Consider the following 55,954-nt stretch of genomic DNA (forward strand, 5'->3'; position numbering starts at 1 on the left):
GGCCTGCCTGGCGGCAGGCCATTACCGGCCCGAACACAAAAAAACTGACAGTCCCACTCAGCGCCAAACCTGTGGGAGCGGGCGTGCCCGCGAAGGGCTGCAAAGCAGCCCCAACAAAGCCTGCGGAAACGAAAACCTCTAAAGCAACCGTCGCGTCTGCAGAACATTCGATGCCATCTGCACCTGCGCAATAGCCATGTTCAAACTCAACTCGAACCGGCTCCCCAACCCCCGCGTCGACTCATGCGACAACCGTGCCCCCAGCAATTCCCCCATCTGCCGGCAGATCGACAAACCAATCCCCAGCCCGCCGTAACGCCGGGTCATCGAGCCATCCACCTGGAAGAAGCGCTGGTACAGGGTCGCCTGATCGAGATCATCGAAGCCGATACCGCTGTCGCTGACCATGAAGGTCAGCGCCAAGTCGTCAGGCCCCACCCGGCGCCCGCGCACCTGGATCATCACCCCGCCCTGGTGGGTGAACTTCAAACCGTTGTCCACCAGGCACCCCAGGCAGCGGGCCAGCTTCTGAGCATCGCCCAGCAACCCGTCCGGCACATCGGCCGGGATGTCCAGGCTCAGGTACAAGCCTTTGCCCAAAGCCTGCCCGGCATAACCGGCACGTACGCCCTGCAGCAGGTCACGCAGGCTGAATGGCGCCGGCTGCGCGCGCAGGCGGCCGGCCTGCAGTTCGGACAGGGTCAGGATGGCATCGACCATATCCATCATGCCCTGGGCCGAGCCCACCGCCGTGCGGTGGTACTGGGCCATCTCGGCCTCCATCGGCAGGGTATGCATCAGCTCCAGCGAGCCGATCACGCCATTCATCGGTGTGCGCAGTTCATGGGTCACGCTGGCCAGGAATTCATCTTTCAGCCGGTTGCTCCTGGCCAGTTGCAGGTTCAGTTGTTCCAGCGTGCGCCCGGTGTCGCGCAAGGTCTGCGCCTGCTGCTCGCGCAGGCTGTTGATGCGGTCAGCCAGCGCCAGCGACAGCAAGGCCACCTCAAGCGCCGACCCCAGCTGGCTGGCATACATGGTGATGAACACGTTCGGCAGGTAGCCCAACACCATCAGGGTGTTGACCAGCCCACCGAGCAGGAACGCAGTCCAGGCGATGATGAACCAGCGTGCCACGCGCAAGCCACGCCACCAGGCATACAGCCCGGCAGCGAAGATGCTCACGGTAAACAGCAACGCCAGCACCGTGGCCATGCGCAAAGCGACACCGTAGCGCATGGTCACCGCCAGCACCATGACCAGCGCGCCACCCAGCATCAGCAACTGCAGCAGCCGATCGAAAGCACGGCTGATGCTGCCAAGTTGCAGGAAATGCCGGGCGAACTGGCAACCGAACAGGCCTGCGGAACCGATGAACAACGGCGTCGAGGCATTTGCCCACCACGGGCTGTCCGGCCAGAAGTAGGCCACACCGGCGCCATTAACCGACACCTGGTAAAAGCCGAACGAGGCGATATAGAGGATGTAATAGAGGTAGCTGACGTCGCGCACGCTGAGGTAGATGAACAGGTTGTACACCAGCATCACCAGCAGCACGCCATAGATTATCCCCAGCACATACAGGCGCGTAGGCTGCTCCTCCATGTAGGCCTGGGCGGACCACAGCGCCAGCGGCGCCTGCACCGAGCCCTGGCTGTGCAGACGCAAGTAGGCGGTGGTCACCTGGCCAGGCTGCAGCTGCAGTTCGAACAGGTAGTTGTTCTGCAGTATTTGACGGCTGTGGTAGGGCAAGGCGTCGCCGGTACGCCGGGCCAGGCGGTAACTGCCGCTGCCGTCGGGCAGGTAGAGCTCGAGGTGATCCAGCGGTGGGTAGGCCAACTCCAGCAGCCATTGCCGTGGGGCGGCGCCAGGCGCGGCTACAGGGCGCAGTTCGACCTTGAGCCAGAACACCGAGGTGGAATAACCGGCGTTCAACACGTCTTTGTGGTGGGGGCGAAAATGCTTGGCGAAATCAGGGGCACTGACCTGGGTGATGCTGGCACTGCCATCGGGGTCTTCATAAACCTGCATGGCCTTGCCCAGCGGAAGATGCCGGGTAGCTGCGTCGAAATCGACTGCCCCGGCCAGCGCGGGCAGCAAGCCCAGAAGCACAATCAGCAAATAGCGCATACAGCCCCAGCATGGCCTGTCCAGTCGAGTCGCGGTTGCCTCCCATCCGTTTGAGACGACACGATCCGGCAGAACCCGTTTGTAGAGTTATCCGAGCACTCTAGCATAGCTTCGCAACCTGGCAATCGACCATATCCAATCACAAAGAAAAGGCTCTAAATCAATGCTTTCAGAAATTAAACCGGCAAAAATCTGACCTTATGATCAACAAAACTCATTTGTAGGACGATCCGCCCAAACAGGATTGGTGGTAAGCTCGCCGACCATGAATACCTACAGCTCCCGCCCCGTTGTCCTCTGTCTCTCCGGCCACGACCCCAGTGGCGGCGCCGGCCTGCAGGCAGATATCGAAGCCCTGATCGCCCAAGGCTGTCATGCCGCACCCGCAGTGACCGCCCTGACCGTGCAGGATACCGTCAACGTTTCCGACTTCCGCGTGCTCGACCGCGAGTGGGTGCTGGCCCAGGCCAACGCCGTGCTGGCCGACTCCTCGGTGGCCGCCGTCAAACTCGGCATGCTCGGTTCGATCGAAATGGTCGACACCGTCGCCGAACTGCTGGCGGCCCACCCGCATCTGCCGCTGGTCTGCGACCCAGTGCTGCGTGCCGGTGGTGGTGGTCGCCTGGGCAAGGACGAAGTGGGCTACGCCCTGCGCGAACGCCTGCTGCCGCTGGCGACCATCGCCACGCCGAACCTGCCCGAAGCCCGCATCCTTGCCGAACTGCCCGAAGGCACCGCCGACGAGTGTGCCGAGAAACTGTTGCCGTTCTGTAGACACCTGCTGATTACCGGCGGTCACGGCGACGAAGACGAAATTCACAACCGCCTGTACAGCCGCGACGGCCAGCACCACACCTGGACCTGCCAGCGCCTGCCGGGCAGCTACCACGGTTCGGGCTGCACCCTGGCCAGTGCCCTGGCCGGCCGCCTGGCCCTTGGCGAGCAGCTGGAAAGCGCCGTCCGCAGCGCCCTGGACTACACCTGGCGCACCCTGCGTGACGCCGAACAGCTGGGCAAGGGCCAGTTCGTGCCGCGCCGCCTGCCGCTGGATTTCTGCTCCTGACACGAGGCCTCCAATGAAGCTACGCGGTCTGTACGCCATCACCGACAGCCAGCTGCTCGCTGGCCGTTTCCTGTCCCATGTCGAGGCGGCACTGGAAGGCGGCGTATGCCTGCTGCAGTACCGCGACAAAAGTGACGACGCGGCACGCCGCCTGCGCGAAGCTGAAGGGCTGATGCAGCTCTGCGAGCGCTACGGCACTCAGCTGATCATCAACGACGACGCCGAACTGGCCGCGCGCCTGGGCGTCGGCGCGCACCTGGGCCAGACCGACGGCCCGCTGACCCCGGCCCGCGCATTGCTCGGACGCCAGGCAATCATTGGCTCCACCTGCCACGCCAGCCTCGAGCTGGCCGCCCAGGCTGCCAGCGAAGGCGCCAGCTACGTGGCCTTTGGCCGCTTCTTCAATTCTGTCACCAAGCCGGGTGCACCCGCTGCCAACATCGAATTGCTGGAGCAGGCCCGCGCCCAGGTGAAACTGCCGATCGCGGTGATCGGCGGCATTACCCTCGACAACGCCGCCCCGCTGGTCGCCCATGGCGCCGACCTGCTGGCGGTGATCCACGGCCTGTTCGGTGCCGACAGCGCGCAGGAAGTCACCCGCCGCGCCCGCGCCTTCAACGCCTTGTTCGCATCCTGATTCGAGAGATCCCCATGTCCCGTTCCGAAGCCCTGTTCGCCCAAGCCCAGAAGCACATCCCCGGTGGCGTCAACTCGCCGGTCCGCGCTTTCAAGAGCGTTGGCGGCACGCCGCTGTTCTTCAAGCATGCCGAAGGCGCCTACGTCGTTGACGAGGATGACAAGCGCTACGTCGACTACGTCGGCTCCTGGGGCCCGATGATCCTCGGCCACGGCCACCCGGAGGTACTGGACTCGGTACGCAGGCAGCTGGAGCACGGCCTGTCCTATGGCGCCCCGACCGCCATGGAAACCGAGATGGCCGACCTGGTCTGCTCGCTGGTGCCATCCATGGAGATGGTGCGCATGGTCAGCTCGGGCACCGAAGCCACCATGAGCGCCATCCGCCTGGCCCGTGGCTACACCGGCCGTGACGCCATCATCAAGTTCGAAGGCTGCTACCACGGCCACTCCGACAGCCTGCTGGTAAAAGCAGGCTCCGGCCTGCTGACCCAGGGCGTGCCGAGCTCGGCGGGCGTGCCGGCGGACTTCGCCAAACACACCCTGACCCTGCCGTTCAACGACATCGCCGCCGTCGAGAAGACCCTGGCCGAAGTCGGCCAGACCGTAGCCTGCATCATCGTCGAGCCGGTAGCCGGCAACATGAACTGCGTACCGCCGGCGCCAGGCTTCCTCGAAGGCCTGCGCGAGCAGTGCGACAAGCACGGCGTGGTGTTGATCTTCGACGAAGTGATGACCGGTTTCCGCGTTTCGCTCGGCGGCGCCCAGGGCCACTATGGCATCAAGCCGGACCTGTCGACCTTCGGCAAGATCGTCGGCGGCGGCATGCCGGTCGGCTGCTTCGGCGGCAAGCGTGAAATCATGGGCTGCATTGCCCCGCTCGGCCCGGTCTACCAGGCCGGTACCCTGTCGGGTAACCCGCTGGCCATGGCCGCCGGCCTGACCACCCTGAAGCTGATCAGCCGCCCGGGCTTCCACGCCGAGCTGACCGACTACACCAGCCGCATGCTCGACGGCCTGCAACAGCGCGCCGATGCCGCTGGCGTGCCGTTCGTCACCACCCAGGCCGGTGCAATGTTCGGCCTGTACTTCAGCGGCGCCGACGACATCGTCACCTTCGAAGACGTGATGGCCAGCGATGCCGAGCGCTTCAAGCGCTTCTTCCACCTGATGCTCGATGGTGGCGTGTACCTGGCGCCGAGCGCGTTCGAGGCCGGTTTTACCTCCATCGCCCATGGGGACAAGGAGCTGCAGATCACACTGGATGCGGCTGAAAAGGCTTTTGCAGCCCTGAAGTAATTTTCAGCCTGTACCGGGCTCTTCGCGGGTAAACCCGCTCCCACAGGGACTGCGCCCCCGTGAAAGCGGTGCGGTCCCTGTGGGAGCGGGTTTACCCGCGAAGAGGCCGGTACAGGCAACAAATACCCATGCACAATCAGCTGACTTCCCCAACCAAGCAGAAATTCGAGTAAAACTTTGTAAGGTTGGCGCTGCTTATCCCATAATGTGCCACCAGAGACATTGGCCGCAGCTTTGCAGAGGTAAGTCGATCCCCATGAACCGCACCGGCCGCGCCCTGACCCTGGGCTGCCTGTTGCTTCTTCAGCCCCTGCTGGCTCTGGCGGAGGGCGGTAACTCGTTGCTCATTCCGGCGACGGGCCGCTGCACCTTGAATGTCCAGCCTGAAGACCTGGCAAACGCCCTCAAGGCTTGTGAGCAGACGGCAACGGCGGGGGATGCCCAGGCGCAATTCGAACTGGGCGAGTACTACTACACGCAAACGCCGAAAAACCTGGGCAAAGCCCTGAACTGGTTCGAAAAGGCCTCGCTGCAAGGCCATGCCGAGGCCCAGTACCGCCTGGGCGCCATGTTCTTCCGTGGCGAAGGGGTCAAGGCCAACAATGTGCAGGCCTACATACTGCTGAAGATGGCCGCGGTCAACGGCGCCGAGGATGCGCTGGACATGGCCGACGAAGTGACCGAGCAAATGCCCCGCGACGAGCTGGAGCATGCCACCCAGGTGCTCGGCCAGATCTTCCGCAAGTACCTGCTGGAACTGCAGAACGCCGAAGGGCGCACGCCGTTCTCGCCACTCCCCTGAGGGTTACTTTTCCGGCATCGGCATGGGGAACGGCATCACGTTGCCGCCGCCCTTGGCTTCACTGATCTTAGCCGTGCCCAGTCGCTCCACCTCGTCGATGCGCACGATCGAGTGCATCGGCACGAAGCTGCGGATCACCCCATCGAACTGGCTCTTGAGCTTCTCCTCGCTCGGGTCCACCACCAGCTGCGAACGCTCGCCGAACACGAACTCCTCGATTTCCAGGAACCCCCACAGGTCGCTCTGGTAGATCTGCTTGGCATACATCTCGAAGACCTGCCCCTGGTTGAGGAAGATCACTTTATAGATGGCAGGTTCGCGTTTGCTCATGTTCGTCGGGATAACACATGCGTAAGAAAAGGCGGGCATCATACCAGTGCCCGCGAAGAGGCCGGAACAGGCCATACATACCGTTGAACGTTTCAGTGCTTTCGCCACTGCCATTCAAGGGTTATTCTTGAGTTCACATTCATTGCCGTCGAGCGGCTAAAAACGACCTTGAACGCACCCATACAACCCCATCGCTTCATCCTCGAACCTTTCGAGGCCCACCGTTTCGCCAACTTGTGCGGCCAGTTCGACGAGCACCTGCGCCTGATCGAACAGCGCCTGGCCATCGAGATCCGCAACCGCGGCAATCAGTTCGAACTGATCGGCGAACCCAAGACCACCTCCGCTGCCGAACAACTGCTGCGCCGTCTCTACCGCGAGACGAAGGCCAGCGACCTGTCACCGGAAACCGTGCATCTGTACCTGCAGGAATCGACCGTCGAGAACATCGACAACCCGGCCGTCAACGAGGTCAGCGTGTCGCTGCGCACGCGCAAGGGCAACATCCGCCCGCGCGGAGTCAACCAGCAACGCTACGTAAAAGAAATCCTGGCCAACGACATCAACTTCGGCATCGGCCCGGCCGGTACCGGCAAGACCTACCTGGCCGTGGCCTGCGCCGTGGACGCGCTGGAACGCGAACAGGTGCGCCGGATCCTGCTGGTGCGCCCGGCGGTCGAGGCGGGCGAAAAGCTCGGCTTCCTGCCCGGCGACCTGGCCCAGAAGATCGACCCGTACCTGCGCCCGCTGTACGACGCCCTGTACGAAATGCTCGGCTTCGAACATGTGGCCAAGCTGATCGAGCGCCAGGTGATCGAGATCGCGCCGCTGGCCTACATGCGTGGCCGCACCCTGAACAACAGCTTCATCATCCTCGACGAAAGCCAGAACACCACGCTGGAACAGATGAAGATGTTCCTTACCCGTATCGGCTTTGGCTCCACCGCGGTCATCACCGGTGACATCACCCAGGTTGACCTGCCCCGCGGCACCAAGTCAGGCCTGGCACACGTCATCGAGGTGCTGAAGGACGTTCCGGGGATCAGCTTCACCCACTTCCAACCCAAAGATGTGGTTCGTCACCCACTGGTGCAGCGCATTGTCGAGGCCTACGACCGCTTCGATGCCCGCCAGGCCAAGCCCGAGGCGCCCGGCAAAGATGCTTGAACTCGATATTCAACGGGCCACGGATGCTGCCGCCCCGGATGACACCGCCTTTCGCCGCTGGTGCGAACTGGCCCTGCGCCAGCGCAGCGCCGATTCGGAAATGACCATTCGCCTGGTCGACGAAGCCGAAGGCCGCGAGCTGAACCACACCTACCGGCACAAGGACTACGCGACCAATGTGCTGTCGTTCCCGGCCGACGTCCCCGACGACCTGCTCGATATCCCGTTGCTGGGCGACCTGGTGATCTGCGTGCCAGTGGTCGAGCGCGAAGCCGCCGATCAAGGCAAGTCGCTGGAAGCGCACTGGGCACACCTGGTCATACACGGTTGCCTGCACCTGCTCGGCTACGACCACATCGAAGATGAGGAAGCCGAGGAAATGGAAGGCCTGGAACGGGAATTGCTGGCAGAACTGGGTCATCCCGACCCGTACGCCGACGATGAAACCGACACCATCACACACTGAAACACGAAGGATCACGAGAACCGCCATGAGCGAAGATCGATCGAGCAACGGGCAGAAGTCCTGGCTGGGTAAACTGACCCAGGCTTTTGCCCATGAGCCGAAAAACCGCCAGCAGCTCCTTGAACTGCTGCGCGAAGCCCATCAGAACAAACTGCTGGACAGCGAAGCGCTGACCATCGTCGAAGGCGCCATCCAGGTGGCCGACCTGCAGGTTCGCGACATCATGGTGCCGCGTTCGCAGATGATCAGCATCAAGGCCAGCCAGTCGCCCCGCGAGTTCCTGCCGGCGGTGATCGACGCCGCGCACTCGCGCTACCCGGTGATCGGCGAAAGCCACGACGATGTGCTCGGTATCCTGCTCGCCAAGGACCTGCTGCCGCTGATCCTCAAGGAGAATGGCGACAGCTTCAACATCAAGGACCTGCTGCGCCCGGCCACTTTCGTGCCCGAGTCCAAGCGCCTGAACGTGCTGCTGCGCGAGTTCCGCGCCAACCATAACCACATGGCCATCGTCATCGACGAGTACGGCGGCGTGGCCGGCCTGGTCACCATCGAGGACGTGCTGGAGCAGATCGTCGGCGATATCGAGGACGAGCACGACGTCGAGGAAGACAGCTACATCAAACCGCTGCCCAGCGGCGACTTCCTGGTCAAGGCGCTTACCCCGATCGAAAACTTCAACGAGTTCTTCGACAGCGAATTCTCCGATGACGAGTTCGACACCGTCGGCGGCCTGGTAATGAGCGCCTTCGGTCACCTGCCCAAGCGCAACGAGACCACCGAGATCGGCCCTTACAAGTTCCGTATTCTCAATGCCGACAGCCGGCGGATACACTTGCTGCGCCTGACACCGATCACCCGTTAAGGACAAACATGCGTTGGATCACCCGCCCCGGCTGGCCCGGTAACCTGCTGGCCCTGGCGGCCGGTGCCTCCACCCTCCTGGCCCTGGCGCCTTTCGACATCTGGCCCTTGGCCGTGTTGTCCATCGCCCTGCTCTACCTCGGCCTGCGCGAGCTCAGCCCGCGCCAGGCCATGTGGCGCGGCTGGTGGTTCGGCTTCGGCCTGTACGGTGCCGGTACCTGGTGGATCTACGTCAGCATGAACACCTACGGCGGTGCCTCGCCGCTGCTGGCGATCCTGCTGCTGCTGGCCTTCTTCGCCGCCCTGGCCTGGTTCTTCGCCCTGCCCACCTGGCTGTGGGCACGCTGGCTGCGCCGCACCGAAGCACCACTGGCCGACGCCTTGTGCTTTGCCGCCCTGTGGCTGCTGCAAGAGGCCTTCCGCGGCTGGTTCCTGACCGGCTTCCCCTGGCTCTACGCCGGCTACAGCCAGCTGGACGGCCCGCTGGCCGGCCTGGCACCGCTGGGTGGCGTGTGGCTGATTTCCTTCGCACTGGCCCTGACCGCTGCCCTGTTGTGCAACGTGCACCGCCTGCGCGCCCGCCCCTCGTTCCTCGCGGTGGGCTGCCTGCTGTTGCTGGCCCCGTGGGTGCTGGGCCTGGCGCTCAAGGGCCATGCCTGGACCAAGCCGGCGGGCGACCCACTGAAAGTGGCGGCCATCCAGGGCAACGTCGAGCAGGACCTGAAATGGGACCCGGCACACATCGATGCGCAACTGGCGCTGTACCGTGACCTGAGCTTCAGCTCCAGGCCGGTAGACCTGCTGGTGTGGCCGGAAACCGCGGTCCCGGTGCTCAAGGACCAGGCCCAAGGCTATATCGACGTGATGGGCCGGTTTGCCGCCGAGCGGCATTCGGCGCTGATTACCGGCGTGCCGGTGCGTGAAGTGGTGCATCACCAGCGCCGCTACTACAACGGCATCACCGTCACTGGTGAAGGCGATGGCACCTACCTCAAGCAGAAGCTGGTGCCTTTTGGCGAGTATGTGCCGCTGCAGGACATGCTGCGTGGCCTGATCGAGTTCTTCAACCTGCCCATGTCGGACTTCGCCCGCGGGCCGGAAGACCAGCCGCTGCTGCAGGCCAAGGGCTACCAGATTGCGCCGTACATCTGCTACGAAGTGGTCTACCCCGAATTCGCCGCCGGCCTGGCGGCCCGCAGCGACCTGCTGCTGACCATCAGCAACGACACCTGGTTCGGTACCTCGATCGGCCCGTTGCAGCACCTGCAGATGGCACAGATGCGCGCGCTGGAAGCCGGGCGCTGGATGATCCGCGCCACCAACAATGGCGTGACCGCGCTGATCGACCCGTTTGGCCGCATTACCACGCAGGTACCGCAGTTCCAGCAGGCGGTGCTGTATGGCGAGGTGGTGCCGATGCAGAAGCTGACGCCGTACCTGCAATGGCGGTCGTGGCCGCTGGCGATTGTCTGCGCATTGCTGCTGGGTTGGGCGTTGCTGGCCGGGCGCATTGCCAAGACCGTTTGAGTTTTCCTGTACCGGCCTCTTCGCGGGTAAACCCGCTCCCACAGGGACCGCACAAGCCCATGGCCTGCGGTGTACCTGTGGGAGCGGGCGTGCCCGCGAAGAGGCCGGTACAGGCAGTACAAGGCTCAGTAGAACAGCCGATACCCCACCAACCCGGCCACTTCATTGAGCAACTGCCCGCTCTGCCACATCGCCCGGCTCTCCGGCAGCAACCCGCCGAACGGCCGCGCATGATCGCGCCCGAGGAACCCGACTGGCGCCGGCACCACCTCGAACCCCGCCTGCTCGAAGCTCCAGCGCGAGCGCTGCATGTGCCAGGCCTGGGTCACCACGACCACACGGCGAATTCCCAACGGCTGCAGCACCTTGGCCGTCAGCCGGGCATTCTCCCAGGTAGTGCGGCTGCCCTCCTCTCGCCATTTCACCTCGACACCGAAATCTTCACGCAGGCGATCAGCCATCAACTGCGCCTCGCTCGGCGGCGAGCCATAGTGCAACCCGCCACTGGTCAACACCGGCAAGCCCGAAGCCTTGGCCAGCCGTGCGGCAAAGCGCATGCGCTCCAGCGCCGTGGCTGTGGGCTGGTCGCCACCACCCCAGGCCGGGTCACCTCGCTCACGCCCCGCGCCCAGCACCACAATGGCATCTGCCCGGCTTGCCAGGCCGGCCCAATCGCTTACCGCCAGCGGCGCTTCCGTCTCCAGCACACGAGCGGTTTCCTGCACCACCAGCGGCAGGCTCATCAGCCACAGGCCACCAAGGCCCAGAGCAAAGCACAGCGCTGCCAGCCGGGGCCGACGGCGGCGCAGCCACCACGCCACAAGCAGCAGCAGGAACAGCACGCCTGGCGGCATCAGCCATTGTTTGACGAAGAATCGGATCGACATTGGCCACACCTCCTTGGCAGGCGTGCAGCCTAGAAGGATCGACGCCGGTCAACAAGGGTGTGGCCGGCGCCGATCGTGAGCTGTGCAAAATTTAAGAACCGGCGCGCGATAGCCTGCGCCTGGCGTCCTGAACGGCTAGCGATGCGGCAGCGTCCTGGATCTCGCCGTGCTGGCGGGGCGTTTCTTGTCCTTGAGCCAGATGATCTTGGCCGATGTCGGCTCCGCTTGTGGGTAACTGCCGACACAGGCATTGTGGCGCTCCGGGAGGGAATCCAGGTAGGCCTTGATCAGTTCGAACTCTGCGTGGCTCAGGCCACGCAATTCCAGCTCGGCTGGCATTTCGTCGCGCAATCGCACCGAGGTCCTGGCCACTTCCAGCGCCAGGCCAAGCCGGTCGATCAGGCGTTCGTATAGCTCCGGTCTGATTGCGGGTAGCTGCGTCTCTCCCATCCGTTCACCTCATTGAAGATAAGAATATCTCCCCCCACACCTGAGCTTAGCGTCGTTCAAAAAAGCAGCCGTGTGCCGCGACCAGCGGGCATTCGCAACGAAGGTTTCCCACGATGCGCGGCGCTGCTGTATGCTACGGCGTTCACTCTAAACGACACCGGAGTGCCGGACGCAGCGAGGTTCCGCTGCCTGGAACAAGGTCTCTTCCCTCTCAGCAAAAAGTAGCCATGCACGAACAATACACGCCCCGTGATATCGAAGCCGCCGCCCAGAAGTTCTGGGACGAGCAACAATCGTTCGCTGTTACCGAACAGCCAGGCAAGGACACCTACTACTGCCTGTCGATGTTCCCGTACCCGAGCGGCAAGCTACACATGGGCCACGTGCGCAACTACACCATCGGTGACGTGATTGCCCGCTACCAGCGCATGCTGGGCAAGAACGTCCTGCAGCCGATGGGCTGGGACGCATTCGGTATGCCCGCGGAAAACGCGGCGATGAAGAACAACGTCGCCCCGGCCAAGTGGACGTACGAAAACATCGACTACATGAAGACCCAGCTCAAGAGCCTGGGTCTGGCCATCGACTGGGCACGTGAAGTCACCACCTGCAAGCCCGACTACTACCGCTGGGAGCAGTGGCTGTTCACCCGCCTGTTCGAGAAAGGCATCATCTACCGCAAGAACGGTACCGTGAACTGGGACCCGGCGGACCAGACCGTACTGGCCAACGAGCAGGTCATCGACGGCCGTGGCTGGCGTTCGGGCGCGCTGATCGAGAAGCGCGAAATCCCGATGTACTATTTCCGCATCACCGACTACGCAGACGAGCTGCTGGAAAGCCTCGACGAGCTGCCGGGCTGGCCTGAGCAGGTCAAGACCATGCAGCGCAACTGGATCGGCAAGTCGCGCGGCATGGAAGTGCAGTTCCCGTACGACCTGGCCAGCATCGGCCACGAAGGCACCCTCAAGGTCTTCACCACCCGTCCCGACACGCTGATGGGTGCCACCTACGTCGCCGTCGCCGCCGAACACCCGCTGGCCACCCAAGCCGCCCAGGGCAACCCGGCGCTGCAGGCGTTCATCGATGAGTGCAAGAGCGGCAGCGTTGCCGAAGCCGACATGGCCACCCAGGAGAAGAAGGGCATGGCCACTTCCCTGCTGGTCGAGCACCCGCTGACCGGCGAGAAGCTGCCGGTATGGGTCGCCAACTACGTGCTGATGCACTACGGCGATGGCGCCGTCATGGCCGTGCCGGCCCACGACGAGCGCGACTTCGAGTTCGCCCACAAGTACAACCTGCCGGTCAAGGCGGTGGTGCGCACCAGCGCTGGCGATGAAGTCGGCAACGAGTGGCTGGCCGCCTATGGCGAGCACGGCCAGCTGATCAACTCCGGCGAATTCGACGGCCTGGACTTCGCCGGTGCCTTCGACGCCATCGAAGCCGCCCTGATCCGCAAGGAGCTGGGCAAATCGCGTACCCAGTTCCGCCTGCGTGACTGGGGTATCAGCCGCCAGCGCTACTGGGGCTGCCCGATCCCGATCATCCACTGCCCGTCCTGCGGCGACGTACCGGTGCCGGAAGACCAGCTGCCGGTCACCCTGCCGGAGAACGTGGTGCCGGACGGTGCCGGTTCGCCACTGGCGCGCATGCCTGAATTCTACGAGTGCAACTGCCCGAAATGCGGCACCGCGGCCAAGCGCGAAACCGACACCATGGACACCTTCGTCGAGTCGTCCTGGTACTTCGCCCGCTACGCCTCGCCGAACTACGAAGGTGGCATGGTCGACCCGAAAGCGGCCAACCACTGGCTGCCGGTCGACCAGTACATCGGCGGTATCGAGCACGCCATCCTGCACCTGCTGTACGCGCGCTTCTTCCACAAGCTGATGCGTGACGAAGGCCTGGTCACCTCGAACGAGCCGTTCAAGAACCTGCTGACCCAGGGCATGGTGGTCGCCGAAACCTACTACCGTGTGGCCAGCAACGGCGGCAAGGACTGGTTCAACCCGGCCGATGTCGAGGTCGAGCGTGATGCCAAGGCCAAGATCATTGGCGCCCGCCTGAAGACCGACGGCCTGCCGGTGGAAATCGGTGGCACCGAGAAGATGTCGAAGTCGAAGAACAACGGCGTCGACCCGCAATCGATGATCGACCAGTACGGCGCCGACACCTGCCGCCTGTTCATGATGTTCGCCTCGCCGCCCGACATGAGCCTGGAATGGTCCGACTCCGGCGTCGAAGGCGCCAGCCGCTTCCTGCGCCGCGTCTGGCGCCTGGCCCAGGCTCATGTAGCCCAAGGCCTGCCGGGCAAGCTGGATGTCGCCGCCCTGGACGACGCGCAGAAGGTCATCCGCCGCGCCATCCACGCCGCCATCAAGCAGGCCAGCACCGACGTGGGCCAGTTCCACAAGTTCAACACCGCCATCGCCCAGGTGATGACCGTGATGAACGTGCTGGAAAAGGCTCCGCAGGCCACTGAACAGGACCGTGCCCTGCTGCAGGAAGGCCTGGAGGCCGTCACTCTGCTGCTGGCGCCGATCACCCCGCACATCTCCCACGAGCTGTGGCAACAGCTGGGCCACCAGCAGGCCGTCATCGACGCCAGCTGGCCAGCCGTCGACGAGGCAGCCCTGGTACAGGACACCGTCACCCTGGTGGTGCAGGTCAACGGCAAGCTGCGTGGCCAGGTCGAAATGCCGGCCGCCGCCAGCCGCGAAGAAATCGAAGCCGCCGCGCGCAGCAACGAGAACGTCCTGCGCTTCATCGATGGCCTGACCATCCGCAAGGTCATCGTGGTACCGGGCAAGCTGGTCAACATCGTCGCCAACTGATGGCAACGCCCGCCCGCAGGCACTGCGGGCGGGCGAACAGGCCCACAAGGGAGCAACAACATGATCAAACGCAATTTGCTGGTAATTGGCCTGGCGGTCATGCTCAGCGCCTGCGGTTTCCAGCTGCGCGGCACCGGCTCCACCGAACTGAGCGTGAAGGAAATGGACGTAAGCGCACGCAACGCCTACGGCCCGACCGTGGTCCAGCTGCGTGAAGTACTGCAGCGTAGCGGCGTCAACGTGCACGCTGGTGCACCGTACCGCTTGGTGCTGACCAACGAGCAGGAGCGCGAGCGCTCGGCGACCTACAACAGCGGCAACCGTACCGCCGAGTACGAGCTGACCACCGTGCTGAACTACAGTATCCAGGGCCTGAACAACCTGGAGCTGATGAGCGACAAGCTGGAAGTGCGCAAGATCTACTTGCGTGACGGCTCGAACATCACCGGCTCCGAGCAGGAAGCCGTCCGCGCCCGCGAAGAAATGCGTCGCGACCTGGTCAACGCCATGGTCGTTCGCCTGCAGTTGCTGACCCCGTCCCAGCTGGACGAGCTGCAGCGTCAAGCCGACGAACGTGCCAAGGCCGAAGCCGCTGCGCTGGAGGCCGCTCGCCGCCAGCAGGCCGAAACGCCTCAGCAGTCGCCACTGGAAGTACCGGGCAACTAAGCCCGAGCGGGGTACCTTCGGGTACCCCGCCTGTTTCCCATGAAGCTCGCTCCCGCCCAACTCAACAAGCACCTGCAAGGCGCCCTGGCACCGGTCTACGTGGTCAGCGGCGACGACCCGCTGCTGTGCCAGGAAGCCGCCGACGCCATCCGCAACGCCGCGCGCCAGCAGGGCTTCGACGAACGCCAGGTCTTCAGTGCCGACGCCAACTTCGACTGGGGCACCCTGCTCCAGGCTGGCGCCAGCCTGTCCCTGTTCGCCCAGCGCCGCCTGCTGGAATTGCGCCTGCCCTCGGGCAAGCCTGGTGACAAGGGCGCTGCTGCGCTGATGGAATACTGCGCCAACCCTGCCGAAGACACCTTGCTGCTGGTCAGCCTGCCCAAGCTCGACGGCAGCGCGCAGAAGACCAAGTGGGGCAAGGCGCTGATCGAAGGTGCCCACTGCCAGTTCATCCAGATCTGGCCGGTGGATGTGCACCAGCTGCCGCAGTGGATCAACCAGCGCCTGCAGCAGGCCGGCCTGTCGGCACAGCGTGACGCCGTCGACCTGATTGCCGCGCGCGTGGAAGGCAACCTGCTGGCGGCCGCACAGGAAATCGAAAAGCTCAAGCTGCTTGCCGAGGGCAACCAGATCACCGTGGAGACCGTACAGGCCGCCGTCGCCGACAGCGCCCGCTTCGATGTCTTCGGCCTGGTCGATGCCATTCTCAACGGCGAAGCTGCGCATGCCTTGCGTATGCTCGAAGGCTTGCGCGGTGAAGGCGTGGAGCCACCAGTGATTCTCTGGGCCCTGGCCCGAGAGCTGCGCCAACTGGCGGGGCTGGCCCAGCAGTTCAGCCAGGGTGTACCGCTGGACAAGGCTTTCAGCCAGGCCCGCCCACCGGTCTGGGACAAACGCCGGCCACTGGTCAGCAAGGCCCTGCAGCGCCTGTCGGCGCAGCGCTGGGCGCAGTTGCTGCAAGATGCCCAGCGTATCGATGCACAGATCAAGGGCCAGGCCGAGGGCTCGCCGTGGACTGGCCTGGCGCGCTTGTCGCTGCTGATGGCCGGCCAGCGCCTGGCACTCCCTCCCGAGTAACTGGGGCCGCTGTGGGAGCGGGCATGCCCGCGAATCAGGCGACGCGGTGGATGGCACCGGCTTCGCCGGTGTTCGCGGGCACGCCCGCTCCCACAGGGCTGCAATGCCCCCCAACATCTCGACCATATACACAATCAATTGGCCCCACCCTCCCCCAAGCCCTACAGTGCGCTGCGAAACCCACCCAACCCGGGAACCCCGCCATGAGCAAAAAGCCGAAAAAGCACGGCCCCAACAAGGCCAAGTCGATCATCGCCCAACCGCTGTTCCGCTGCCGACAGGAACAGCCGAACAAGGGCAAAGGCAGCTACCGCCGCGAAGCCTTCCAATCGAGAGATTGGGAGGCTTCCTACTTTTTGGCTGCATGAAAGCATCGAGAGCGCAGGCATGATATGGTCGTCACCTGACCTGCAATTCTGGATCTGTGAATGCTCCTCAGTCTTCTCCCCCGCTGGAAAACCCGCCAGCTGATCGCGGCCTCCAGTTTCATCCTGCTCGTGGCCTGCGCAGAAAAGCCCACCGCCGCCGATGCCCTGCCGCTGGCCCCCGCCCAGCCCACCCCTGTGGTGACCCTGCCCGGCACGACGCCTGACACCAGCACTGAAATCCAGCCTCTGCAAACCTTCGCGCAATGGCAAGCAGGCTTTCGCCAGCAAGCCCTGCAAGCCGGCATTTCGCAGGATACGTTCGACCGCGCCTTCCTCGGCGTCACCCCCGACATGGACGTGATCAAGGCCGATCGCAGCCAGCCGGAGTTCACCCGCCCCGTATGGGAATACCTCGAAGGCGCCCTGTCGCCTCTGCGCGTGCGCAACGGCAAGAAGCTGCTGGAGCAGAACGCCGAACTGCTGACCCGCATCGAGCAAAGCTATGGTGTCGATCGCCAAGTGCTGGTCGCGGTATGGGGCATGGAAAGCAACTTCGGCCAGTTTCAGGGCAACAAGTCGGTGATCCGCTCGCTGGCTACCCTGGCCTATGAGGGCCGACGCCCGCAGTTCGCCCAGGACCAGCTGATCGCCGCGCTGCAGATCATTCAGCACGGCGACATCCAGCCTGAGGCCATGCGTGGTTCGTGGGCCGGTGCCATGGGCCAGACCCAGTTCATCCCGACCACCTACAACACCCATGCCGTGGACTTCGACGGCGATGGCCGCCGCGACATCTGGAACAGCACGGCAGACGCCTTGGCCTCGACCGCGCACTATCTGCAGAGTTCGGGCTGGAAGCGTGGCCAGCCGTGGGGCTTCGAGGTACAGGTGCCGCCTGGCTTCGATTACTGGCAGGCCGATGGCGCTCTGCGCAAGCCGGTGAGCGAGTGGCTTGCGATGGGCGTGAAACTGCCTGCCGGTACCCAGTTGCCGGTGGGTAGCAACCAGCTGTCTGCCGCACTGCTGCTGCCCGCGGGCGCGCGTGGCCCGGCATTCCTGGTGCTGGACAACTTCCGCGCCATCCTCAAGTACAACAATTCGTCGTCCTACGCGCTGGCAGTAAGCCTGCTGGGTGATCGCTTCACGGGCTGGGGCTTCATTGCCGGCAGCTGGCCGAAAGAAGACCTGCCCCTCAGCCGCAGCGAGCGCATGGAGCTGCAGAACCTGCTGAACAGCAATGGGCACGAAGCCGGCAATGCCGATGGCATCATTGGCGCCAATACCCGCAAGGCGATCCGCAATGCCCAGCAGGGGCTGGGGTGGCCGGCGGATGGGTATCCGACCCACAAGCTGCTCGAGAGCCTGCGCAAATAGTAAGATTGCTGGGGGCGCGTTGCGCCCCTTTCGCGACACAAGGCCGCTCCCACAAGCGATAGCACTTCTCCTGTGGGAGCGGCCTTGTGTCGCGATGGGCTGCAAAGCAGCCCCGACAATCTCAAGCCTTGAACAAATCCTGCTCCAACACCAATGTCTGCCTCCCGCTATCCAGCATTACCTGAGCCCCCAACGGCAAGCACACATTCGGGTCACAATGCCCACTGCGCCACCCGGCCAGCACCGGTACACCCAGCGGCGCGAAGATATCCTCCAGCAGAGGCGTCAACGCCGCAGTGGTAATCCCGGCAAAGTCCCCCACCAGCACACCCTTCACCCCCTCCAGCTTGCCTGCCAGGCGCAGCTGGGTCAGCAAGCGATCCACCCGGTAAAGCGGCTCGTTGACGTCCTCAATGAACAGGATGCAGCCCTGCGTATCCAGTTCGGCAATCGTCCCCAGGGTCGCGCCCAACATCGACAGGTTGCCGCCCAGCAGCGGCCCGCTGGCCACCCCATGCAGCACGCTGCTCAATGCGAAGTCAGCAGGGTGCACGATCTGCTCCCCTGCCCGCACATGCCCACCCAGCTGCGCCAGCAACGAAGTCTCGGTTGGCGGCAACTTGGCCCCCAGCAGGTCGGCATTGAGCATCCCGCCATGAAAGGTGAGCAGCCCGGTATGCCGGTAGATCGCCGTGTGCAGCGCGGTTATGTCGCTGTAACCGATCAGCGGCTTGGGGTTGCACCGGATCAGTTCGAAATCGAGTTGGTCGAGCAGCCGCATGCTACCGTACCCCCCACGCATGCACAGAATGGCGTCGATAGCCGGGTCGGCAAAGGCATCATGCAGGTCCTGTAACCGCTGCCGGTCCGGCCCCGCCAGATAGCCCTGGGCCTGAAGGGCTCCCGGATAGATGCGGCAGCTGTAGCCTCTATCAACGAACCACTGGTTGACCTTGTGCGTATCCAGCCGCGCCGCGCCCGCCGGGGCGACAATGGCAAAACAGGCATCACGCGGCAGCGCGGCTGGCAGGCTGGGTTGGAAGGTTTCGGCGCAATTCATCGCGGCTCCTTGCAGCGCGTGTGGCACAAACAAAAATGCCGATGCGGCCCTTCGGCGCGCATCGGCATGCGTGGCTCTGTGCTTGGCTCAGAGCTTGATCTTGGCTTCGTGAGCCTGCTGGTCAGCGTGGTACGAAGAACGCACCAACGGGCCGGAAGCGACGTTCTTGAAGCCCATCTTGTAACCTTCCTCGGCGAACCAGGCGAAGGTGTCCGGGTGGACAAACCGCTGCACCGGCAGGTGGCTGCGCGACGGCTGAAGGTACTGGCCGAGGGTGAGCATGTCGATGTCATGCTCGCGCATGCGGTGCATCACTTCGATCACTTCCTCATCGGTTTCGCCCAGGCCGAGCATCAGGCCCGACTTGGTCGGTACGTGCGGCACCAGCTGCTTGAACTTCTGCAGCAGGTCCAGCGACCAGTCGTAGTCCGAACCCGGGCGTGCGGCCTTGTACAGGCGCGGCACGGTCTCGAGGTTGTGGTTGAACACATCCGGCGGCTCTTGCGCGGTGATCTCCAGGGCAATATCCATGCGCCCACGGTAGTCCGGCACCAGGGTTTCCAGCTGTACGCCCGGCGACAGCGCACGGATTTCGCGGATGCAGTCGGCAAAGTGCTGGGCACCACCGTCACGCAGGTCGTCGCGGTCCACCGAGGTGATCACCACGTACTTCAGGCGCAGGTCGGCGATGGCGATGGCCAGGTTCTTCGGCTCGTCCAGGTCCAGCGGTTTCGGCCGGCCGTGGCCAACGTCGCAGAACGGGCAACGACGGGTGCAGATGTCACCCATGATCATGAAGGTGGCGGTACCACCGGAGAAGCACTCGCCGAGGTTCGGGCAGGATGCCTCTTCGCATACGCTATGCAGCTTGTGCTTGCGCAGCAGCTGCTTGATGCGGTCTACCTCGGGCGACACCGGGATACGCACGCGGATCCAGTCGGGCTTCTTCGGCAGCTCTTCGGTGGGGATGATCTTCACCGGGATGCGCGCCACCTTTTCGGCACCACGCAGCTTGACCCCGGCTTCCACCTTCTTCGGCGCTGGGCGCGGGGTGGCATCCTGGGTAGGTATCAGGTTCGGCACGGCTTCTTGCACAGTTGTCATATTCAGTCGATTCCGCCCGTGAGGGTCGTCTGCTCAGCGTAGTCGAGGTGCTTGACCAGCTGTCCGCGCAGCCTTGTCCTGACCTCGTCGAGTTCGATCGGACCTGCCAGGTCGCGCAGCTGGGTCATCGCCAGCCCCGCATAGCCGCAGGGGTTGATTCGGCGGAATGGCGCGAGGTCCATGTCCACGTTCAGGGCAAGGCCGTGGAACGAACGGCCGTTGCGGATTCGCAGGCCGAGGGAGGCGATTTTCGCTCCGTCGACATAGACGCCCGGGGCATCGGGCTTGGCCGCGGCCTGGACATCGTAACTGGCGAGCAGGTCGATGAGGGTCTGCTCGATACGGCTGACCAGCTCACGCACGCCAAAGCCCAGCCGGCGCACATCCAGCAGCAGGTAGGCCACCAGCTGCCCGGGGCCATGGTAGGTCACCTGGCCACCGCGATCGGTCTGCACTACCGGGATGTCGCCCGGCACCAGCAGGTGCTCGGCCTTGCCGGCCTGGCCCTGGGTGAAGACCGCGGGGTGCTCGACCAGCCAGACTTCATCCTGGCTGTCCGGGCTACGCTGCTCGGTGAAGCGACGCATGGCCTCCAGCACCGGTTCGTAGGGCTGCAGGCCAAGCTCGCGAAAACCGAGGCAGGCGGACATCAGAGCACCATTTTCACGATGCCGGTAGCGCGCAGGGCGCTGTTGATATCGTGCAGCTGGTTCTCGCTTTCGGCAACGATGTGCAATTGCACGGTGGTGTACTTGCCTTCCTTGCTCTGGCGCTCGGCCAGGGTGGAAAGGTCGACCTTCGCGTGCTTGCTCAGGATCTCGATCACCGTGTCCTTGAAGCCGACAACGGTGTCACCGATGACCTTGATCGGGTAATCGTCGCAGGGGAATTCGATCTTGTGCGACTTGACGTCTGGTTCGCTCATGGCGGAAACGGCCTCGTAAGCCGTGGCAACAACAACGCCCCCGCAGGATACGCGGGGGCATGCAGGTCACGTATCAGTTGAACAACCCGTAGAAGAATAGACGGATGCTATCCCACATACGGCGGAAGAAACCACCTTCCTCGACGCCATCGAGGGCGATCAGGTCGGCGCTGTGAACCACTTTCTCGTCCAGTTTGACTTCCACTTTGCCGATCACGTCACCTTTGGCGATTGGCGCGGTGAGCTGCGGGTTCATGGTCATCGAAGCCTGCAGGCGCTTCAATTGGCCTTTAGGCATAGTCAGGGTCAGGTCGTTGGCCAGGCCAGCTTTCACTTCGCCAGTCGCGCCCTTCCAGACCGGCGACTTGGTCAGCTCGGTACCCTTCTGGTAGAAGGTCTGGGTTTCGAAGAAGCGGAAGCCATAGGTCAGCAGCTTCTGGGTCTCGGCAGCACGCGACTGCTCGCTGTTGGTGCCGAAGACCACGGCGATCAGGCGCTGGCCATCGCGAACGGCCGAAGCCACCATGCAGTAGCCGGCTTCGTCGGTGTGGCCGGTCTTCAGGCCGTCGACAGTCTTGTCACGCCACAGCAGCAGGTTGCGGTTTGGCTGCTTGATGTTGTTCCAGAAGAACTCTTTCTGCGAGTAGATGGCGTAGTGGGCCGGGTCGACGTTGATGATCGCACGGGCCAGGGTAGCCATGTCGTGGGCCGACGAGTAATGGTCCGGGTGCGGTAGGCCGGTCGGGTTCATGAAGTGGCTGTTGGCCATGCCCAGGTCGGCAGCGGTCTTGTTCATCATGTCGGCGAAGGCGTCTTCGCTGCCGGCGATGTGCTCGGCCAGGGCAACCGAGGCGTCGTTGCCGGACTGGATGATGATGCCGTGCAGCAGGTCGCTGACGGTCACCTGGCTGCCCACCTTGATGAACATGCGCGAACCGCCGGTCCGCCAGGCGTTTTCGCTGACGGTAACCGGGTCGTTTTCACCGATCTGGCCGCGACGGATGTCCAGGGTGGCGATGTAGGCCGTCATCAGCTTGGTCAGGCTGGCAGGCGGCAGGCGCTCGTCACCGTTGTTCTCGACCAGCACGTTGCCGCTGGACGCATCCATGAGTACGTAGGACTTGGCTGCCAGTTGCGGTGGCGCCGGCGTCATCTGCTCAGCCGCGAAGGCGGCAGGCGTGATCATCAGCAGTACGGGCAGGCAAAGTCGTTTGGCAAGGTTGGTGATGTTCATCCGTCTCTCGAAAATCGCTAATGGTCTGATGTTCCCTGGGCAAGATCATGTGCCCAGCGCCAGTCAGTCTAGTTTTTGCGGCCGTAGGCCTGGCTCGCAATGTGCGGCTTTATGTCGCTGCGGGCAAAAGCCGACATTGTACATGCCCGCGCCCGTCAATTCATGACAAAACCGACAGTTTGGTGTTGCCTTCTTCGCGGGCGCGCCCGCTCCCACAGGGTTTCGCATGCCCTGTGGGAGCGGGCGTGCCCGCGAAGAAGGCAACGCGGTCAGTCAGCTGTGACCAGCTTGGCCTGCCCAAGGTTCGCCAGGCGGATGCTGTCCTGCGCTTGCTGGATCTCGCCCTGGCTGTTGATCGGCCCGAGGCGCACGCGGTGCAGGGTCTGCTGGTTACGCACGATCGAGCTGATGAACACTGGCGCGCTGACCATGCTGCTGAGCTTGGAGCGCAGCAGTTCGGCGGCGTCCGGGTTGGCGAAGGCACCCACCTGCAGGAAGCTGCCGCCACTGCCGGCCGGCACGTTGTTGCCGGCCACCTGCACCGGCACCACCGGCGCCGCATGCTGCTGGGGCGGCGGGGTCCATTGCTCGACGCGCCCGGTACTGGCCGGGATCGCCTGGGTCTGGGCCACCTGGGGCTCCTTGAGCACCATCGGTGGTGTCTGGCCACGCTGGGCCCACCACTGCTGCGGGTCGATACCTTCGACGCGCACGTGCGCGGTGCCAATCTCGGCATAACCGAGTTTTTTCGCCGCGGCATAGGACAAGTCGATGATGCGGTCCGAATAGAACGGCCCACGGTCGTTCACCCGCAGGATTACGCTACGGCCGTTGGCCAGGTTGGTCACCCGCACGTAGGCCGGCAGCGGCAGGGTCTTGTGCGCCGCGCTCATGCCGTACAGGTCGTACAGCTCGCCGTTGGCGGTGTTCTGGCCGTGGAACTTGGTGCCGTACCACGACGCGGTGCCCTCCGCGCGATAGTTGCGCGAGTCCTGCATCGGGTAGTAGGTCTTGCCCAGCACCGTGTACGGGTTGGCCTTGTAGTTGCCGGTGTGCACGGTTGGCGTGGCGTCGGGGATCTTGTTCACATCCACGTCCCACCACGGCGCGCCGTCCTTGTGCGCGCGGTTGATGTCCAGGCCCGGCTGGGTGCGCACCACGTTGCCACTGCTTTGCTGGGGCGGGCGGTTGGACGAACAGCTGGCCAGCACCACGCCCACGGCGAGGCAGGTGAGCAGCTTGAAAGACTTGCCAGAGATGATTGCGCGCATTACTTGACGCCCCGTGCTTGAACCAGCTGTTCCGATAGCTGATGCACCGCCATGGCATACATCACGCTGCGGTTGTAGCGAGTGATCGCGTAGAAGTTCTTCAGGCCCATCCAGTACTCGGGGCCATTGTCGCCCTCGAGACGGAAGGCGGTAACCGGCAGATCATCGCGCAACGAATCATGGACCGACCAGCCAAGCGTGCGCAACTCCCCAACGGTTTTTACCGGCTCGATGCCGGTGGTCAGGCCTTCGTCGGCGCGCCCACCGTCCACCCAGGCGCGGCTGACCACACCTTCGCCGGCCACCCAGCCGTGGCGCTTGAAGTAGCTGGCCACGCTGCCAATGGCGTCGTCCGGGTTGTTCCAGATATTGATGTGGCCGTCGCCGTCGAAGTCCACCGCGAAGTTGCGGAAGCTGCTCGGCATGAACTGCGGCAGGCCCATTGCACCAGCATAGGAGCCTTTGAGCGTCAGCGGGTCGAGCTGTTCCTCACGGGCCAGCAGCAGGAATTCGCGCAGCTCCTTGCGGAAGAACTCCGCCCGTGGCGGGTAGTCGAAGCCCAAGGTCGACAAGGCATCGATCACCCGGTAGTTACCGGTGTTGCGGCCAAAGAAGGTTTCCACGCCGATGATGGCAACGATGTACTGCGCCGGCACGCCATATTCCTGCTCGGCACGGGCCAGCACCGCCTCGTGCTGGCGCCAGAAGTCCACACCGCGGGCAATACGCGCGTCAGTGATGAACATCGGCCGGTAGTCCTTCCACGGCTTTACCCGTTCGGCCGGGCGCGAAATGGCGTCGAGGATCGACTGTTTGCGCTGCACCTCCGCGAACACACCCATCAGCTGCTCAGGGGCAAAGCCATAGTCGCGGCTCATTTCGCCAACGAACTGGGCCACCTGCGGCGAGCCCTGATAATCGCCGGCATGGGCCAGCTGTACAGCGCCGAACAGGCCCACCGCGCCGATCCACGGCGCACAACGGGCAGCCCAGTTACGCACTGCTTGCATGAAATTCTTCACCTTATTCAAACCTGAGCGATCCATTTGCGGTGCGTGTGGATCGACATCAGAACGCCAAACGCTGACAGCAGCGTCACCAACGAAGTTCCGCCATAGCTGATGAAGGGCAGCGGCACGCCCACCACGGGCAGAAGGCCGCTGACCATACCGATATTGACGAACACGTACACAAAGAAGGTCATGGTCAGGCTTCCCGCCAGCAGCTTGCCGAACAGGGTCTGCGCCTGGGCAGTGATCATCAGGCCACGACCGATCAGCAGCAGGTAGACGATCAGCAGCAGGCAGATGCCGACCAGGCCGAATTCCTCGCCGAGCACCGCGATGATGAAGTCTGTGTGGCTTTCCGGCAGGAAATCCAGATGCGACTGGGTGCCGAGCAGCCAGCCCTTGCCGAAAACACCGCCCGAGCCGATCGCCGCCTTCGACTGGATGATGTTCCAGCCAGTGCCCAACGGGTCGCTTTCCGGGTCGAGGAAGGTTAGTACCCGTTGCTTCTGGTAGTCATGCATGACGAAGAACCACATCGCCACCGCCACTGGCACCGCAGCCGCCAGTACGCTGAGGATCCAGCGCCAGCGCAGGCCGCCCATGAACAGCACGAAAGCCCCGGAGGCGAGGATCAGCAGCGCCGTACCCAGGTCGGGCTGGCGCACGATCAGGATGAACGGCACGCCGATCAGCACCAGGCTGATCGCCACATGCTTCAGATGCGGCGGCAACGTGCGCTTGGACAGGTACCAGGCGATGGTCGCCGGCATGATGATCTTCATGAACTCCGAGGGCTGGAAGCGGATCACCCCGGGGATGTTGATCCAGCGCGTGGCGCCCATGGCGTTGTGGCCCATCACGTCCACCACCACCAGCAACAGCACCCCGGCCAGGTAGGCCAGCGGCACCCAGCGAGCCATGAAGCGCGGCTCCAGCTGGGCGATGATGAACATCGACACCAGGCCGATGCCGAACGAGGTGGCCTGCTTGAGCAGCAGGTCCCAGTTCTTGCCACTGGCCGAATACAGGACGAACAGGCTGCCGGCCGCGAGGGTCAGCAGAATGATCAGCAAAGGGCCGTCGACGTGGATGCGCTGCAGAAAGCTGGCGCGCCGACGCATCACATCCTCGCTGGAGAGCATGCGATCGAAATTGTTCATCACAGGGCTGATTCCTGGGTAACGGTGGCAGGCGCGAACTCGGGCTTGAGCCGGCCGTTTTCGTCGAGCAACCAGGCGTCCATCACCTGGCGCACCACTGGGGCGGCAACGCCCGAGCCGGACTCACCGTTCTCGACCATCACCGAAACCACGATCTTCGGGTCCTCGGCCGGGGCGAAGGCGACGAACAGGGCGTGGTCGCGGTGGCGCTCCTGAAGCTTGTTGCGGTCGTACTTCTCGCCCTGCTTGATTGCCACCACCTGGGCGGTACCACTCTTGCCGGCAATGCGGTACTGCGAGCCGATGGCCGCCTTGCGTGCGGTACCGCGGGCGTTGTGCATCACCTGCTCCATGCCATGGGTGACCTTGGCCCAGTCGGACTTGTCACGCAGCACGATGTTTTCCATGGGGTTGTCGTCCACCGGCGGCTGGCCTTCGATGGTCTTGGCCAGGTGCGGGCGGTTCCACACGCCCTTGTTGGCGATCAGCGCAGTGGCCTGGGCCAGTTGCAGCGGCGTGGCCTGCATGTAGCCCTGGCCGATGCCTAGGATCAGGGTTTCGCCGGGGAACCAGGCCTGGCGGCGGGTGGCGCGCTTCCATTCACGCGATGGCATCAGCCCGGCGGATTCCTCGAACATGTCGAGGGAAACCCGCTGGCCGATGCCGAACTTGTTCATGTAGCTGGACAGCCGATCGATGCCCATCTTGTGGGCAAGGTCGTAGAAGTAGGTGTCGTTGGAGCGCATGATCGCGGTGTCCAGGTCGACCCAGCCATCGCCCGAACGGTTCCAGTTACGGTATTTGTGGTCGTAGTTGGGCAACTGGTAGTAGCCCGGGTCGAACACCCGGCTGCCGGCATTGACCACGCCGCTGTCCAGGCCGGCGATGGCCACCGCCGGCTTGATGGTCGAACCTGGCGGGTACAGGCCGCGCAGCACGCGGTTGAACAGCGGTCGGTCGATCGAGTCGCGCAGTTCGGCATAGGCCTTGAAGCCGATGCCGGTGACGAACAGGTTGGGGTCGAAGCTGGGCTGGCTGACCATCGCCAGCACCTCGCCGGTACGCGGGTCGAGCGCCACCACCGCACCACGCCGGCCACCCAGGGCAGCCTCGGCGGCCTCCTGCAGCTTGATGTCCAGGCTCAGCACGATGTCCTTGCCCGGTTTCGGGTCGGTGCGCTTGAGCACCCGCAGCACGCGGCCGCGGGCGTTGGTCTCGACTTCCTCGTAGCCCACCTGGCCATGCAGGTCGGCTTCGTAGAAGCGTTCGATGCCGGTCTTGCCGATGTGGTGGGTGCCGCTGTAGTTCACCGGGTCGAGGGTTTTCAGCTCTTTCTCGTTGATCCGCCCCACATACCCCACCGAATGGGCAAAATGCGCGCCCTGCGGGTAATGGCGCACCAACTGGGCCACCACTTCCACGCCCGGCAGGCGGAACTGGTTCACCGCCACACGGGCGATCTGCTCTTCGTTGAGTTCGAACAGGATCGGCACCGGCTCGAACGGCCTGCGGCCCTGGCGCATGCGCTTCTCGAACAGGGCGCGGTCGTCGGGCGTCAACTCCAGCACTTCGACGATGGTATCCAGCACTTCCTGCCAGTTACCCGCACGTTCGCGGGTCATCGACAGGCTGAAGCTGGGCCGGTTGTCGGCGACGATCACCCCGTTGCGGTCAAAGATCAGCCCGCGGGTCGGCGGGATCGGCTGCACATGCACCCGGTTGTTCTCCGACAGCGTCGAGTGATAGTCGTGCTGGATGACCTGCAGGTAGTACAGACGCGCAATCAGCACGCAGATAAGCAGCATGATCGCGACTGCGCCGACCACGACGCGGTTGCGCACCAGGCGGGCGTCTTTCTCGTGGTCCTTGAGACGGATCGGCTGCGACATCGGACTGCTTACAGGCTCATTTATGGTAAGGATGCCCGGACAGCACGGTCCAGGCGCGGTAGATCTGCTCGCCGATGAGTATCCTTACCAATGGGTGCGGCAAGGTCAGCGGCGACAGCGACCAGCGTTGCTCGGCGCGCGCACAGACCTCGGGCGCCAGGCCTTCCGGGCCGCCCACCATCAAATTCACCGTGCGCGCATCCAGGCGCCAGCGGTCCAGCTCGGTCGCCAGCTGCTCGGTACTCCAGGGCTTGCCATGGACCTCGAGGGTGACGATGCGTTCCCCTGGCTGAACCTTGCTCAGCATGGCTTCGCCCTCCTGACGGATCAGGCGGGCGACGTCGGCATTCTTGCCACGAGTGTTCAGCGGGATTTCCACCAGCTCCAGCGACAGCTCGGCGGGCAGGCGCTTGGCATATTCATGCCAGCCTTCCTCGACCCACTTCGGCATGCGCGAGCCGACCGCGATCAGGCGCAGACGCACAGCGCTTTCCTTATTCCCGGTCCTTGAGCTTGTCGGAGTACTCGTGGGCATGGTCCGGGCTGTGGTGCTTGCCATCGGCGGCACGGCTTTGCTCGGCCCCCTGCCACAGGCGCTCCAGGTCGTAGAACTGGCGGGCAGCGGCGGTCATCATGTGCACGATGACGTCGTTCAGGTCCAGCAGTACCCAGTCGCTGTCGCCCTTGCCTTCTTCACCCAGCGGCTGGGCGCCCTTGGCCTTGACCGCTTCGCGGACCTTTTCCAGCATCGCGTTGATCTGGCGGTTGGAGGTACCGGTGGCAATGATCATGTAGTCGGTCAGGCTGTGCTTTTCGCGCACGTCGATGACCTGGATGTCCTGGGCCTTGACGTCTTCCAGCGCTGCCTTGGTCAGGGCGACCAGTTCTTCGCCGTGGATTTTCTGCTTGGTCATATAAAACTCGTTCAACTCGTTGGATGAGGCGCCAGAGGCACCGTCAGTTAGGTGCACGATACAGTTCGTGCGCCTCGATGTAGGCCAGTACGGCGTCCGGCACCAGGAACCTCACCGATTTGCCGCTGGCCAGCAGCTGTCGGATCTGTGTAGCCGACACCGCAAGCGGCGTCTGCCAGACGAACGAAATGTTTCCCGCCGGGCCGGACAAGGCGGTGGGATCGCTCTCCGAGCGCGCAGCCAGCAGGTTGCGCAGCTCGTCAGGGGGTTCTACGTCGGCATCCGGGCGTTGCAGCACCAGGATGTGACAGTGTTGCAGCAATTCTTCCCAGCGGTGCCAGCCGGGCAGGCCACAGAAGGCATCCCAGCCCAGCACCAGGAACAACTGGTCGCCAGCGGCCAGTTCGGCGCGGATCGATTCCAGCGTGTCTATGGTGTACGACGGTTTGTCGCGCGCCAGTTCGCGGGCATCCACGCTCAGGCAGGGCACGCCCTGTACAGCGCCTTGCACCATGGCCAGGCGGTCCTGCGCGGCCACCTGCGGGGTGTCGCGGTGCGGCGGCCGGGCGTTGGGCAGCAGGCGCAGCTCGTCCAGCCCCATGAACTCGGCCACTTCCAGCGCGCTGCGCAGGTGGCCGATGTGCACGGGGTCGAAGGTGCCGCCAAGAATGCCGATGCGCCGGACTGCCTGGGCCTTGCTCAACTCAGCAGGACTCCTGGCCGCGCAGCTGGCCGTCACCGATCACCACGTACTTCTCGCAGGTCAGGCCTTCCAGGCCGACCGGGCCGCGGGCATGCAGCTTGTCGGTGGAAATGCCGATTTCCGCACCCAGGCCGTACTCGAAGCCGTCGGCGAAGCAGGTCGGGGTATTGAGCATGACCGACGCCGAGTCGACCTCGGCCATGAACTGACGGGCTTCACCCTGGTGTTCGCTGATGATCGAGTCGGTATGGTGCGAGCCATAGTGGTTGATGTGCTCGATGGCCTGGTCCAGCCCATCGACCACGCGAATCGACAGGATCGCGTCCAGGTATTCGGTGTGCCAGTCGGCCTCGGTGGCGGGCTTGGCGTCGATGATCGCCCGGGTGCGCTCGCAGCCACGCAGCTCGACGCCCTTCTCCTGGAAGCGACTGGCCATTTCCGGCAGGAAGCGCTCGGCCACCTGCTGGTCGACCAGCAGCGTTTCCATGGCACCACAGATGCCATAGCGGTAAGTCTTGGCGTTGAACGCAACGCGCCAGGCCTTGTCCAGGTCGGCGTGCTGGCTGACATAGACGTGGCAGATACCGTCCAGGTGCTTGATCACTGGCACGCGGGCATCGCGGCTGATGCGTTCGATCAGGCCACGGCCACCGCGCGGCACGATGACGTCGACGAATTCCGGCATGCTGATCAGCGCGCCCACGGCTTCGCGGTCGGTAGTCTCGACCACCTGCACCACGGCTGCCGGCAGGCCGGCGGCGGCCAGGCCACGCTGGATGCAGGTGGCGATGGCGCGGTTGGAGTGGATGGCTTCGGAGCCGCCACGCAGGATGGTCGCGTTACCCGACTTCAGGCACAGGCTGGCGGCATCGATGGTCACGTTCGGGCGCGATTCGTAGATGATCCCGATCACCCCCAGCGGCGTGCGCATCTTGCCGACCTGGATACCGGATGGGCGGTAGCTCATGTCGCGGATGGCACCGACCGGGTCCGGCAGGCCAGCCACCTGGCGAAGGCCGGTGATCATGCCGTCGATACGCGCCGGGGTCAGCGCCAGGCGGTCGAGCAGCGCGGGCTCCAGGCCGTTGGCACGGCCGGCGGCCAGGTCCAGCTCGTTGGCTGCGGTCAGCTCGGCACGAGCGGCGTCCAGTGCGTCGGCGGCAGCTTGCAGGGCGCGGTTCTTCTGCGCGGTGCTGGCACGGCCGATCACCCGGGAAGCCTCACGGGCAGCGCGACCCAGGCGGGTCATATAGTCAAGAACGGACTCAGTCATGGGTTCGGTGTCTTGGCGAAGGGGAAATCGGCTGATTATAACTGGCGCGCAGGTGTACGCCCAGCGGCGGGTGGCGGATGGTAGAAAATGGCTGGGGGCATTGTGTAGGAAAGATGTAACCGGGGTTATCGAAATTTCTATCTCCTATCAGGGCCTTTTCGCGGGTAAACCCGCTCCCACAGGGATTGCACAAGGCCTGGGACCTCCGAGGTACCTGTGGGAGCGGGCGAGCCCGCGAAAGGGCCGGCCCTGCCAACATCCCACTCGATTCAGCCTCGATTAAGCTATTCATTGCTATCATCCCCGCCGTCCCAGCCACGAACCGCCCGCATGCCAGCCTTGCCCGACAGCTTTTTCGACCGCGACGCCCAGACCTTGGCCAAGGCCCTGCTGGGCAAAGTCATCCGCCATCGCCACGGCGACCTGTGGCTGGCCGCGCGCATCATCGAGACCGAGGCCTACTACCTCACCGACAAAGGTAGCCACGCCTCGCTCGGCTACACCGAAAAGCGCAAGGCGCTGTTCCTCGATGGCGGGCACATCTATATGTACTACGCCCGCGGCGGGGACTCGCTGAACTTCAGCGCCCACGGGCCAGGCAACGCGGTGCTCATCAAGTCGGCCTATCCTTGGCAGGACGCCCGCTCGGGGCCGAACAGCCTGGCACAGATGCAACTGAACAACCCCGATGCGAGCGGCAACCTCCGCCCGCCCGAGCGCCTGTGCGCGGGGCAGACCTTGCTGTGCCGGGCCCTGGGCCTGAAGGTGCCGCACTGGGACGCCCAGCGTTTTGACGCCGAGCGCCTGTACGTGGAGGATTGCGGCAACATCGTGCCACGGGTGATCCAGGCCGCCCGCCTGGGCATCCCGCATGGCCGCGACGAGCACCTGCCCTACCGTTTCGTCGATGCCGAATACGCCCGTTTCTGCACGCGGAACCCGTTACGTCGCGGCCAAGTCGAAGGCCGCGACTTCTTCATTCTGGAACAAGGAAGCTGAACCATGGGCCAATGGCTCGACAGCCTGACTGGCTGGCTCAGCGCCAACCCGCAGTGGCTTGGCCTGGCGATATTCCTGGTGGCCTGCATCGAGTGCCTGGCCATTGCCGGCATCATAGTGCCAGGCACCGTGCTGCTGTTCGCGGTCGCGGTACTGGCCGGCAGCGGCGCCTTCAGCCTGGGCGAAACTCTGCTGCTGGGCTTTCTCGGTGGCCTGGTGGGCGATGCGTTGTCGTACACGGTGGGCAAGTACTTCCACCAGAACATTCGCAGGCTGCCCCTGCTGCGCCACCATCCGGAATGGATCGGCAGCGCCGAGGCCTACTTCCAGCGCTACGGCATCGCCAGCCTGCTGGTAGGGCGCTTCATCGGGCCGCTGCGGCCTATGCTGCCAATGGTCGCCGGCATGTTCGACATGCCGCTGCCGCGGTTCATCGCCGTCAGCCTGGTGGCCGGTGCCGGCTGGGCAGTGGCCTACCTGCTGCCCGGCTGGGCTACCGGCGCAGCCATGCGCCTGCCCTTGCCGGAAGGCTTCTGGCTGGATGCCGGGATCATCGCCGGCACCCTGGCAGTCATCATCGGGCTGAGCCTGAACACCAGCATTCGTGATCAACGCCACGGTACCCGGCTGATCGCCGGCATGAGTTTCCTGGCCTTGGCCGGGGTCTTCCTCGGCTGGCCCTACCTGCACGAGTTCGACCAGGGCGTGATGACACTGGTGCAGGAGCACCGCAGCCAGGCCATCGATGGCGCCGTGGTGCTGGTGACCCGGCTGGGCGATTTCCGCACTCAGTTATTCCTCGGCGGGCTGCTGACGGGCCTGCTGCTGCTTGCCCGGCAGTGGCGGCATGCCATGTTCGCTGCGGGCGCACTGATGGGTACGGCGTTTGCCAACGGCACGCTGAAGTGGCTGTTCGCCCGGGCCCGCCCGGAAGTGCTGAGCGACCCGCTGACCAGCTACAGCATGCCCAGTGGGCACAGTTCGGCGTCGTTTGCGTTCTTCCTGGTAATGGCAGTGCTGGCCGGTCGCGGTCAGCCGCCGCGAATGCGCCTCACCTGGGTGATGCTGGGCTGCATTCCAGCGCTGGCGATTGCCCTGTCACGGGTGTACCTCGGGGCGCACTGGCCGACCGACATCCTCGCCGGGGCCTTGCTGGCGTGCTGCGTGTGCGCGCTCAGCCTGGCACTGGCGCAACGTCACCAGACACTCCCGGCCTTGCCGCTGCGGGTGTGGTGGCTGGTGTTGCCGGCGTGTGTCGCGTTGCTGGCGTTCTTTGCCATGCATGCGCTGCCACAGGCTTTGCTGCGGTATCAATATTGATGTCGCCTGTACCGGCCTCTTCGCGGGTAAACCCGCTTCCACAGAGATAGCGCCGTTCTCAGGCTTGATGCAGTACCTGTGGGAGCGGGTTTACCCGCGAAGAGGCCGGCACTGCCAACACATCACTATCAGGCAAACAATTCACCCTGAATCCGCTCCAGCAGCTTCTGGATTTCCCCCAACCGCTCCTGTGGCGAGTCGAGGGTCAGCAGATCCAGCTTGTCCTCTTCCATGAAGGGCAGCAGGTACGCCAACTGGTTGGCCAACGTCTGGCGCCCGTCCACAGGCCGCGGCATGTCCAGGGCTTCGACCATCGGGTGTTCACCCAGGGCCACCAGCAGCGCCAGCAGGTCTTCGTCCGCCTCGAGCAACGGGCTGTCCGCCTGCTCCGGCAGCCATTGCACCTGCCCCAACAGCAACTGGTCCTTCTGCACCTCGGTGCTTTCCAGGTTGAAGCGCCGCACGCCTTCGACGCGGATACCCAGCAAGCCGTTATCCTGCTGCACGAAGTCACGGATCACCGCCTCGCAGCCGATCGAGGCGACCACCGGCGGCGCCTTGCCGAACTGCTCGCCTTCGAGGATGCACACCACACCAAAACCTTCGCCCCGCTTCATGCAGCGCCCGATCATGTCCAGATAGCGTGCCTCGAAAATCTGCAAATCGAGGAAACAACCAGGAAACAGCACGGTATTGAGAGGAAACAGCGGTAGCGTCATCACAAGTCCTCAAGCCACCAGGCTGACCGCCAGCGGCAGGAACACCGCCGTGGCCACCCCCATCAGGCTCATCGCCAGCGCGGCAAAGGCGCCGCATTCGTCACTTTCCTGCAGGGCCACCGAAGTGCCCACTGCGTGCGCGGTCACGCCCAAAGACATGCCACGGGCCTCGGGGCTATGCACGCCAAAACGGCTCAGCAACGCCGGGCCGAAGATTGCCCCGATAACCCCGGTAATCAGCACGAACACCGCCGCCAAGGCAGCCACGCCGCCAATCTGCTCAGCCACCAGCATGGCGATCGGCGAAGTGACCGACTTCGGCGCCATGGTCATCAGGATCATGTGCTCGGCACCGAACCACCAGCCCAGCAACAGGCAGCACAGCGTAGCGAACAGGCCTCCGACTACCAGCGTAGTAAATGTGGGCCAGAACAGCTGTCGGATACGCCGCAGGTTGAGGTAGAGCGGCACAGCCAGGGCTACGGTGGCAGGCCCCAGCAGGATGTTCATGATTTCGGTGCTCTTGCGATATTCGCTGTAGTCGATGCCACACACCAGCAGCACGCCGATCACCAGCAGCATCGAGACCAGTACCGGCTGCAGGAAGATCCAGCGGGTTTTCTCGTAGGCCGCCAGCACCACCTGGTAGGCCCCAAGCGTGATGCCGATACCGAACAAGGGATGATGAACGACCGCATCCAGTGCGCCTTGCCAGTCGAGCATCATGGCTGCTCCTCGCTCCGGCCCTGACGGTGGATGAGCTTTTGCATCAACACGCCGACGAACACCAGGGTCACCAGGCAGGAGATCAGCAAGGCACCGGCAATGGCCCAGAAGTCGGCGGCGATATCTCTGGCATACACCATCACCCCCACCGCTGGTGGCACCAGCAACAGCGGCAGGTAACGCAGCAGGCTGCTGGCGGCCTCGTTTAGCGGCTTGCCCACCTCACCACGGGCCATGAGGAAGAACAAAAGCAGCAACAGGCCGATGATCGGCCCCGGCAGAAACGGCACCAACAGATGGTTGATTGCCGTCCCCAGCAGCTGGAATAGCACCAGCCAGGTCAAACCACGCAACAGCATAAGCATCTCCCTCGGGCATGGCCGCCATTATAAGCATGTGCCGTCATATACCGATATTCGTCGAAAAACGTGCAACTTGACTGAAACGGTTCGCCGTGCTGATCTTGCACTTTCGTACCAACTGACAATCCGGAGAGTCCGCGATGCCCCATGTACCGGTTACAGAGCTTTCGCAGTACGTTGGTAAGGAACTGGGCCGCTCGGCCTGGCTGAAGATCGACCAGCAACGCATCAACCTGTTCGCCGAAGCCACGGGCGATTTCCAGTTCATCCATGTTGACCCGGAAAAGGCGGCAAAAACCCCGTTCGGCTGCACCATCGCCCACGGTTTCCTGACATTGTCGCTGATTCCCAAGCTGATCGAGGACATCCTGGTTCTGCCGGAAGGGCTGAAGATGGTGGTGAACTATGGGCTGGACAGCGTGCGGTTCATCCAGCCGGTCAAGGTCGACAGCCAGGTACGGCTGAAGGTGGACCTGGCCGAAGTGACGGAAAAGAGACCGGGGCAATGGCTGCTAAAGGCGATTGCCACGCTGGAGATCGAGGGAGAAGAGAAGCCTGCTTATATAGCTGAGTCGCTTTCCCTCTGTTTTGTCTGATGCACCACAGTTTTTTCTGTGGGAGCGGGCATGCCCGCGAAGCAAGCACCGCGGTGAATGGCACGGGCTTCGCCCGTGTTCGCGGGCGCGCCCGCTCTCACAGGGTGCATGCCAGGATTTCAATGTTGTGCAAGGCAGTAGCCCTCACAATGTCCGTGCCCAGCCTCCTCTACAAACCCCCCGCACTCGCGTAAACTGCCAGCCTTCGCGCAGCCTAGGGCTGCCCCTGTCGATTTACCAAAGGTGCCCGCCATGCCCTGGCTGCAAGTACGCCTGGCCATCAGCCCGGAACAAGCCGAAACCTACGAAGATGCCCTGCTCGAAGTGGGTGCCGTCTCGGTCACGTTCATGGACGCCGAGGATCAACCGATCTTCGAGCCAGACCTCAACACCACTCCGCTGTGGTCGCACACCCACCTGCTGGCCCTGTTCGAGGCCGATGCCGACCCTGAGCAGGTATTCGCCCACCTGCGCCTGCTGACCGGCGCCGAGCTGCCCGAGCACCAGGCCGAGGTGATCGAGGACCAGGACTGGGAACGCAGCTGGATGGACAACTTCCAGCCGATGCGCTTCGGCCGCCGCCTGTGGATCGTGCCAAGCTGGCACGAGGCCCCGGAACAGGACGCGGTGAACCTGCTGCTCGACCCGGGCCTGGCGTTCGGCACCGGTACCCACCCCACCACCGCCCTGTGCCTGGAATGGCTCGACGGCCAGCAGCTCGAAGGCGCCCAGGTGCTGGACTTCGGCTGCGGCTCGGGCATTCTGGCCATCGCCGCGTTGCTGCTGGGCGCCCGTGAGGCGGTCGGTACCGACATCGACGTGCAGGCCATCGAGGCTTCGCGCGACAACGCCCAGCGCAACGGCATCGCCGATGAGAAGCTGGCGCTGTACCTGCCCGAGCACATGCCGGCCATGCAGGCCGACGTGCTGGTCGCCAACATCCTCGCCGGCCCACTGGTGTCGCTGGCACCGCAGCTGTCCGGCCTGGTCCGCCCAGGTGGCCTGCTGGCGCTGTCGGGCATCCTCGCCGAGCAGGGTGAGGAAGTGGCCGCGGCCTATGCCGCCGACTTCGAGCTGGACCCGATCGTCGTGCGCGACGGCTGGGTGCGCATCAGTGGTCGCCGCCGCTAAGCGGGCCTAGAATACTTTTCTGCACAGCTCCCGGATTGCCGCATGACCGACAGTTTCGTCACCCAGTGCCCGCATTGCCAGACCAGCTTTCGCGTCACCCACCACCAGTTGAGCGTGGCCCGCGGTGTAGTGCGCTGCGGCCACTGCCTGCAGGTGTTCAACGCCGCCAAGCAGCTGCTGGAGCAGAACCGCGCCGGCGGAGCCAGCGCACCTGCGGTGCCGGCACCGATGCCTGCTGCCCCTGCCGAGCCGCTGGCCGAACCGGTGATCGCACCCGAGCCTGTCGCAAGCGAATCCGGCACCACTCCGGACGAGGACTGGGCGCTCACCAGCCAGGCGCTGGACGCGCTCGACCTCGACATGGAACTGGAGCGCCTGGAGCGCCGCGGCCAACCGGCCTCGGCTCGCCCGGCAAGCCAGGATGACGGCCTGCAGGCGCGGCGTGACGAACTGCACCCGGACGAACATGCCGACGACCTGTTCGGTACGGCAACCGATGAGCCGTTCGAGCCGCAACAGGCGGTAGAACCCACGCCCGTGCTGCGGGAGCCGGAGTCCCTGGAGCTGGACCTGGAACCCGCCCCAGGCGAGCGTACCGAGCCGACGTTAGGTGGCAATCTTGACCTGGACATCGACGACGAACCACCGGTACACAGTACCGCCGCAATCGATGACCACCCCGAATTCAACGAACCGCTGCGGGCCAGCGATGATGAGGCCCCTGTACGGGGCCTGAGCGCCCGCGACGACGAGCCGCTGGAGCTGCACCTGTCGGCGCGCGATGGCGAGCCTGTCGAGCCGCTGCCCGGCGAACGCCTGGAACCAGGCCTTGCCGGCAAAGCCGAGCGCCCGGCGCGCAAGGAGCCGCTGGTCGACGTGGTCGACGACCCGCTGCAACTGGGCTGGGAAAAACCCGCGCCCAACTGGGGCAAGCGCCTGCTGTGGGGCTTCCTGACCCTGCTGGCTGCTGGCTTGTTGGCGTTCCAGTACGTGTGGTTCCACTTCGATGAAATGGCCCGCCAGGACCAGTACCGGCCGCTCTTCCAGCAAGTCTGCCCGTTGGTCGGCTGCGAAGTGCCGACCCGCGTAGATATCGCTCGAATCAAGAGCAGCAACCTGGTAGTACGCAGCCACCCGGACTTCAAGGGCGCACTGATCGTCGATGCGATCATCTACAACCGCGCGCCGTTCGCCCAGCCGTTCCCGCTGCTGGAGCTGCGCTTCGCCGACCTCAATGGCCAGCTGATCGCCAGCCGTCGCTTCAAGCCCAGCGAATACCTGTCCGGCGAACTGGCCGGGCGCGGCGAAATGCCAAGCCAGACCCCGATCCATATCGCCCTGGACATCCTCGACCCAGGGCCGAAGGCCGTTAATTACAGCCTGAGCTTCCGTTCGCCGGAATAACCAGCAGCCCTGTGGGAGCGGGCGTGCCCGCGAACACGGGCGAAGCCCGTGCCATCCATTGCGCCGCCTGCTTCGCGGGCAGGCCCGCTCCCACAGGGGCCGCGCAAGGTCCTGGATCCTCACCCATACCAAAAGTCATAAGCCGACAACTGTTCAGATTTTATCCAAATCCATCTTTATCCGGTCACCGAGAGCGGGTATCATGCCAACCCTTTTTCGAACTCCAAGATTCGGCCCCACAACAGGGATCACCTATGTCGGCGGTACGCATCGGCCCATACACACTACGTAACAACCTGATCCTCGCGCCCATGGCCGGGGTCACGGACCAGCCTTTCCGTACACTTTGCCAGCGCTTGGGCGCCGGCATGGTGGTGTCGGAAATGGTCTCCAGCGACATGAGCCTGTGGAACAGCCGCAAGTCGAGCCTGCGCCGCATCCATGAAGGTGATCCCGAGCCACGCTCGGTACAGATCGCCGGTGGTGATGCGCAGATGATGGCAGCGGCGGCAAAGGCCAACGTCGATGCAGGCGCCCAGATCATTGATATCAACATGGGCTGCCCGGCAAAAAAAGTCTGCAACAAAGCCGCAGGCTCTGCTTTATTGAGAGATGAAGCCTTGGTCAGCGAGATTCTCCACGCCGTGGTCGGCGCCGTGGACGTCCCGGTGACCCTGAAGATCCGCACCGGCTGGGACCGGGCGAACAAGAACGGCCTGAACGTGGCGAAGATTGCCGAGCAGGCCGGCATCCAGGCGCTGGCGGTGCATGGCCGCACACGCGCCGACCTGTACACCGGCGAAGCCGAATACGACACCATCGCTGCCATCAAGCAGGCGGTGTCGATTCCGGTTTTTGCCAACGGCGATATCACCTCGCCAGAAAAGGCCCGGGCGGTGCTGGACGCCACCGGGGTCGATGGCCTGTTGATCGGCCGGGCCGCCCAGGGGCGGCCATGGATCTTTCGCGAGATCGAGCATTACTTGCGCACTGGCGAACACCTGCCAGCGCCGCAGCTGGAGGAAGTGGAACGCATCCTGCTGGAGCACCTGGCCGCGCTGCATGCCTTCTATGGCGATGTGATGGGCGTACGTATCGCCCGCAAGCACGTTGGCTGGTACCTGGCAACACGACCCGGCGGCAAGGAGTTTCGCTCCCGGTTCAACGCTTTGGAAGACACACAAGCGCAGTGCGCCAACGTTCGCGCGTTTTTCAGCGAACGTCGACAGAGCCTTGAGACAGAGGACGGACAAGGGGTGGCCGCATGACGATGATGACCGAGACATTTGTGAGTGGAACAACGCCCGTGAGCGACAACGCCAACCTGAAACAGCACCTCAACACGCCGAGCGAAGAGGGCCAGACCCTTCGCGACAGCGTAGAGAAGGCGCTGCACAACTACTTCGCCCACCTGGAAGGCGCGACCGTGACGGACGTGTACAACCTGGTGCTCTCCGAAGTCGAGGCGCCCCTGCTCGAAAGCGTGATGAACTACGTGAAGGGCAACCAGACCAAGGCCAGCGAGATGCTCGGACTGAACCGAGGCACCCTGCGCAAGAAGCTCAAGCAGTACGACTTGTTGTAAGCCAGAATCCCAACCAGAAAAGGCGGCTCCCTGAACAGAGGCGCCTTTTTTGCTGACTCCACCGCGTTATTGGAACCCGAAATGACCGACCAGACTACCCGCCTGCCAGTCCGCCGCGCCCTGATCAGCGTCTCCGACAAGACCGGTATCCTCGAATTCGCCCGTGAGCTGCAGCAGCTCGGTGTCGAGATCCTGTCCACCGGCGGCACCTACAAGCTGCTCAAGGACAACGGCGTCAATGCGGTGGAAGTGGCCGACTACACCGGCTTCGCCGAAATGATGGATGGCCGGGTCAAGACCCTGCACCCGAAAATCCACGGTGGCATCCTCGGCCGTCGCGGCACCGACGACGCCATCATGAACGAGCACGGCATCAAGCCGATCGACCTGGTAGCAGTCAACCTGTACCCGTTCGAAGCCACCATCTCCAAGCCTGGCTGTGACCTGCCGACCGCCATCGAGAACATCGATATCGGCGGCCCGACCATGGTCCGCTCGGCTGCCAAGAACCACAAGGACGTGGCCATCGTGGTCAACGCCAGCGACTACGCCGGCATCATCGAAGGCCTCAAGGCCGGTGGCCTGACCTACGCCCAGCGCTTCGACCTGATGCTCAAGGCGTTCGAGCACACTGCTGCCTACGACGGCATGATCGCCAACTACATGGGCACCATCGACCAGGCCAAAGAAACCCTGAGCACTGAAGGCCGCAGCGAGTTCCCGCGCACCTTCAACAGCCAGTTCGTCAAGGCCCAGGAAATGCGCTACGGCGAAAACCCGCACCAGAGCGCGGCGTTCTATGTAGAAGTGAAGAAAGGCGAAGCCAGCGTTTCCACCGCCGTCCAGCTGCAGGGCAAGGAACTGTCGTTCAACAACGTGGCCGACACCGATGCCGCGCTGGAGTGCGTGAAGAGCTTCGTCAAGCCGGCCTGCGTCATCGTCAAGCACGCCAACCCGTGCGGCGTGGCCGTGGTACCTGAAGACGAAGGCGGCATCCGCAAGGCTTACGACCTGGCCTATGCCACCGACACCGAGTCGGCGTTCGGCGGCATCATCGCCTTCAACCGCGAACTGGACGGCGAAACCGCCAAGGCCATCGTCGACCGCCAGTTCGTCGAAGTGATCATCGCCCCGAAAATTTCCCAGGCTGCCCGCGAAGTGGTTGCCGCCAAGCAGAACGTACGCCTGCTGGAGTGCGGCGAGTGGCCAGCCGAGCGCGCTGCCGGTTGGGACTTCAAGCGCGTCAACGGTGGCCTGCTGGTGCAGAGCCGCGATATCGGCATGATCACTGCCGATGACCTGAAGATCGTCACCAAGCGTGCGCCAACCGAGCAAGAGATCAACGACCTGGTGTTCGCCTGGAAAGTGGCCAAGTTCGTCAAGTCCAACGCCATTGTCTACGCCAAGCAGCGCCAGACCATCGGCGTCGGCGCCGGCCAGATGAGCCGCGTCAACTCCGCGCGCATTGCTGCAATCAAGGCCGAGCATGCCGGCCTGCAGGTCCAGGGTGCAGTCATGGCGTCGGATGCGTTCTTCCCGTTCCGTGATGGCATCGACAATGCGGCTAAAGTGGGTATCAGCGCCGTGATCCAGCCAGGTGGTTCGATGCGTGATGCCGAGGTGATTGCTGCCGCTGACGAAGCCGGCATCGCCATGGTCTTCACCGGTATGCGCCACTTCCGCCACTAATCAAGATGGCCGGCCGATCCTCGGCCGCTGTGGGAGCGGGTTCACCCGCGAATGCGATGTTGGATTCACCGCCGCATTCGCGGGTGAACCCGCTCCCACAGGGTACGAGGATTGCCGCCAAACAGAGGTTTTGACATGAAAGTTTTGATCATAGGCAGCGGCGGCCGTGAGCACGCCCTGGCCTGGAAAGTCGCCCAGGACCCACGCGTGGAGAAAGTCTTCGTTGCCCCGGGCAACGCCGGCACCGCCATTGAAGCCAAGTGCGAGAACGTCGCCATCGACGTGTGCGCCCTGGAGCAACTGGCTGACTTCGCCGAGAAGAACGTCGACCTGACCATCGTCGGCCCGGAAGCACCGCTGGTCATCGGCGTAGTCGACCTGTTCCGCAGCCGCGGCCTGGACTGCTTCGGTCCGACCAAGGGCGCGGCCCAGCTGGAAGGCTCCAAGGCCTTCACCAAGGACTTCCTGGCGCGTCACAAGATCCCGACCGCCGACTACCAGAACTTCACCGAAATCGAGCCGGCGCTGGCCTACCTGCAGGAAAAAGGCGCGCCGATCGTGATCAAGGCCGACGGCCTGGCCGCGGGCAAGGGCGTGATCGTCGCCATGACCCTGGAAGAAGCCGAAGCCGCCGTGCGTGACATGCTGGCCGGCAACGCTTTCGGCGATGCGGGCTCCCGCGTGGTGATCGAGGAGTTCCTCGACGGCGAGGAAGCCAGCTTCATCGTCATGGTCGACGGCCAGAACGTGCTGCCCATGGCCACCAGCCAGGACCACAAGCGTGTCGGCGACCAGGACACCGGCCCGAACACCGGCGGCATGGGTGCCTACTCCCCTGCCCCGGTAGTCACCGCCGAAGTTCACCAGCGCGTGATGGACCAGGTGATCTGGCCGACCGTGCGCGGCATGGCCGAGGAAGGCAACGTCTACACCGGCTTCCTCTACGCCGGCCTGATGATCGACAAGGCGGGCAACCCCAAGGTCATCGAGTTCAACTGCCGCTTCGGCGACCCAGAAACCCAGCCGGTCATGCTGCGCCTGGAGTCTAGCCTGGTGCTGCTGGTCGAGGCCGCATTCGCCAAGGCGCTGGACAAGGTCGAAGCACAGTGGGACCCGCGCCCGAGCCTGGGCGTGGTACTGGCTGCCGGCGGCTACCCGGGCGACTACGCCAAGGGCGACGTGATCAACGGCCTGGACGCTGCCGCGAAGATCGAAGGCAAGGTGTTCCACGCCGGTACCGCACTCAAGGATGGCAAGGTGACCACCAACGGCGGGCGCGTGCTGTGTGCCACCGCCATGGGCAGCACCGTTGCCGACGCACAGCAGCAGGCTTACCGCCTGGCCAAGGAAATCAGCTGGAACGGCAGTTTCTACCGCACCGATATCGGCTACCGGGCCATCGCCCGCGAACGCGGTGAGCACCAGCAGTAAGTTGTACCGGACGTCCGCAGCGCGCCCCAGCACCTTGCGCCTGCGGCATCCGGCTCGTCGACAGGGCCCCAAGGGGCCTTGCCTTCGACTTGGCGCGCCGCGCATAGTTAATACCCGGCACCTAGGCTAAGAAGGGATTTCGTAGTGCGTCGGCTTCGGATTGCCTCAGCTCTGATCGTCAGCTTGCTGACCTTGCTCTGCATGTTCCCGGCGGCGGCCGAACATGACGGAGGCTGGGCCGTTATGCTCGACGAACAGGCCAACCTGCAACTGAGCGACGTGCGCTCCGATCGTTACCGCAACCAGTTCAGCCCGCTGGTACTTGCCGACCTGGATGCCGCTCCTGCGGAACAGGCCCTGTGGCTGCACTACCGCCTGGAGCCCGGCGAGCAGGAAAAACTGCTGCGGGTTTTCGCCCCAGACCTTTCTGGCCTGGACCTCTACGCCCTCGAGGGCGACAAGCTTCTGCGTCAGCTGCACCACGGGCGCCAGGCAGGCAATGCCAGCCCGACCCTGCGTGGCAGCGACCATGTACTACCCCTGCCCAACAGCAAGCAACCCCTGGATATCTACCTGCGCCTGGTTTCCGAGCACCAGTTGCGCCCGGCCATCAGCCTGGAGCCTGCGGCCGTGGCAGCCTCCGACCAGCGCCAGCCACTGCTGTTCGGCATGCTGTTCGGCGGCCTGGTGATGCTGATCATGCACAACCTGATCCGCTTCATCTACAGCCGCTCCAGCACCACCCTGATCCTGGCGCTGTACCACGGCCTGATGCTGCTCAGCGGCCTGATCCTGCTGAACCTCAGCGGCCCCTGGTGGCACGTTTGGCATAGCGCGCAAACACCCGCCGCATACCTGACGCTGGTCCTGGCCGGCCTGGCGGGGCTGGGTTTCACCCAGCACTTCTTCTCGCCATGCAACTCGCCACGGCTAAACCGCCTGCTGCAGGGCGAGATGCTGCTGGTCGGGGTGAGCGGGTTGGTGCTGCTGTTCGTCGACACCCTGCCCCTCAACCTGATGACCTACGCCCTGATGGCCCTGGGCAGCGTGAGCATGCTGTTGGTCAGCAGTTACCACTGGTACAAGGGCTATGCGCCCGCACGTCTGTTCAGCCTGGCCATGGTGGTGTTCAACCTCGGTGGCCTGGTGCTGCTGCCAGCGCTACTGGGCCTGACCCGTACCTCGACGCCCTGGCTGCTGTGCATCCTGCTGGGCCTGACCGTGGCCAGCGGCCTGCTGCTCAACCTGGCCGTCAGTGAACGCCTGCGGCGCATTAGCGAGGAGCGCTTCAGCGCCAGCCGCGCACTGGCCGCCAGCGATGCCGAAATCAACGCCAAGGCCGAGTTCCTGGCCAAGATCAGCCACGAAATCCGTACCCCCATGAACGGTGTGCTGGGCATGACCGAGCTGCTTCTGGGCACGCCGCTGTCGGTCAAGCAACGCGACTACGTGCAGACCATTCACAGCGCCGGCAACGAACTGCTGACGCTGATCAACGAGATTCTCGACATTTCCAAGCTGGAATCCCGGCAGATCGAACTCGATGACGTGCAGTTCGACCTCAACGCGCTGATCGAAGATTGCCTGAACATCTTCCGCGCCAAGGCCGAACAGCAGAACATCGAACTGATCAGCTTCACCCAACCGCAGGTACCACGGGTGATCAGCGGCGACCCGACGCGCCTGCGCCAGGCCTTGTCGAGCCTGCTGGAGAATGCCCTGAAAAACACCGACCAGGGCGAGATCCTGCTGGTAGTGGCGCTGGACCAGCGCGGCGAGGTACCGCGCCTGCGCATCGCCGTCCAGGACAGCGGCGAACCGTTGCCGGCCGCTGACCGCGAAGCCTTGCTGCAGGCCGAGTTGCACAGCCACCACTTCCTGTCCAGCAACAAGCTGGGCGGCCACCTGGGGCTGGTCATCGCCAAGCAGCTGATCGGGCTGATGCAGGGCGAGTTCGGCATCAAGAGCAGCAGCGGCATGGGCAATACCCTGTGGCTGACCCTGCCGCTGGACCCTTCGCGCCTGGAACAGCCACCGGCCGACCTCGACAGCCCGCTGCGTGATGCTCGCGTACTGGTGGTGGACGACAACGACACCTGCCGCAAGGTGCTGGTACAGCAGTGCAGCGCCTGGGGCATGAACGTCAGCGCGGTCCCGTCGGGCAAGGAAGCACTGGCCCTGCTGCGCACCAAGGCCCACCTGCGCGACTACTTCGATGCCGTGCTGCTGGACCAGAACATGCCGGGCATGACCGGCATGCAGCTGGCCGCCAAGATCAAGGAAGACCCGAGCCTGAACCACGACATCCTGGTGGTGATGCTCACCGGTATCAGCAACGCGCCGAGCAAGGTCATTGCGCGCAACGCAGGGGTCAAGCGGATCCTCGCCAAGCCGGTGGCCGGCTACACACTGAAAACCACCCTGGCCGAAGAACTGGCCCAGCGCGGCCGCGAGCAAGCCGTACCGGCCAGTTTGCCTGGCATCCCCCAGGCACTGGACCTGCCCGACGACTTCCGCGTGCTGGTCGCCGAGGACAACAGCATCTCGACCAAGGTGATCCGCGGCATGCTTGGCAAGCTCAACCTCGAGCCCGACACCGCCAGCAATGGTGAAGAGGCCTTGCAGGCGATGAAGGCGCAGCGCTATGACCTGGTGCTGATGGACTGCGAAATGCCGATACTTGACGGTTTCTCGGCCACCCAGCAGCTGCGCGCCTGGGAAGCCGCCAACCAGCGCCAGCGCACCCCAGTGGTGGCGCTGACCGCGCACATACTTGCCGAACACAAGGAACGCGCCCGCCTGGCGGGCATGGACGGGCACATGGCCAAACCGGTGGAACTGTCGCAGTTGCGAGAGCTGATCCAGTACTGGGCCAATCACCGGGAAGCCAAGGTGGATCCGGTGCATAGTTCCTGATCTGAGGCGCCTGTGCCGGCCTTTTCGCGGGTGAACCCGCTCCCACAGGTACTGCAAAGGCCTGAAGGCAATGCTATCCCTGTGGGAGCGGGTTCACCCGCGAAAGGGCCGGTACAGGCTATCAACAGAATCTGCTGATAAACTCTGCCCAGCCATAACTGCCTGGACTACCCCCCATGCTCCATGAGTTGTTCAGCGTCTACCTGAAGATGCTCGTGCTCTACAGCCCGTTCTTCGTGCTGTCGTGCTTCATCAGCCTGACCCGCGGCCATTCCAGCAAGGAGCGCAAGCAGCTGGCATGGAAGGTGGCCATCGCCGCACTCATCGCCAGTGTCCTGCTGTATCTGTTCGGTCGGGCGATCTTCGGCATCTTCGGCATCACCGCCGACGCCTTCCGCATCGGCGCTGGCAGTGTGCTGTTCATTTCGGCACTGGGCATGGCCCAAGGCAAGTCTGCGGTACAGGCCGACAACGTGCAGCAGGATGTCACCATCGTGCCGCTGACCATCCCGCTCACCGTCGGCCCGGGCACCATCGGTGCACTGCTGGTAATGGGCGTCGGTCACCCGCACTGGGACGACAAGCTGTTGGCCATCATCAGCATCGCCCTGGCCAGCTTCACCGTCGGCCTGGTGCTGTACCTGTCACACCGTATCGAGCGCATCCTCGGCGACCAGGGCCTGCAGATCGTCAGCCGGCTGATGGGGCTGTTCGTCTGCGCCCTGGCTGCGCAAATTATCTTTACCGGTATCAAAGGCTACCTGGCGCCATAGCCATTGCCTAATGCAGGTCGAACCGATACTCCCCTTGTGCATCCTTGGTTTTCATCAATGCCTCCAGCTCATCTCGCTGGTGTTGGAAACGCCCGTTATCCAGCTGCAAGGAAACGCCATTGAACCCGGCTTCCCCCTCCAGCGCCTTTTCGACCAGCAGCATGTCCTGGGGTATGCCGGCGATCGGTGCGTCGAATTGGAAGGTGATACTGCAAAGATCGAGGGTCGGGCCCGGCTTGAGCAAGCCAAGCTCGATCACCAGTTGCGAACCCTGCGTGCTGAACTTCAACTGGTGACGAAAACCTTCGATCGATCGGCCCAGGCCACTTCTTACTGCAGCCAGCACAGCCTCATGACCGATCGAGCGCATCTTCAGCCACGCCTCGAGTGGCTGTATCTGCGCGCTGCGCGCGGGCTGCCCCAGCTGTTTCAAGTCATGCGTACTGGCCAGCTTGATCCAGCCCAGTTGCCGGTATGCCTCGCGATAGGCGTCATACCAGGCTTCATAGTTGTCAAAGCGTGACCCCGCATTCCTGTTGGCCACCAACTGGGCGTAAAGGATGGAGTCGAAGGCAGCCTGGCGTTGAATCTGGCCAGCGTCCGCGCGATACAGTAATGCAGTCCCGCCAATCAACATCAGTTGTTCAGCTGTTCTGTCCATTGCATTGCCTCGTCACAAAGAGCCGAACAAGGCGGCGTTGCAACAACGCCGCCCTGCAATCAGAAGTCGTACTGGAGAACGTTCTCGACGCTGCGCACGCCGAGTTTGTTTTCCACGGTTTCGCGGACCTTGTCGTAGACGAAAGTGTTGAGGGTGAGCACAGCCATGCCGGCGTAGTACTCGGTCTTTTCCAGCTTCCACTGGATACCCAGGATGTCATCCTCCAGTTTGGGGGCAGAGGCCTGGATGCAGCTCACCACCATGACCACATCGTTGTTGTCGGTTTCGACGCAGGCGGCCATCCCGACCATGCCCCTGACCTTGTTCTTGCGCTTGTGATCGACCACCTTGACGTCATTTTCGACGGTGGTGAGTTTGTCGAAAGCCGCCTTGGCCAGCACACCCAACTTGGTACCACCCAGCACTGCATTGCCGACCGCACCGATCGCCCGTATAGCGACAGCGCCTACGGTGACAGACAACTCGGCAGAGGTTTCCAGCTCGAAGGTGCGACGAGGGATGGTAAAGCCAAGATCACGCATGACATCGATGAACCGGTCGTACCACTCCCTGCTCTGTTTTTCGGCATCGAAGGACTTGTCAGCCACCAAGGTGGCAAAGTGGAAGGCGTTCTTTACGTCATGACGGCTTTGCGAAGACATGCCTGCGCCGCAGGCCAGCAGGTTGCCTTCGACCAGGATGGCTGTGTCGGTCGCAGTGACTTGTGTTTCTGTGGACATGTGGAAACTCCTAGATGGTTGCCCCCCGAGTCAGGGGCGACCACCTTAGCCAGCGCGCCCAGGATGCAGCGCGCTGAAGGGTTTCCGGTGCAACTAGTCGGCCGACGGGTACCAACGCGGGGTGTAGGCCCACACCCCGCCCGACAAGCGAGGAAACACGCAGGTTGTAGATGAGCCGACAAGCACCATGGTGCGCATGTCGACCATTTCCGGCAGCAGTTCGGCCAATGTGACGACCTTCAGCGTCTGCCCCGGCCTACCGATGTCACGGCCAAGGACTACAGGCGTGTTACCCTCGCGGTGCCGACGCACGACCTCCAGCGCTGCCCCAAGCTGGTGCGGCCTGGCCTTGGAAATCGGGTTGTAGAATGCCAGCACCAGGTCGGCCTGGGCCGCCAGGTCCAGGCGCTTTTCAATGATCGACCACGGCTTGAGGTTGTCGGACAGCGACATCACACAGAAGTCATGCCCCAGCGGCGCGCCCGCCTGTGCGGCCGTCGCGAGCGAGGCCGACACCCCTGGCAGGATCTCGAGATCCACCCGGTGCCAAGCCGGGTCCGTGGACTCGTGCAGCGCTTCAAGTACCGCAGCCGCCATGGCGAACACCCCCGGGTCGCCCGACGAAACCACCACCACCGAACGGCCCTGAGCCGCGAGTTCGAAGGCATGCCGGGCACGCTGCATCTCTTCACGGTTGTCGGTGCAGTGCAGTACCTGGTCGTCACGGAACGGGCCGGCCATGCGCACGTAGGTTTCGTAACCGAGCACATCCTCGGCCCGCGCCAGCTCGGCCTTGACCGCCGGCACCATCAGCTCGGCTGCACCGGGCCCCAGGCCGATGACCGCCAGGCGACCCCGACGGCGACCGATCTGCGCCACCTCGACCGGGGCAGGCGCCACCGCGATGACCACGTCTGCCACCTCGATCAGCTGCGCAGCAGGCAATGCCGCAGCAACCATCCCGGCCAGATCATGCGTCCTGGCAGCAAAGCGCAAGGCAACCCCCAGGGCCTGTGCGGCCTCGTGCAGGGCGCTGTCGGCCATGGCTTGCTCGTCAGCCAGCAGGCAGGCCACTGCAGGCTCGGCGATGCCGGCCTGCTGTAATGCCGCCCGGATACTGGCCAGGCTGCCGCCAGCAACACCCACTACCACCGAACGCGGGTGGATCAGCAGCTCGTCGCGGCTGGCCGGGCGCGCCTGGTGCCCCACATGGATGGTACGCCGGGCCGCCTCGCTGGCAGGCAACTGCGCCTGCTGCAGCCACGGCGCATCACCTTCGATGCGCACCGCCTCGCCAGCCAGCAGGTCGGAGACAAAGCGCTTGCCTTGCTCGATATCCGCCAGAGCATAGCCTTGCGGCGGGTTCAGCAGACAGGTGCCAAAACGCAACTCGCCGCTGGTGGTAATTGCCGCAGCAACGCCCAGTGCTTCAGCGATTTCGCGCGCCATCACGTTCACACCGCCAAGGCCACCGAGCAACGGCACTACGGCACTGCCGTCTTCGGCCACGGCCAGTACCGGCGGCTCGACACCTTTCTCGCTGAGCAGGCTGGCCAGGCTGCGGATGACGATACCCGCGGCGCACAGGGCGATGATCGGCGTGTTCTGCTGGTACAGCCCACGCAGGGTATCGCCAAACGCGGTGTAGCAAAGGTCGGCACCCTCGACCCGGCCTTCCAGGCCATGGATCGATGCTTGTGGATAACACTGCTGGATACGCTGCGCCGTGGCCAGGCTGCCCTGGCCAAGGATGACGATCGCCGGTGCCTGGTGCATGTTCAGCCCTGCCATTTTTCACCCGGCACGATGATCAGCGAGAAGTACGGCGACGACTGTGGGTCGACCTGGTCCAGCGGCACGATTTTCTGGTTGGCCATGGTCGCCCGCTCCACATACAGCGCACGCCCGTCCAGGCCCAGTTCGGCCAGCACTTCGCGCACCTTGGGGAAGTTGCGCCCCAGCTTCATGATCACCGCCGCGTCGGCGTCGGCCAGGCGACGCTTGAGTTCTTCGGCCGGCAACACGCCAGACAGCACCGACAGGCTCTGGTTGCGATACACCAGCGGCGCGCCCAGTACCGAGGCGCCACCAAGCATCGAGCAGACGCCGGGGATCACTTCGGCCTCGTAGCGCTGCGCCAGGCGGTCGTGCAGGTACATGTAGGAACCATAGAAGAACGGGTCGCCTTCACAGATCACCGCCACGTCGCGGCCGGCATCCAGGTGCTCGGCTACCTGCACGCTGGCCTCGTCGTAGAAGTCGCTGATCACCTGTTCATAGGACAGCGGCGCTGGCAGCGCTTCGGTGGTTACCGGGTAGACCAGCGGCAGCAAGGTCTGCTCGGGCTGCAGGTGCGCCTCGATGATGCCGAAGGCGTTGCCGCGCTTGCCCTTGGCCACGAAGTAGCCGACCACGGGCGCTTCACGCAGCAGGCGCAAGGCCTTGAGGGTAATCAGTTCAGGGTCGCCAGGGCCCACGCCCAGGCCCAGCAGACGTCCACGCGGCACCATCATTCCACCTCCGTGGCGAGGGCGTTGACCGCGGCGGCGGCCATCGCGCTGCCGCCCAGGCGGCCCTGCATGATCACGAACGGCACGCCACGGCTGTCGGCGGCGAGCATCGCCTTGGACTCGGCGGCACCGACGAAGCCGACCGGGAAACCGAGGATCAGTGCTGGTTTCGGGGCGCCGGCGTCGAGCATTTCCAGCAGGTAGAACAGTGCGGTAGGCGCGTTGCCGATCACCACCACACTGCCTTCCAGGTGCGGTCGCCACAGTTCCAGGGCCACGGCGGAACGGGTGTTGCCGGCGTCTTTCGCCAGGCCCGGTACGCTCGGGTCGCGCAGGGTGCAGATGACCTTGTTGTCGGCGGGCAGCCGGGCGCGGGTAATACCTTCGGCGACCATGTGCGCATCACACAGGATCGGCGCGCCGTTCAGCAACGCCTCGCGCCCGGCCCGGCCGGCACCTTCGGAGAACTGCAGGCCATCGATGGCGTCGACCATGCCACAGGCGTGGATCACGCGCACGGCGAGCTTTTCGAGGTCTGCGGGGATCCGCTCGAGTCGGGCTTCCTCGCGGATGATCCGGAAGGAATTGCGATAGATCTCCTGACCATCGCGGATGTAGTCAATCATCAAGGTGCTCCGTCGGCAGGTCGAGCATGGCGCCTGCTTCATTCAAGGTAAGGTCGGTGGCGCGCAGGGCGCCGAAGCCCGGCAAGCGCGCATCACGCAGGTACAGGTCGTAACGGCCCGGCGCACGGGCCAGCAGGGTGGCCGGGGCAACATGGGCCACGGCACAGGATCGGGGGCAACCGGACAAGTGCACGCTGCCGGGCACGCCAGGGCCGAGCAGTGCAGCCAGGGTGACGGCGTCGGCCTTGGTCTCGCCCAGGGCCTTGGCACAGCCACTGGCGCCGGTACAGGCGCTTATGCGGGCCAGTGGCTCATGGTCATGGCATAGCAGGCCCAGTGCGGACAACCCGGCCTGGGCGTGGTCAATGTGTTGCGCTTGCAGGTTGGTCAGCACCAGGCTTTGCCAGGGGCTCAGGCGCAGGCTGCCATCGCCATGTTCACGGGCAACGCGCGCAGCGCCACGCAGCATGGCCGGGGTCAGGCGCCCCTGCGGCGGGGCAACGCCCAAGGCGACGCTCTGCGCCTGGGGCAGGACGCCCAGCCACGAGACGCTGCGCGGTTCACGCCGCCATGCGAGCACGGCGGCGTCGCGGCGGATGGCCAGGCCGAGTCCGTCGATGAAATCGGTTGCCGAACACACCTCGAGCAACTGGCGCATGCGCGACTGTGCCGGGGTGGCCAGGTCGAGGAAGCGCTCCAGCACCGCACGCACCAGTGCCAGGCCTTGGTCCGCCGGGACCGCACCGAGCACCTGGCCGTCTGCCGGGCAACCCGCCAGGCCAAACGCCAGCCAGGTCTGCTGCCCCAGGCGCAGGGCCGACAGCCACAGGTCATGGGGGTGTTCGAGCATGGCCAGGTTTTCGCCGGCATCCAGCTGCACGGCGAACTTGGCCGACAACTGGTGAAAACGCGGAGTGCCTTCCAGCAGGTCGAGGATCTGCCCGGCCAGCGGCCGAGCGTCCAGCAGCATCGCCGGGTCATGCCCGGCCAGCGGGCTGAGCATCAGGTTGCGCACATCGTCACCGGCGGCATCACGTGGGCCCAGGCCGGCAGCGAGCAGTGTCTCGACCAGGCCGCGATGCTCGCTGCCGATGCCGCGAATCTGCAGGTTGCCGCGGTTGGTGGCCTCGATCACGCCACCAGCGAAACGCTCGGCAGCCGCCGCCACTGCGTCGGCCTGGTCGGCCAGCAGCAGGCCGCCCGGCAGCTTGATGCGGCAGATGCCGCCATCACGGGCACTGACGATGCGCCACAACCCCGGGCAGGCCGAGGGACGGGGCGATACATGGGAGGCATGGGCCTGGGTCAAAGGGGCGTCCGGCAATCTGTGAAAATGCGCTTGAGTGTAGAAGGCGCGGTATTATGCCTGCTTTGTCCGGCGGCATGAAAAGCCGGTGGTCGAGCATCATCGACGATCGAGTAGAAATTAAGGACCGCGTCGCCTTCCTTCGCGGGCATGCCCGCTCCCACAGGATCACCGCTGCCCTCAACGGCTGCGCTGTACCTGTGGGAGCGGGCGAGCCCGCGAAGGGGCGCGCAGCGGCCCCAAAAATGGCGGAATGAGATACATGGCACCCTGGCTGACAGTAGTAGGTATCGGCGAAGACGGCTTCAGCGGCCTGGGCAAGCAGGCCCGGCGCGCGCTGCTGGGCGCTGCGCGGATCTTCGGCAGCCCGCGCCAGCTGGCCTTGCTGCCACGCTGCGTGGCCGGCGAACGGCTGGGCTGGCCAAGCCCGTTCTCGCTGGCCCCGGTCCTGGCTCTGCGCGGTGAGCCAGTATGCGTGCTGGCCAGCGGCGACCCGATGTTCTACGGCGTCGGTGCCAGCCTGGCGCGCCAACTGCCCGCCGCTGAAATACGCGTGCTGTCGATGCCCTCCTCCTGCGCCCTGGCCGCCGCCCGCCTGGGCTGGCCACTGCAGGACGTGCAGGTGGTATCGCTGGTCGCTCGGCCCCTGGCAGCGCTCAATGCCCATCTGCACAGCGGTGTGCGCCTGCTGGTGCTGAGCAACGACGGCGACAGCCCGGCAGCAATTGCCACGCAGCTGCGCGAGCGGGGCTTCGGGCCAAGCCGCCTGCGAGTCTTCGAACACTTGGGTGGCGTGGACGAACGTGAGTTGGCCGGCACCGCCCAGGGCTGGCCGCACAGCGACGTCGCCGCGCTCAACCTGGTAGCCATCGAGTGCCTGGCCACGCCCGAGGCGCCGCGCCTGCACCGGCTGGCCGGGCTGCCGGACAGCGCCTTCCGGCATGACGGCCAGCTGACCAAGCGCGACGTCCGCGCCATTACCCTGGCCCGCCTGGCACCACAGCCCGGCGAACTGCTGTGGGACGTGGGCGCCGGCTGCGGCTCGATCGGCATCGAATGGATGCGCGCCCACCCGGCCTGCCGCGCCTTGGCCATCGAGGCCGACGAAGGCCGCCAGGGCTTCATCGAACACAACCGCGATGCGTTGGGTGTACCCGGTCTGCACCTGGTCCGCGGCAAGGCACCGGCGGCGCTGGAGGGCCTGGAGCAACCGGATGCGATCTTCATCGGTGGCGGCGTCACCCGCGAAGGTGTGCTCGACCTGTGCTGGGCAAACCTGCGCCCCGGCGGCCGGCTGGTAGCCAATGCGGTGACCTTGCAAAGCGAACTGGCCCTGGCGCATTTCCGTGAACGCCACGGCGGCGAGCTGACCCGCGTCCATGTCGCCCATGCCCAGCCATTGGGCGCGTTCGACACTTGGCGCCAGGCGCTGCCGATCACCTTGCTGGACGTGGTGAAACCCGCCAATGCGTGAAGAAACCCGCGAACAGCCCGCCCCCCTGCGCAGCGGCCTGACCACCGGCAGCTGCGCCACCGCCACCAGCCTGGCGGCAGCACGCTTGCTGCTCGGTGGCGAGAGCAACGACGCCGTCAGCATCACCCTGCCCAAGGGCAAAGTGGTGCAGATGCGCCTGGAGTTCTGCCGCCTCACCAGCCAAGGTGCCGAAGCGGGCACGCTCAAGGACGCCGGCGACGACCCGGACGTGACCCACGGCGCCCTGCTCTATAGCCAGGTTCGCCTGCTGGCCGAACCTGGCATCCGTTTTGTCGCCGGCACCGGCGTCGGCACCGTGACCCGCCCGGGGCTGGTGCTGGCGGTGGGTGAGCCGGCCATCAACCCGGTGCCACGGCGCATGATCAGCGAACACCTGCAACGCCTGGCGGACGAATGCAGCTATCCCGGTGGCTTCGAGGTAACGGTCAATGTGCAGGGTGGCGAGCAACTGGCCCTGAAGACCATGAACCCGCGGCTGGGCATCCTCGGCGGTCTGTCGATCCTCGGCACCAGCGGCATCGTGCGGCCGTTTTCCTGCGCGGCCTACATTGCCTCGATCCACCAGGGCATCGACGTCGCCCACACCAACGGCTACACGCATATCGCTGCATGCACTGGCAACGCCAGCGAAGACACCATGCGCCGCGTCTATGGCCTGCCAGAAATAGCCCTGATCGAAATGGGCGACTTCGTCGGTGCGGTGCTCAAGCACCTGCGCAAAGTACCGGTGCCACGCCTGACCCTGTGCGGCGGTTTCGGCAAGATCAGCAAGCTGGCTGCCGGGCACATGGACCTGCACAGCCGTCATTCCAGCATCGACCTGCCGCAACTGGCCGGCTGGGCGGCGGACATCGGCGCCGACGCTGCGCTGCAGGCATCGATCATTACTGCCAACACCAGCCAACAGGCCCTGGCACTGGCCCATGCAGCCGGCATTCCCTTGGGTGACGCGGTGTGCGCCCACGCCCTGGCCTTCGCCCGCAGCGTGGTGCCGGCGCAGGTGCAGGTGGAGGTGTTCGCCATCGATCGCCAGGGTGGCATCGTCGGCCGGGCGGGTGTGCAATGAACGGGCGCATCCTGCTGCTGGGCGGCGTCACCGAAGCCCTGGCCATCGCTCGCCGCCTGGGCCCGCAGCATGTCTACAGCCTGGCGGGCATCGGCCGGGTGCCGCAGGACCTGCAATGCCAGGTTCGGGTCGGCGGCTTTGGCGGTGCCGAAGGGCTGGCGAACTACCTGCACGATGCAGGCATCACGTTGCTGATCGATGCTACCCATCCCTATGCCGCGCAGATCAGCCGCAACGCGGCCAACGCCGCACGCTTGGCCGGTATTCCGTGCTGGGCCTTGCGCCGCCCGGCCTGGCAGACACAAGCGGGGGACGACTGGCGCGAGGTCGAGGACTGGGCGGGGTTGATCGAGGCACTCAAGCCGTTTCGCAGGCCATTGTTCACGCTGGGGCGTGAGCCGCTGCAACATCTGGACGAGATACCGCTGGAGCAGTTCTGGACCTTGCGTGCGTTGGAAACGTGCCCTGGCAACGATCGCTGCGAAGTGATTGGCGCGCGCGGGCCGTTCCATATCGAGGAGGAGCGGGCGTTGTTCCAGCGCCGCAAGATCGATGTGCTGATCAGCAAGAACAGTGGCAGCGTAGCGACCGAACCGAAGCTGGAGGTGGCGCGGGAGCTGGGGATACCTGTGCTGATCCTGAAGCGACCGGCTTTGCCGGATGTGAACCGGGCATTCGATTCGCCAGCCGACCTGGCTGCGGCGCTCGACCTGCGCGGATAACAAATTCCGTAAGCGCACCGCAGATCCCTGTGGGAGCGGGTTTACCCGCGAAGAAATCAACGCGGTGCATGGCACCGGCTTCGCCGGTGTTCGCGGGTGAACCCGCTCCCACAGGGGACGCGGCAACTTTCATGTATTTGCACAAGACAGTTGCTCCTACAGCCATTTCGGACTTTTCTTGCAAACCATGAAGTGGCCATGTGCCGCACTGCTACCTTAAACTCGGCACTCCCCCCCGGAAGGCGCTACCCATATGGAAATGCAATGGTGGATCTGGCTGGTCTTCGGCATCGCGCTGATCCTGCTCGAACTGGTCCTGCCGACGTTCTTCATCCTCTGGTTCGGCATCGGCGCCGTGCTGGTATCGCTCATTTCGCTGGCCGCCCCCAGCCTGCAACTGGACATGCAGGTGCTGCTGTGGGTGCTGATGTCGTCAGTCACCACGGCACTGTGGTTCAAGCTGTTCCGGCGCAAGCAACCCGACGTGCGCTGGACCGCCGAAAGCGTGATCGGTGAAGTGGGGCTGCTGACTGCTGGTGTATCGGAGTTTCAAAAAGGCCGTGTGCGCTTCCAGAAGCCTATCCTCGGCAACGAGGAATGGACCTGCATCGCCGATAGCGAGATCGCGGCCGGCGAGCGGGTACGCCTGACCGCCATCGAAGGGAACACCGCCCGGGTCATTCGGGCCTGAATCCGC

Annotated in this window: 54 protein-coding genes; 28 read left to right on the top strand and 26 right to left on the bottom strand. The window is 64.3% G+C overall.

Annotated elements, in window-relative coordinates; translation table 11 throughout:
- Positions 1 to 138: 138 nt before the first annotated feature.
- Positions 139 to 2,127 carry a hybrid sensor histidine kinase/response regulator gene (locus tag MJ643_RS21760; protein WP_013974336.1) on the bottom strand — a complete coding sequence of 663 codons (1,989 nt, stop codon included), beginning with the start codon at positions 2,125 to 2,127 and terminating at the stop codon, positions 139 to 141.
- A 265-nt stretch (positions 2,128 to 2,392) separates the two neighbouring features.
- Here MJ643_RS21760 and MJ643_RS21765 point away from each other — a divergent pair, with 265 nt between their 5' ends.
- The 4 genes from MJ643_RS21765 to MJ643_RS21780 all read left to right on the top strand — a co-directional run bounded on the left by MJ643_RS21765 (position 2,393) and on the right by MJ643_RS21780 (position 5,927).
- Complete coding sequence (locus tag MJ643_RS21765) at positions 2,393 to 3,190, top strand: hydroxymethylpyrimidine/phosphomethylpyrimidine kinase (protein ID WP_024087784.1); 798 nt, start codon at positions 2,393 to 2,395, stop codon at positions 3,188 to 3,190.
- A gap of 13 nt (positions 3,191 to 3,203) precedes the next feature.
- A complete protein-coding gene (thiE, locus tag MJ643_RS21770; protein WP_024087785.1) occupies positions 3,204 to 3,827 on the top strand; it encodes a thiamine phosphate synthase in 624 nt (207 codons plus the stop codon).
- 14 nt (positions 3,828 to 3,841) lie between these two features.
- On the top strand, positions 3,842 to 5,125 hold the full coding sequence (gene hemL / locus MJ643_RS21775) for a glutamate-1-semialdehyde 2,1-aminomutase (RefSeq protein WP_013974339.1): 1,284 nt from the start codon (positions 3,842 to 3,844) through the stop codon (positions 5,123 to 5,125).
- A 256-nt stretch (positions 5,126 to 5,381) separates the two neighbouring features.
- Positions 5,382 to 5,927, top strand: coding sequence for a sel1 repeat family protein (locus tag MJ643_RS21780; RefSeq protein ID WP_003257587.1), 546 nt, complete (start codon positions 5,382 to 5,384; stop codon positions 5,925 to 5,927).
- A 3-nt stretch (positions 5,928 to 5,930) separates the two neighbouring features.
- On the opposite strand, the gene MJ643_RS21785 is transcribed toward MJ643_RS21780, so the two are convergent.
- Entirely contained in the window at positions 5,931 to 6,257 is a 327-nt protein-coding gene (locus MJ643_RS21785) for a DUF1820 family protein (RefSeq protein WP_013974341.1), read from the bottom strand.
- Positions 6,258 to 6,425: 168 nt separating this feature from the next.
- Here MJ643_RS21785 and MJ643_RS21790 point away from each other — a divergent pair, with 168 nt between their 5' ends.
- The 4 genes from MJ643_RS21790 to lnt are packed head-to-tail and all read left to right on the top strand — an operon-like array spanning position 6,426 to position 10,281.
- Positions 6,426 to 7,424 (top strand): PhoH family protein, encoded by a 999-nt coding sequence (locus tag MJ643_RS21790; protein ID WP_013974342.1) that lies wholly within the window; start codon positions 6,426 to 6,428, stop codon positions 7,422 to 7,424.
- Positions 7,417 to 7,890, top strand: a complete 474-nt coding sequence (ybeY, locus tag MJ643_RS21795; RefSeq protein WP_013974343.1) for an rRNA maturation RNase YbeY — start codon at positions 7,417 to 7,419, stop codon at positions 7,888 to 7,890. Before MJ643_RS21790 ends, ybeY begins: the two co-directional genes overlap by 8 nt.
- 25 nt (positions 7,891 to 7,915) lie before the next feature.
- The gene (locus tag MJ643_RS21800) at positions 7,916 to 8,755 is read left to right on the top strand and encodes an HlyC/CorC family transporter (protein WP_003257584.1); all 840 of its coding nucleotides are present in this window, start codon (positions 7,916 to 7,918) and stop codon (positions 8,753 to 8,755) included.
- Between the two features lie 8 nt (positions 8,756 to 8,763).
- Positions 8,764 to 10,281 (top strand): apolipoprotein N-acyltransferase, encoded by a 1,518-nt coding sequence (gene lnt, locus MJ643_RS21805; RefSeq protein WP_013974344.1) that lies wholly within the window; start codon positions 8,764 to 8,766, stop codon positions 10,279 to 10,281.
- 125 nt (positions 10,282 to 10,406) lie between these two features.
- Here lnt and MJ643_RS21810 read toward each other — a convergent pair whose 3' ends face one another.
- Both MJ643_RS21810 and MJ643_RS21815 read right to left on the bottom strand, forming a co-directional pair.
- Positions 10,407 to 11,168: a YdcF family protein gene (locus tag MJ643_RS21810; protein WP_024087786.1), complete on the bottom strand. Its 762-nt coding sequence runs from the start codon at positions 11,166 to 11,168 to the stop codon at positions 10,407 to 10,409.
- Positions 11,169 to 11,303: 135 nt separating this feature from the next.
- Entirely contained in the window at positions 11,304 to 11,618 is a 315-nt protein-coding gene (locus tag MJ643_RS21815; protein WP_003257582.1) for a hypothetical protein, read from the bottom strand.
- Between the two features lie 227 nt (positions 11,619 to 11,845).
- Here MJ643_RS21815 and leuS point away from each other — a divergent pair, with 227 nt between their 5' ends.
- The 5 genes from leuS (at position 11,846) to MJ643_RS21840 (ending at position 17,937) form a co-directional block, all read left to right on the top strand.
- Positions 11,846 to 14,452: a leucine--tRNA ligase gene (gene leuS / locus MJ643_RS21820; protein WP_024087787.1), complete on the top strand. Its 2,607-nt coding sequence runs from the start codon at positions 11,846 to 11,848 to the stop codon at positions 14,450 to 14,452.
- Between the two features lie 60 nt (positions 14,453 to 14,512).
- Positions 14,513 to 15,118, top strand: a complete 606-nt coding sequence (gene lptE, locus MJ643_RS21825) for an LPS assembly lipoprotein LptE (RefSeq protein WP_024087788.1) — start codon at positions 14,513 to 14,515, stop codon at positions 15,116 to 15,118.
- A gap of 39 nt (positions 15,119 to 15,157) precedes the next feature.
- Entirely contained in the window at positions 15,158 to 16,195 is a 1,038-nt protein-coding gene (gene holA / locus MJ643_RS21830; protein WP_024087789.1) for a DNA polymerase III subunit delta, read from the top strand.
- A gap of 203 nt (positions 16,196 to 16,398) precedes the next feature.
- A complete protein-coding gene (arfA, locus tag MJ643_RS21835; RefSeq protein WP_003257578.1) occupies positions 16,399 to 16,563 on the top strand; it encodes an alternative ribosome rescue factor ArfA in 165 nt (54 codons plus the stop codon).
- A gap of 60 nt (positions 16,564 to 16,623) precedes the next feature.
- The gene (locus tag MJ643_RS21840) at positions 16,624 to 17,937 is read left to right on the top strand and encodes a lytic murein transglycosylase (protein WP_013974349.1); all 1,314 of its coding nucleotides are present in this window, start codon (positions 16,624 to 16,626) and stop codon (positions 17,935 to 17,937) included.
- A gap of 121 nt (positions 17,938 to 18,058) precedes the next feature.
- On the opposite strand, the gene MJ643_RS21845 is transcribed toward MJ643_RS21840, so the two are convergent.
- The 13 genes from MJ643_RS21845 to MJ643_RS21905 form a co-directional block, all read right to left on the bottom strand.
- A complete protein-coding gene (locus tag MJ643_RS21845) occupies positions 18,059 to 18,997 on the bottom strand; it encodes an LD-carboxypeptidase (RefSeq protein ID WP_013974350.1) in 939 nt (312 codons plus the stop codon).
- A gap of 87 nt (positions 18,998 to 19,084) precedes the next feature.
- Entirely contained in the window at positions 19,085 to 20,101 is a 1,017-nt protein-coding gene (gene lipA / locus MJ643_RS21850; protein WP_003257574.1) for a lipoyl synthase, read from the bottom strand.
- Positions 20,102 to 20,103: 2 nt separating this feature from the next.
- Positions 20,104 to 20,751: a lipoyl(octanoyl) transferase LipB gene (gene lipB, locus MJ643_RS21855; protein WP_013974352.1), complete on the bottom strand. Its 648-nt coding sequence runs from the start codon at positions 20,749 to 20,751 to the stop codon at positions 20,104 to 20,106.
- Complete coding sequence (locus MJ643_RS21860) at positions 20,751 to 21,026, bottom strand: DUF493 domain-containing protein (RefSeq protein WP_003249736.1); 276 nt, start codon at positions 21,024 to 21,026, stop codon at positions 20,751 to 20,753. The genes lipB and MJ643_RS21860 overlap by 1 nt, the downstream gene beginning before the upstream one ends.
- Before the next feature lie 73 nt (positions 21,027 to 21,099).
- The gene (locus MJ643_RS21865; RefSeq protein ID WP_013974353.1) at positions 21,100 to 22,260 is read right to left on the bottom strand and encodes a D-alanyl-D-alanine carboxypeptidase family protein; all 1,161 of its coding nucleotides are present in this window, start codon (positions 22,258 to 22,260) and stop codon (positions 21,100 to 21,102) included.
- Between the two features lie 269 nt (positions 22,261 to 22,529).
- Positions 22,530 to 23,531, bottom strand: a complete 1,002-nt coding sequence (locus tag MJ643_RS21870) for a septal ring lytic transglycosylase RlpA family protein (RefSeq protein WP_013974354.1) — start codon at positions 23,529 to 23,531, stop codon at positions 22,530 to 22,532.
- On the bottom strand, positions 23,531 to 24,541 hold the full coding sequence (mltB, locus tag MJ643_RS21875; RefSeq protein ID WP_038410161.1) for a lytic murein transglycosylase B: 1,011 nt from the start codon (positions 24,539 to 24,541) through the stop codon (positions 23,531 to 23,533). Before mltB ends, MJ643_RS21870 begins: the two co-directional genes overlap by 1 nt.
- 17 nt (positions 24,542 to 24,558) lie before the next feature.
- Positions 24,559 to 25,662 carry a rod shape-determining protein RodA gene (rodA, locus tag MJ643_RS21880; RefSeq protein WP_015271941.1) on the bottom strand — a complete coding sequence of 368 codons (1,104 nt, stop codon included), beginning with the start codon at positions 25,660 to 25,662 and terminating at the stop codon, positions 24,559 to 24,561.
- Between the two features lie 38 nt (positions 25,663 to 25,700).
- A complete protein-coding gene (gene mrdA / locus MJ643_RS21885; RefSeq protein WP_015271942.1) occupies positions 25,701 to 27,590 on the bottom strand; it encodes a penicillin-binding protein 2 in 1,890 nt (629 codons plus the stop codon).
- Positions 27,591 to 27,606: 16 nt separating this feature from the next.
- The gene (gene rlmH, locus MJ643_RS21890) at positions 27,607 to 28,074 is read right to left on the bottom strand and encodes a 23S rRNA (pseudouridine(1915)-N(3))-methyltransferase RlmH (RefSeq protein ID WP_003249722.1); all 468 of its coding nucleotides are present in this window, start codon (positions 28,072 to 28,074) and stop codon (positions 27,607 to 27,609) included.
- A gap of 10 nt (positions 28,075 to 28,084) precedes the next feature.
- The gene (rsfS, locus tag MJ643_RS21895) at positions 28,085 to 28,504 is read right to left on the bottom strand and encodes a ribosome silencing factor (RefSeq protein ID WP_013974359.1); all 420 of its coding nucleotides are present in this window, start codon (positions 28,502 to 28,504) and stop codon (positions 28,085 to 28,087) included.
- A gap of 43 nt (positions 28,505 to 28,547) precedes the next feature.
- Complete coding sequence (gene nadD / locus MJ643_RS21900; protein ID WP_013974360.1) at positions 28,548 to 29,207, bottom strand: nicotinate-nucleotide adenylyltransferase; 660 nt, start codon at positions 29,205 to 29,207, stop codon at positions 28,548 to 28,550.
- Between the two features lies 1 nt (position 29,208).
- Positions 29,209 to 30,480: a glutamate-5-semialdehyde dehydrogenase gene (locus MJ643_RS21905; protein ID WP_003257568.1), complete on the bottom strand. Its 1,272-nt coding sequence runs from the start codon at positions 30,478 to 30,480 to the stop codon at positions 29,209 to 29,211.
- A gap of 330 nt (positions 30,481 to 30,810) precedes the next feature.
- Here MJ643_RS21905 and MJ643_RS21910 point away from each other — a divergent pair, with 330 nt between their 5' ends.
- Entirely contained in the window at positions 30,811 to 31,479 is a 669-nt protein-coding gene (locus MJ643_RS21910; RefSeq protein ID WP_015271945.1) for a DNA-3-methyladenine glycosylase, read from the top strand.
- Positions 31,480 to 31,482: 3 nt separating this feature from the next.
- A complete protein-coding gene (locus MJ643_RS21915) occupies positions 31,483 to 32,799 on the top strand; it encodes a bifunctional DedA family/phosphatase PAP2 family protein (RefSeq protein WP_013974363.1) in 1,317 nt (438 codons plus the stop codon).
- Between the two features lie 128 nt (positions 32,800 to 32,927).
- Here MJ643_RS21915 and MJ643_RS21920 read toward each other — a convergent pair whose 3' ends face one another.
- Genes MJ643_RS21920 through MJ643_RS21930 form a run of 3 tightly spaced genes read right to left on the bottom strand, consistent with a single transcriptional unit; the run spans position 32,928 to position 34,603 of the window.
- Complete coding sequence (locus MJ643_RS21920; protein WP_024087791.1) at positions 32,928 to 33,518, bottom strand: LON peptidase substrate-binding domain-containing protein; 591 nt, start codon at positions 33,516 to 33,518, stop codon at positions 32,928 to 32,930.
- A gap of 9 nt (positions 33,519 to 33,527) precedes the next feature.
- Entirely contained in the window at positions 33,528 to 34,244 is a 717-nt protein-coding gene (locus tag MJ643_RS21925; protein ID WP_013974365.1) for an LrgB family protein, read from the bottom strand.
- Positions 34,241 to 34,603, bottom strand: coding sequence for a CidA/LrgA family protein (locus MJ643_RS21930; protein ID WP_003257558.1), 363 nt, complete (start codon positions 34,601 to 34,603; stop codon positions 34,241 to 34,243). Before MJ643_RS21930 ends, MJ643_RS21925 begins: the two co-directional genes overlap by 4 nt.
- A 143-nt stretch (positions 34,604 to 34,746) precedes the next feature.
- Here MJ643_RS21930 and MJ643_RS21935 point away from each other — a divergent pair, with 143 nt between their 5' ends.
- The 9 genes from MJ643_RS21935 to MJ643_RS21975 all read left to right on the top strand — a co-directional run bounded on the left by MJ643_RS21935 (position 34,747) and on the right by MJ643_RS21975 (position 46,131).
- Positions 34,747 to 35,202, top strand: a complete 456-nt coding sequence (locus MJ643_RS21935; RefSeq protein WP_024087792.1) for a MaoC family dehydratase — start codon at positions 34,747 to 34,749, stop codon at positions 35,200 to 35,202.
- A 252-nt stretch (positions 35,203 to 35,454) separates the two neighbouring features.
- Positions 35,455 to 36,333, top strand: a complete 879-nt coding sequence (gene prmA, locus MJ643_RS21940; protein WP_024087793.1) for a 50S ribosomal protein L11 methyltransferase — start codon at positions 35,455 to 35,457, stop codon at positions 36,331 to 36,333.
- Between the two features lie 42 nt (positions 36,334 to 36,375).
- On the top strand, positions 36,376 to 37,737 hold the full coding sequence (locus MJ643_RS21945) for a DUF3426 domain-containing protein (RefSeq protein WP_013974368.1): 1,362 nt from the start codon (positions 36,376 to 36,378) through the stop codon (positions 37,735 to 37,737).
- Between the two features lie 254 nt (positions 37,738 to 37,991).
- A complete protein-coding gene (gene dusB, locus MJ643_RS21950) occupies positions 37,992 to 39,005 on the top strand; it encodes a tRNA dihydrouridine synthase DusB (protein WP_013974369.1) in 1,014 nt (337 codons plus the stop codon).
- A complete protein-coding gene (gene fis / locus MJ643_RS21955; protein ID WP_012274390.1) occupies positions 39,002 to 39,322 on the top strand; it encodes a DNA-binding transcriptional regulator Fis in 321 nt (106 codons plus the stop codon). Before dusB ends, fis begins: the two co-directional genes overlap by 4 nt.
- A gap of 81 nt (positions 39,323 to 39,403) precedes the next feature.
- Positions 39,404 to 41,011 (top strand): bifunctional phosphoribosylaminoimidazolecarboxamide formyltransferase/IMP cyclohydrolase, encoded by a 1,608-nt coding sequence (purH, locus tag MJ643_RS21960; protein WP_023662384.1) that lies wholly within the window; start codon positions 39,404 to 39,406, stop codon positions 41,009 to 41,011.
- A gap of 135 nt (positions 41,012 to 41,146) precedes the next feature.
- Positions 41,147 to 42,442 carry a phosphoribosylamine--glycine ligase gene (purD, locus tag MJ643_RS21965; protein WP_013974372.1) on the top strand — a complete coding sequence of 432 codons (1,296 nt, stop codon included), beginning with the start codon at positions 41,147 to 41,149 and terminating at the stop codon, positions 42,440 to 42,442.
- A gap of 144 nt (positions 42,443 to 42,586) precedes the next feature.
- Positions 42,587 to 45,358: a hybrid sensor histidine kinase/response regulator gene (locus tag MJ643_RS21970; protein ID WP_024087794.1), complete on the top strand. Its 2,772-nt coding sequence runs from the start codon at positions 42,587 to 42,589 to the stop codon at positions 45,356 to 45,358.
- Positions 45,359 to 45,534: 176 nt separating this feature from the next.
- Positions 45,535 to 46,131 carry a MarC family protein gene (locus MJ643_RS21975; RefSeq protein WP_013974374.1) on the top strand — a complete coding sequence of 199 codons (597 nt, stop codon included), beginning with the start codon at positions 45,535 to 45,537 and terminating at the stop codon, positions 46,129 to 46,131.
- A gap of 7 nt (positions 46,132 to 46,138) precedes the next feature.
- On the opposite strand, the gene MJ643_RS21980 is transcribed toward MJ643_RS21975, so the two are convergent.
- From MJ643_RS21980 to cobG, 6 genes are all read right to left on the bottom strand, one after another.
- A complete protein-coding gene (locus tag MJ643_RS21980) occupies positions 46,139 to 46,768 on the bottom strand; it encodes a hypothetical protein (protein WP_049798464.1) in 630 nt (209 codons plus the stop codon).
- Between the two features lie 83 nt (positions 46,769 to 46,851).
- The gene (locus tag MJ643_RS21985; RefSeq protein WP_023662437.1) at positions 46,852 to 47,532 is read right to left on the bottom strand and encodes a hypothetical protein; all 681 of its coding nucleotides are present in this window, start codon (positions 47,530 to 47,532) and stop codon (positions 46,852 to 46,854) included.
- A gap of 93 nt (positions 47,533 to 47,625) precedes the next feature.
- Entirely contained in the window at positions 47,626 to 49,323 is a 1,698-nt protein-coding gene (gene cobJ / locus MJ643_RS21990) for a precorrin-3B C(17)-methyltransferase (RefSeq protein WP_080708194.1), read from the bottom strand.
- Positions 49,311 to 50,045, bottom strand: a complete 735-nt coding sequence (locus MJ643_RS21995) for a precorrin-2 C(20)-methyltransferase (RefSeq protein WP_013974378.1) — start codon at positions 50,043 to 50,045, stop codon at positions 49,311 to 49,313. Before MJ643_RS21995 ends, cobJ begins: the two co-directional genes overlap by 13 nt.
- Positions 50,042 to 50,668 carry a precorrin-8X methylmutase gene (locus tag MJ643_RS22000; protein ID WP_003257545.1) on the bottom strand — a complete coding sequence of 209 codons (627 nt, stop codon included), beginning with the start codon at positions 50,666 to 50,668 and terminating at the stop codon, positions 50,042 to 50,044. Before MJ643_RS22000 ends, MJ643_RS21995 begins: the two co-directional genes overlap by 4 nt.
- Entirely contained in the window at positions 50,661 to 51,992 is a 1,332-nt protein-coding gene (gene cobG, locus MJ643_RS22005; RefSeq protein ID WP_024087797.1) for a precorrin-3B synthase, read from the bottom strand. Before cobG ends, MJ643_RS22000 begins: the two co-directional genes overlap by 8 nt.
- Positions 51,993 to 52,236: 244 nt before the next feature.
- Here cobG and MJ643_RS22010 point away from each other — a divergent pair, with 244 nt between their 5' ends.
- From MJ643_RS22010 to MJ643_RS22025, 4 genes are all read left to right on the top strand, one after another.
- Complete coding sequence (locus MJ643_RS22010; RefSeq protein WP_013974381.1) at positions 52,237 to 53,448, top strand: bifunctional cobalt-precorrin-7 (C(5))-methyltransferase/cobalt-precorrin-6B (C(15))-methyltransferase; 1,212 nt, start codon at positions 52,237 to 52,239, stop codon at positions 53,446 to 53,448.
- On the top strand, positions 53,441 to 54,535 hold the full coding sequence (locus MJ643_RS22015; RefSeq protein ID WP_013974382.1) for a cobalt-precorrin-5B (C(1))-methyltransferase: 1,095 nt from the start codon (positions 53,441 to 53,443) through the stop codon (positions 54,533 to 54,535). The genes MJ643_RS22010 and MJ643_RS22015 overlap by 8 nt, the downstream gene beginning before the upstream one ends.
- Positions 54,532 to 55,257, top strand: a complete 726-nt coding sequence (locus MJ643_RS22020) for a cobalt-precorrin-6A reductase (RefSeq protein WP_013974383.1) — start codon at positions 54,532 to 54,534, stop codon at positions 55,255 to 55,257. The genes MJ643_RS22015 and MJ643_RS22020 overlap by 4 nt, the downstream gene beginning before the upstream one ends.
- A gap of 253 nt (positions 55,258 to 55,510) precedes the next feature.
- Entirely contained in the window at positions 55,511 to 55,948 is a 438-nt protein-coding gene (locus tag MJ643_RS22025; protein WP_003257542.1) for an NfeD family protein, read from the top strand.
- Positions 55,949 to 55,954: the final 6 nt, after the last annotated feature.

It is taken from the genome of Pseudomonas sp. PNPG3 (assembly GCF_023093815.1).
GTDB lineage: Bacteria > Pseudomonadota > Gammaproteobacteria > Pseudomonadales > Pseudomonadaceae > Aquipseudomonas > Aquipseudomonas asiatica.

What these genes read in the sequence shown, in the direction of transcription:
- MJ643_RS21760 (WP_013974336.1), bottom strand. Translation starts at nt 2,127, where the DNA reads ATGCGCTATTTGCTGATTGTGCTTCTGGGCTTGCTGCCCGCGCTGGCC.
- MJ643_RS21765 (WP_024087784.1), top strand. Translation starts at nt 2,393, where the DNA reads ATGAATACCTACAGCTCCCGCCCCGTTGTCCTCTGTCTCTCCGGCCAC.
- thiE (WP_024087785.1), top strand. Translation starts at nt 3,204, where the DNA reads ATGAAGCTACGCGGTCTGTACGCCATCACCGACAGCCAGCTGCTCGCT.
- hemL (WP_013974339.1), top strand. Translation starts at nt 3,842, where the DNA reads ATGTCCCGTTCCGAAGCCCTGTTCGCCCAAGCCCAGAAGCACATCCCC.
- MJ643_RS21780 (WP_003257587.1), top strand. Translation starts at nt 5,382, where the DNA reads ATGAACCGCACCGGCCGCGCCCTGACCCTGGGCTGCCTGTTGCTTCTT.
- MJ643_RS21785 (WP_013974341.1), bottom strand. Translation starts at nt 6,257, where the DNA reads ATGAGCAAACGCGAACCTGCCATCTATAAAGTGATCTTCCTCAACCAG.
- ybeY (WP_013974343.1), top strand. Translation starts at nt 7,417, where the DNA reads ATGCTTGAACTCGATATTCAACGGGCCACGGATGCTGCCGCCCCGGAT.
- MJ643_RS21800 (WP_003257584.1), top strand. Translation starts at nt 7,916, where the DNA reads ATGAGCGAAGATCGATCGAGCAACGGGCAGAAGTCCTGGCTGGGTAAA.
- lnt (WP_013974344.1), top strand. Translation starts at nt 8,764, where the DNA reads ATGCGTTGGATCACCCGCCCCGGCTGGCCCGGTAACCTGCTGGCCCTG.
- MJ643_RS21810 (WP_024087786.1), bottom strand. Translation starts at nt 11,168, where the DNA reads ATGTCGATCCGATTCTTCGTCAAACAATGGCTGATGCCGCCAGGCGTG.
- MJ643_RS21815 (WP_003257582.1), bottom strand. Translation starts at nt 11,618, where the DNA reads ATGGGAGAGACGCAGCTACCCGCAATCAGACCGGAGCTATACGAACGC.
- leuS (WP_024087787.1), top strand. Translation starts at nt 11,846, where the DNA reads ATGCACGAACAATACACGCCCCGTGATATCGAAGCCGCCGCCCAGAAG.
- lptE (WP_024087788.1), top strand. Translation starts at nt 14,513, where the DNA reads ATGATCAAACGCAATTTGCTGGTAATTGGCCTGGCGGTCATGCTCAGC.
- holA (WP_024087789.1), top strand. Translation starts at nt 15,158, where the DNA reads ATGAAGCTCGCTCCCGCCCAACTCAACAAGCACCTGCAAGGCGCCCTG.
- arfA (WP_003257578.1), top strand. Translation starts at nt 16,399, where the DNA reads ATGAGCAAAAAGCCGAAAAAGCACGGCCCCAACAAGGCCAAGTCGATC.
- MJ643_RS21840 (WP_013974349.1), top strand. Translation starts at nt 16,624, where the DNA reads ATGCTCCTCAGTCTTCTCCCCCGCTGGAAAACCCGCCAGCTGATCGCG.
- MJ643_RS21845 (WP_013974350.1), bottom strand. Translation starts at nt 18,997, where the DNA reads ATGAATTGCGCCGAAACCTTCCAACCCAGCCTGCCAGCCGCGCTGCCG.
- lipA (WP_003257574.1), bottom strand. Translation starts at nt 20,101, where the DNA reads ATGACAACTGTGCAAGAAGCCGTGCCGAACCTGATACCTACCCAGGAT.
- lipB (WP_013974352.1), bottom strand. Translation starts at nt 20,751, where the DNA reads ATGTCCGCCTGCCTCGGTTTTCGCGAGCTTGGCCTGCAGCCCTACGAA.
- MJ643_RS21860 (WP_003249736.1), bottom strand. Translation starts at nt 21,026, where the DNA reads ATGAGCGAACCAGACGTCAAGTCGCACAAGATCGAATTCCCCTGCGAC.
- MJ643_RS21865 (WP_013974353.1), bottom strand. Translation starts at nt 22,260, where the DNA reads ATGAACATCACCAACCTTGCCAAACGACTTTGCCTGCCCGTACTGCTG.
- MJ643_RS21870 (WP_013974354.1), bottom strand. Translation starts at nt 23,531, where the DNA reads ATGCGCGCAATCATCTCTGGCAAGTCTTTCAAGCTGCTCACCTGCCTC.
- mltB (WP_038410161.1), bottom strand. Translation starts at nt 24,541, where the DNA reads ATGCAAGCAGTGCGTAACTGGGCTGCCCGTTGTGCGCCGTGGATCGGC.
- rodA (WP_015271941.1), bottom strand. Translation starts at nt 25,662, where the DNA reads ATGCGTCGGCGCGCCAGCTTTCTGCAGCGCATCCACGTCGACGGCCCT.
- mrdA (WP_015271942.1), bottom strand. Translation starts at nt 27,590, where the DNA reads ATGTCGCAGCCGATCCGTCTCAAGGACCACGAGAAAGACGCCCGCCTG.
- rsfS (WP_013974359.1), bottom strand. Translation starts at nt 28,504, where the DNA reads ATGACCAAGCAGAAAATCCACGGCGAAGAACTGGTCGCCCTGACCAAG.
- MJ643_RS21905 (WP_003257568.1), bottom strand. Translation starts at nt 30,480, where the DNA reads ATGACTGAGTCCGTTCTTGACTATATGACCCGCCTGGGTCGCGCTGCC.
- MJ643_RS21910 (WP_015271945.1), top strand. Translation starts at nt 30,811, where the DNA reads ATGCCAGCCTTGCCCGACAGCTTTTTCGACCGCGACGCCCAGACCTTG.
- MJ643_RS21915 (WP_013974363.1), top strand. Translation starts at nt 31,483, where the DNA reads ATGGGCCAATGGCTCGACAGCCTGACTGGCTGGCTCAGCGCCAACCCG.
- MJ643_RS21920 (WP_024087791.1), bottom strand. Translation starts at nt 33,518, where the DNA reads ATGACGCTACCGCTGTTTCCTCTCAATACCGTGCTGTTTCCTGGTTGT.
- MJ643_RS21925 (WP_013974365.1), bottom strand. Translation starts at nt 34,244, where the DNA reads ATGATGCTCGACTGGCAAGGCGCACTGGATGCGGTCGTTCATCATCCC.
- MJ643_RS21930 (WP_003257558.1), bottom strand. Translation starts at nt 34,603, where the DNA reads ATGCTGTTGCGTGGTTTGACCTGGCTGGTGCTATTCCAGCTGCTGGGG.
- MJ643_RS21935 (WP_024087792.1), top strand. Translation starts at nt 34,747, where the DNA reads ATGCCCCATGTACCGGTTACAGAGCTTTCGCAGTACGTTGGTAAGGAA.
- prmA (WP_024087793.1), top strand. Translation starts at nt 35,455, where the DNA reads ATGCCCTGGCTGCAAGTACGCCTGGCCATCAGCCCGGAACAAGCCGAA.
- MJ643_RS21945 (WP_013974368.1), top strand. Translation starts at nt 36,376, where the DNA reads ATGACCGACAGTTTCGTCACCCAGTGCCCGCATTGCCAGACCAGCTTT.
- dusB (WP_013974369.1), top strand. Translation starts at nt 37,992, where the DNA reads ATGTCGGCGGTACGCATCGGCCCATACACACTACGTAACAACCTGATC.
- fis (WP_012274390.1), top strand. Translation starts at nt 39,002, where the DNA reads ATGACGATGATGACCGAGACATTTGTGAGTGGAACAACGCCCGTGAGC.
- purH (WP_023662384.1), top strand. Translation starts at nt 39,404, where the DNA reads ATGACCGACCAGACTACCCGCCTGCCAGTCCGCCGCGCCCTGATCAGC.
- purD (WP_013974372.1), top strand. Translation starts at nt 41,147, where the DNA reads ATGAAAGTTTTGATCATAGGCAGCGGCGGCCGTGAGCACGCCCTGGCC.
- MJ643_RS21975 (WP_013974374.1), top strand. Translation starts at nt 45,535, where the DNA reads ATGCTCCATGAGTTGTTCAGCGTCTACCTGAAGATGCTCGTGCTCTAC.
- MJ643_RS21980 (WP_049798464.1), bottom strand. Translation starts at nt 46,768, where the DNA reads ATGTTGATTGGCGGGACTGCATTACTGTATCGCGCGGACGCTGGCCAG.
- MJ643_RS21985 (WP_023662437.1), bottom strand. Translation starts at nt 47,532, where the DNA reads ATGTCCACAGAAACACAAGTCACTGCGACCGACACAGCCATCCTGGTC.
- cobJ (WP_080708194.1), bottom strand. Translation starts at nt 49,323, where the DNA reads ATGGCAGGGCTGAACATGCACCAGGCACCGGCGATCGTCATCCTTGGC.
- MJ643_RS21995 (WP_013974378.1), bottom strand. Translation starts at nt 50,045, where the DNA reads ATGATGGTGCCGCGTGGACGTCTGCTGGGCCTGGGCGTGGGCCCTGGC.
- MJ643_RS22000 (WP_003257545.1), bottom strand. Translation starts at nt 50,668, where the DNA reads ATGATTGACTACATCCGCGATGGTCAGGAGATCTATCGCAATTCCTTC.
- MJ643_RS22010 (WP_013974381.1), top strand. Translation starts at nt 52,237, where the DNA reads ATGGCACCCTGGCTGACAGTAGTAGGTATCGGCGAAGACGGCTTCAGC.
- MJ643_RS22015 (WP_013974382.1), top strand. Translation starts at nt 53,441, where the DNA reads ATGCGTGAAGAAACCCGCGAACAGCCCGCCCCCCTGCGCAGCGGCCTG.
- MJ643_RS22020 (WP_013974383.1), top strand. Translation starts at nt 54,532, where the DNA reads ATGAACGGGCGCATCCTGCTGCTGGGCGGCGTCACCGAAGCCCTGGCC.
- MJ643_RS22025 (WP_003257542.1), top strand. Translation starts at nt 55,511, where the DNA reads ATGGAAATGCAATGGTGGATCTGGCTGGTCTTCGGCATCGCGCTGATC.